Genomic DNA, 57,671 nt, shown 5'->3' with positions numbered 1-57,671 from the left:
GTTCACGAATGACAGCGCTTTGACCACCAATGGGTGTGCGAACAGAGTTTGAATGCCGCCGTGTGTTACCCATTGGTAGGTGTTTTGAGAGAACAGGGAACCTTGCTGAACAATTGCTGCGAATACTGCCAATAAAGGGATAACAATAATGAAAGTCAGGATGATACAAGACAGCAACGAGACGATGTTTTCTTTATTCGGAATCTTCTTTTCAAGCCACTCGTGGATCGGGAACATCAACAGTGAAATGATAAAGGCCATCACGATAGAGTTAACGTATGGCTCGATAAGCAGGTAACAAGCATAAGCCGCCGCGAGTAGGGCGATGATTATCACCCAGTGGCTGGTATTGATTTTGAGTTTTTCTGACACGGTAATGGTCTCTATATTTGCGTTCTGAGTTTATAATGGCTGCAAAACAGAGAGTTAGCAATGAGGAGTTTTGATAATGGGATGCTGTAATAAAGATAAGAAATGCCAAGACGAAGAACAGCAAACAAAAAAAGAGATCCCTTGGTTCAGAATGTTCCTTGGTACCTTGATGTTGTTGGTTTTCCTTTTCTGGGAACGTTAATCGCTTTTGGTTCAGTTTTAGCCTTAGTCGACGGCTAAATAAGTTGTCATATTTGTGGCTGGTGAGCGCGATATATAAAAAAGGGCTGCATTTAATGCAGCCCTAAATTCAATCGTTTAGCGACTTATAAAGTGCTTTCGATTATTTGCTTTCAGCAGCAATGATCGCAAGAGAGCGGTCAGCAGCTTCTAGTGTTGCATCAAGTTCTTTTGAACCATGAGCAAGAGAAGTAAAGCTTGCTTCGAATGCTGAAGGTGCAAGATAAACACCGTGATCTAACATTAGGTGGAAGAAGCGCTTGAAGCGTTCTACATCACACTTAGTTACATCTTCGTAGCACGTCACAGTTTCTTGGTCAGTGAAGAAGAAACCAAACATACCACCAACTTGATGAACTAGCATCGGGATGCCGTGCTTGTCAGCAAGTTGCTTGAAGCCTTTTGCCAACTGCTTAGTTTTTGAAGCTAGACGCTTTTCGTTGCCTTCTTCTCGTAGAAGGTTCAAACATGCGTAGCCAGCAGCCATTGCAACAGGGTTACCTGAAAGCGTACCCGCTTGGTAAACAGGGCCAGTTGGTGCAATATATTGCATCACGTCTTTACGACCACCGAAAGCGCCCACAGGCATGCCGCCGCCAATCACTTTACCAAGACACGTTAGGTCTGGCTTGATGTTGTAGTAAGCCTGAGCACAACCTTCAGCAACGCGGAAACCTGTCATTACTTCATCAAAGATTAGCAATGCACCTTCTTGGTCACAGATTTCACGTAGACCTTCGTGGAAGCCTTCTACAGGAGGGATACAGTTCATGTTACCCGCTACTGGCTCAACGATGATACAAGCGATCTCGCCTTTGTTTGCTGCGAAGATTTCACGTACTGAATCTAGATTGTTGAAGGTTGCCGTTAGTGTCAGTTTAGCAAAGTCAGCCGGTACGCCAGGAGAGCTTGGTTGACCTAAAGTCAGCGCGCCAGAACCAGCTTTTACAAGTAGGCTGTCTGCGTGGCCGTGGTAGCAGCCTTCAAACTTAAGAATTTTGTCACGACCAGTGAAGCCACGAGCTAGACGAATCGCGCTCATGGTTGCTTCTGTACCTGAGCTCACCATACGTAGCTGTTCCATTGATGGAACCATCTCAGATACAAGTTCAGCCATTTTGATTTCAGTTTCGGTTGGAGCACCGAAGCTAAGGCCGCGTTGAGCTGCTGCAATCACAGCATCACGAATAACAGCGTGGTTGTGACCAAGGATCATTGGACCCCAAGAGCCAACGTAATCGATATACGCTTTACCATCAGCATCAAAAATAAGTGGGCCATCAGCGCGTTCAACGAAGATTGGAGAACCACCTACGCCATTGAATGCACGAACTGGAGAGTTTACGCCACCAGGAATAGTTTGCTGTGCTTTTTCGTACAGCTCTGCTGATTTGGTCATTGATATATCCTCTTTTGACTGTCGGACCAATTGGCACGCATTGTACCTATCCCTAATCCAACTAGGAATGCTTTCGCCCAGATAATCACCCGAATCTGGTTGTTTTGTGTGGTTACACGTTTTAATTGTTAGATATTGGCGAGTTTACAGCAGTAAAAGGGCCGATCCTGTGGTGAATACTTGAACGTTTCAGTCAGGTATTAGATAATCACCAGAATATAAGAAAATACTCAACAACTATGGTCTCGAATTAGATTTGTATCATGTTGTTTTTGACACAGGTAAGAGAGGTTGTCGTGAGCGAAGTAAATATCCCATTGTCTTTTTCTGATGCAGCAGCTACCCGCGTACAAACGCTAATTGCTGAAGAAGAAAACCCAGAACTAAAACTGCGTGTATACATTACAGGTGGTGGTTGTAGCGGTTTCCAATACGGCTTCACATTTGATGAAAAAGTAAATGATGGCGACACTACGATTGTAAACAGCGGTGTAACGCTGGTTGTTGATCCAATGAGCTTACAGTACTTAATGGGCGGCATGGTTGATTACACAGAAGGCCTAGAAGGCGCTCGTTTCTTTGTGAACAACCCGAACGCGACAACAACATGTGGTTGTGGTGCATCATTCAGCGTATAGCTTGAAAGATAGCTAGAGTTAAAAGACAGCTTTAGCTGAAAGCTACACCAGAAGGTTGTAAACGCCGAACTTATGTTCGGCGTTTTTGTTTTTATATCCCCAAATTTCTCTTCATAACAAAGCTCCTTTCTTGGCAAGGCTCTTGTTTTTCACGCAGCCTCAAAATTGCTAAGACATATTAAGTTATTGCTTTTAAAACCATTCCAACCTTCTATTTTGTCATTTTTAGTACACGGCATATTTTTTAAACTGTCGATAGCGTCCAACTTCGTTGAGGATTGGTCTGTTAAGGTTACCTTTGTGCATAAGGAAGTTGCACATCACGGTATTAAGCCAACTAGCGCGCCTGAATTACATCGGACAAAAGGATTTGTTATGCCCACTCTCTTTTCTAACTCACCACTTTTTCAGAAATTGAAGCAGCCGTGGCTGGTTTCGCTGACTCTAGTCGTGTTGTTGTCGATCTGGCTTGGTTTAGGCGTAGGGCAAGCAGAAGAGTCACCTGAAAAAAAGGCGACAGAAATTCCGTTGGCTAAGGTTTCCTTTCAAACATTCACTTCATCACCGACCTTTAAAACCATTGATCTCTATGGACGAACGGCGCCCGATAGGCACGCCCGATTAGGAGCAGAAGTTGCAGGTAAGGTCGTCCGACTGAATGTTGTTAAGGGGGATATAGTTAAAGCTGGACAAGCCATTGCCCAGATAGATAAGGGTGATTTAGAAATTCAACTAGAGCGAGCATCTGCGTTATATCGCTTGAAGCAGAAAGAGTTCAAAGCGGCGCAGTCATTGAAGAAAAGAGGGCTGCAAGGCGAAATCGCCTACACCACAGCAGAGGCTTCATTAACAGAAGCAAAAGCTATGATGCGCAATGCGGAATTGGCTTTAAAGAATACTGTAATTACTTCCCCGTTCTCTGGTGTGGTTCAAGATTTGATGGTAGAGCTTGGTGACTTTGTTGGGGTTGGTGATCCGGTTGCGGGCGTGATTGACCTCGATCCTCTGGTCATCGAAGCCGATGTCAGTGAACGTCATATTCAGCATTTGTTAGTTAATCAGTCCGCCTTGGTTCGCTTGTTGGGAAGAGAAGAAGCGGAAGGTCGTCTGCGTTATGTTTCTCGAATCTCTTCTGCTTCTACCAATACTTTTCCAATCGAGATTGAAATCGATAACTCCAAAGGCCTATTACCTGCAGGTGTCAGTGCCGAAGTAAAACTCAACCTAGAAACAAGAGACGCAATCAAGATAACACCGGCGATGCTGGCATTGGATGAGTCGGGTAACCTTGGGGTCAAAACCTTGGTTTCTGCTAGTGACTCACCAACGGTGAAGTTTGTAGGCATTGAGCTAGTAAAGGCCGAACAAGATGGAGTGTGGCTCACTGGGCTAGGTCAACGCGTCGACATCATAACCGTAGGTCAAGGCTTTGTGCGTGATGGTGATTCTGTGATTGCTGTTGAGCAAGGTGCTGAACTCTCAAATGTAACCGCAGAGTAGGAGATTGCCGATGTATTCAATTATTGATGCAGCCTTGTCTCGTGCTCGAACAATGCTTTCCCTTTTGGCGCTTATCTTGGTTGCTGGTGTTGTCACCTATATCACGATCCCCAAAGAATCGAGCCCCGATATTACTATCCCGATTATTTACGTCTCTGTTGGGCACCAAGGTATTTCGCCAACCGATGCAGAACGTTTATTGGTTAGGCCGATAGAACAAGAGCTGAGGTCGATTGAAGGCGTAAAAGAGATGACCGCAACCGCAGCAGAAGGCCACGCCTCAGTTGTGTTGGAGTTTAATGTTGGCGTTGATCTCACCAAAGCGATGGCTGATGTGCGTGATGCTGTCGATTTAGCCAAACCAAAATTACCAGAAGACAGTGATGAGCCGACCGTGAATGAGGTGACGCTCGCGTCTGAGCAGCCTGTTCTGTCTGTTGTGCTATTCGGTACCGTTCCTGAGCGCACCATAGTGCAAATTGCCCGAGAGCTTGGAGATAAGTTAGAAAGCTATCGCCAAATTCTTGAAGTCGATATTGCGGGCGATCGCGATGACATTGTTGAGATCATTGTCGATCCGTTATTGATGGAGAGCTACAGCTTAGATCAAGCGGATATCTATAACTTGATCGCTCTGAATAATCGAGTGGTTGCCGCTGGTTTTGTTGATACGGGTTATGGGCGTTTCTCTGTCAAAGTACCTTCGGTGTTTAATTCCTTAAAGGATGTGCTTGAGCTACCTATTAAAGTCGATGGCAAGCAGGTGGTCACTTTTGGCGATGTGGCCACGGTTCGTCGAGCGTTTCGAGATCCTGAAAGCTTTGCTCGTTTAGATGGCAAATCTGCGGTGGTGTTGGATATCAAGAAGCGTGCTGGTGAGAATATCATCGAAACCGTTGAGCTAGTCAAAGCGGTAATGGCAGGCGCTCAGCAGCAAGCGGAATGGCCAAATAACCTGTTGGTCAAATACACCTGGGATGAATCTAAAGATGTGAAGATCATGCTTAATGATCTTCAAAACAATATTCTATCCGCCATCATTTTGGTGGTGATCGTTATCATCGCGATTCTTGGTGTGCGTACTGCGTTATTGGTGGGTATCTCCATTCCTGGTTCATTCCTGACGGGGTTATTGGTTCTGTCTGTATTCGGTTTAACTGTTAACATCGTGGTGCTGTTTTCGCTGATTATGGCGGTGGGGATGCTAGTAGACGGTGCGATTGTGGTGACCGAGTTTGCAGACAGGCGAATGCAAGAGGGTGAAGGGCGCAAAGCCGCTTACCGAGATGCAGCGAAGCGGATGGCGTGGCCGATAACCGCATCGACGGCAACAACCTTAGCCGCATTTGCTCCGTTACTGTTTTGGCCGGATGTGACTGGCGAATTCATGAAGTTCCTGCCATTAACACTGATCGCGACATTAACTGCCTCATTGATCATGGCACTGTTATTTGTGCCCGTATTAGGCGGTTTGATTGGCAAACCGCAATACGTATCGTCTCAGAGCCAAGCTCGAATGGTTGCACTGCATAATGGCGAATTTTCACAAGCCACAGGCTTAACCAAGGCGTACTACCACACACTGTCGATCGCGATTAAGCACCCCTTTAAGATTCTTTGTAGTGCGATACTGCTCGCGGTTGCGGTTGGGTTTACTTACTCCAAAGCGGGCCTAGGTGCAGAGTTCTTTCCTGAGGTTGATCCGCCATTCTTTAATGTCAAAGTTCGTTCTCATGGTGATCTGTCTATCCAAGAAAAGGATGACATCATGCGTGATATTGAACTGATGATGCTCAATCATGATGAGTTTGATACCGTTTACACGCGTACTGGTGGTGACGACCAGATTGGTTTGATCTCAATTACGCCTGTTGACTGGCAATACCGCCGCAGCGTTAAAGCGATCATTGATGAGCTAAAAGTACAGACCGACCAATACGCTGGTGTTGAGATTGAATATAAGTTTCCTGATGCAGGGCCTCCGGTTGAAAATGACTTAGTGATTGAGCTATCGGCACGAACGCCAGAGCAACTTAATCAGGCTGCAAAAATTGTGAGAGGTTGGGCTGATGGTAATCAAGCACTGACCAATATCAGTGATACCGCGAGTAAAGACGGCATCGATTGGAAGGTGGATATTCGCCGCGACGATGCCGCGCGCTTTGCTGCTGATGCGACCTTGGTGGGTAATACCGTTCAATTCGTGACTAATGGTCTCAAGATTGGTGATTATCTGCCCGATGACTCTTCAGAAGAGGTCGATATCTTGGTGCGCTACCCTAATGATAAGCGTGATATCGGGCGCTTCGACCAGCTTAGGGTGAAAACGCCAGCAGGTTTAGTACCTATTACTAATTTCGCTCAGATCGTTCCCGACCATAAGCAAGACACCATTAAACGCCTTGATGGCAAGCGTGTGGTGAACATCATGGCGGATATGGAAGAAGGGTATAACCTTGCTCTCGAACTACCAAAGATCGAACAAGCATTGAGTGAGCTAGGGCTGCCGAGTAGCGTGGAATTTCGCATCCGTGGTCAAAACGAAGAACAAGAAAACTCGTCAGCCTTTTTACAAAGTGCTTTCTTGGTTGCTTTGGCGGTAATGGCTTTGATTCTGATTACTCAGTTCAATAGCTTCTATCAAGCGTTTTTGATTCTGAGTGCTGTATTGTTTTCGACCGTTGGCGTGTTCGTTGGCTTACTGATCTTCCAACGTCCGTTTGGCATTGTGATGTCGGGAATTGGGGTAATAGCGCTCGCCGGCATAGTCGTGAACAACAACATCGTGTTGATTGATACTTATAATCAGCTCATCAAAAGAGGCTTGGACAAGCGAGATGCGATTCTAAGAACCGGTGTTCAGCGTTTAAGGCCAGTAATGCTCACGACGGTTACGACTATCTTAGGTTTAATGCCGATGGTGTTAGAGATGAACATCGACCTGATTAATCAAAAGATAGAGTTTGGCGCGCCAAGTACACAATGGTGGTCACAGCTTGCGACCGCTATTGCTGGTGGTTTGGCGTTTGCCACGGTGCTGACTTTAGTATTAACCCCTTGTTTGTTAATGCTTGGACGGAACAACAAACCTGAAAAACAGTAGCTAGTTGTGGTATGTGAGCATAAAAAAGAGCGCCTTGATGGGCGCTCTTTGCATTTTTCTATTTTGCAGTGAAGCTACAAACGCCTAGTTAGTCGCTAGTAACTGACCGTATCGCTCAAGGTTTCTTAATCGAATCTCTGAGTTGGCAATAAAGGTTGCTTTTGCTTTACCAGTTAACGACTTGGATTGAGGCAATTTCACGGTACGCGCATTTTTATGTACGCCATTAACCAAGAATTCATAATGTAAGTGCGGGCCAGTCACACGGCCTGTACCGCCCAAAGTACCAATGGTTTGGCCTTGTTTTACGCGCTGACCGGTTTTCACCATACGTCGCTTCATGTGCAGGTACTTGGTGATGTAGGTGTTGCTGTGGCGGATGAACACGTAGTTACCATTGAATTGGTTGTAACCTGACTTCTGAACAATACCGTCACCGGCTGCCCAGATAGGCGTGCCAACAGGGGCTGCGTAGTCAGTACCGCGGTGAGCTCGAATCTTACCGGTTACTGGGTGTCTCCTGGTAGGGTTAAAGTTCGATGTTACGCGACGAAAATCAATTGGTGAGCGCAAGAACGCCTTCTTCATCGCACGACCATTTTCATCGAAGTAGTTGCCGCTTTTATCATCCAATACCGCGGTAAATGAATCGCCTTGGTTTTTGAATACGGCTGCCATGATCTTACCGCGACCAACTACTTCACCTTCAACCACTTTCTCTTGGTATAAGATTTTGAAGCTGTCGTTCTTACGAATATCTAACGCAAAGTCGATATCCCAACCGAAGATGCCGGCCAGTTCCATAATTTGGTTTGCGGTTAAACCTGCGCTGACGCCAGCGTTCCAGAAGTTAGAGGTGATGTTGGCTTCGGCATAATTGTATTGGTATACCACTTCTTTTTTGTCGAAACTTGATGAGAAAGAATCGCCAGATTTAGTGATCTTGAAGCTTTCAAACGCACTAAGTTGTCGTTTTAACTGAATAAGGTCGTTGTTTTCATCAAAGCCGAACTGCAAGACATCACCAGGTCTTAGGTTAGACAGCTGCTTCTTAATATCATTATTGGTATTGAGTAGCGTGATCAGCAGACGGTATGAGAGGCCAATACGTTCAAATAAAACAGAGGTGCTTTCGCCAGAGCGAACGGTGTATTTCTCCCAATTGAGCACTGCCGTCGGTGGAGCGTCACTTGAGCTAATAAGTGCAGAGGCATTGATAGTCAGTGGGTAATGTTTTCCCACAACTAAAGCGCCCGAATCGTCACGCAAACTGTTGACGTCGGGGAGTAAGAAAATCGCGACGAAAATTATGGCACTAAAAAATGCGATAAAAGCCCGGTGCAAAATAGGAAGGCGTGCAAAAATAGACAACATGTTCCGGTTCGTTCTGTAAATATTATGAAAATCGACGACAGAATAGTGTAACTGGTTTCAAAATACATCGCTATTCAAGTAAGATGTCTAATTAATGTATTTTTGCCAAATCTGTGGGAGTGAACAAGAATGGCGAGTATTGAAGCTGCACTAGCCGAGATCAAACGTGGCGTAGAAGAACTGATTCCAGAAGACGAACTGATTGCAAAACTAAAAGAAGGTCGTCCTTTACGCATTAAGCTGGGTGCCGATCCAACAGCTCCAGATATCCACCTAGGCCATACGGTTATCTTTAACAAGCTTCGTGCTTTCCAAGAGCTTGGTCATGAAGTGACATTCCTTATCGGTGATTTCACTGCAATGGTTGGTGACCCATCAGGTAAAAACTCAACACGTCCACCGCTAAGCCGCGAAGACGTATTGAAGAATGCTGAAACTTACAAAGAGCAAGTATTCAAGATTCTAGATCCTGCGAAGACGCAAATTCGTTTCAACTCTGAATGGCTATCTGAGCTTGGCGCTGAAGGCATGATTCGTCTTGCTTCTAACCAAACTGTTGCTCGTATGCTTGAGCGTGATGACTTCAAAAAGCGTTACGCTGGTGGTCAACCGATCGCAATCCACGAATTCATGTACCCACTTCTACAAGGTCACGACTCTGTTGCACTAGAGAGCGACGTTGAGCTTGGCGGTACTGACCAGAAGTTTAACCTTCTAATGGGTCGTGAACTGCAAAAAGCAGCAGGTCAAAAACCACAAGCGGTACTAATGATGCCACTACTTGTTGGTCTAGACGGTGTTAAGAAGATGTCTAAGTCTGCGCATAACTACATCGGTATTAGCGAAGCACCAAGCGAGATGTTTGGTAAGATCATGTCTATCTCTGACGATCTAATGTGGAGCTACTACGAGCTGCTGTCTTTCCGTCCTCTTGAAGAAGTTGCGGAACTGAAAGCTGGCGTTGATGCAGGTAAGAACCCGCGTGACGTTAAAGTGCTTCTTGCTAAAGAGATCATCGCTCGTTTCCACAGTGAAGCAGATGCTGAAGCCGCTGAGCAAGAGTTCGTTAACCGTTTTGCTAAGAACCAAGTTCCTGATGAAATGCCGGAGTTTGAATTCGAAGCAGGCCTGCCAATTGCGAACGTTCTAAAAGAAGCGGGTCTTGTAAACTCGACTTCTGATGCGATGCGTATGATCAAGCAAGGCGCTGCTAAGCTTGAAGGCGAGAAGATTGAAGACAGCAAATTCGTGCCTGAAGCAGGTACTGCCGTTTACCAAGTAGGTAAGCGTAAGTTTGCTCGTATTACTATTAAGTAATATTAAATCTCAATGATTTAACGAAAAGGCATCTACGGATGCCTTTTTTATTGACCCCTATTTATTGACAGGAATTTGACGAAGTTTTTGAACGGCTATTGCTACACTATGCGCGCTGTCAAATTGACAGTAATTCTGGAGATTTTTATGAACAATACCGACCATCCTCCTAGTTTGAATGGAGAAGAATAACCTGTCTCGGTATTGATCTATTGTCCTGCCGTTCAGGTAGGGTATCTTTGTTTTCCCCCGCATTCTTTTCCACACACTAGATTCTAACAAGTAGACACATCAGTAGCTTTCAGCTCTTGGTGCGCTTAGCTGTACGCTCTTGGTGTATTAGCTATAGGCTATTTGTTTTGATGGTCGTTACCTTTGCCAATCGGGAGATTCGCCATGACGGTAATGAACAACACTTTTTTATCTATTGAAGCTCTGTACTCAGAGCAAGACATCCAAGCTGTATCGAATGCATTTCAGCAATACGGGCGTGAGCAGCAAGTTAGGCTTCTCAACTGTATGCCGCTTGAAGATGCAGTACTTGTATTAGGGCAATGCTCTCTAAGTACGATTCAAGCTCTACTTAGTGAGTTAGAGGAGCAGGGCTTTGAGAAGCGTTCTCGACATCTAGCTCACCAACTAGGGCTGATCTACTCAGAGGTAGAACCTCAGCAGGGCTACCTTTCTACTGGCGTCATGAGCCACGTTAGGCAGCGTATCGGTTGGATTATTGCGTTAGCACTATTGGGAATCGTCTCAGGGCTTATCATTGCTCAGTATGAAGACATTCTCAGTCAGTTAGTACTTTTGGCAATCTACATGCCGGTAATTGCTGCTGCTGGTGGTAACACCGGAACACAAGCCGCGACTTTGGTGATCCGAGCCTTAGCCACAGGTGAGTTGAAAAAACGCCAATGGGCTCACGTTCTGTGGAAAGAGTTTAGAGTTGCTATTTGTCTAGCTCTAGCGATTGCCGTAGTGATGATTGGACGTATTCTGCTATTTAGCGAAAACCAATCGACAGGTGGCTATGACATCAACATGATTGCGTTAGCGATTGCGGTAGCGCTGTTCATTCAGGTGACCATATCAACCGTGCTTGGCGGCGGGTTACCGATAGTCGCTAGGCTATTTAAGCTTGATCCAGCGGTGTTAGTAAGTCCAGTACTTGCATCGATAGTGGATATCTCAGGAATGTGGATCTACTTCACTGTGGTTAACTCATTCCTCGGTATCGCTTAGCTCCTATAAAAATAGGCACCTATAAAAATAGCTAAATACATCTGAGAAACAAAAATGGCGCTGCAGATTGAAGGTCTTCAGCGCCATTTTTATTGTTTGAGTAGAAGTTTACACAGAGCCAAACATTACTTCGATTTGCTTTGTGTTTGACTGAACTCAACTACATCTTTGTAGAAAGCACGCTCAAACTGGGTGATTGGAGCCTCTACCGGTCTGTCTGGATCTTGCTCTTCAGGGAAGTAATCACGAATAAACTGCACAAACAAAGAGTTTGGTTTCCCGGACTCATCTAAACCATATCCCGCCATGTTGTACGTTCCGTACAAAGAACCACTTTTGGCTGTGATGTTGCCCTGAATCGGTGCTTTTCTCATGCTTGGACGGTACTTGAGCGTTCCATTTACACCTGATGTAGGCATAGCCTCAATCAGGCTGAGCTGTTGATCGTTTTCCCAGATATAACGAAGCACTTGAGCCATGGTCTGTGACCTCATTCGGTTATTTCTGGATAACCCTGAACCATCGACGAGCTGCGCTTTACTGAGGTCAATATTAGCCTTGGTCAGCAGTATCTGTTTTATTGCTTCAGTGCCGTTATTGAAGCTGCCCGGTTGAACATAAAATGTTGCTCCTAGCGTTTTAGTTAGATTATCTGCGATAAGGTTATCTGACTTCTTGAGCATGATATCGAGCAGTTCAGGAAGCTTTTCTGAGTTGTGACTAGCGACTAACGTGGTTTTGTCTGCTTGCGCTTTTTTACCAATAATCACATCACCTTTTACTTCTATTTTCAGTTCTTTGAGAAGCGATGTAACGACTTGATAGGTATAAAGCTCTGGGTTTTGAATCGCGAACTTGAGCGGCAGTGGCTTCTTACGCTCTACTAAGCAACCAGAGAGCTTGTAAGCGTTGTCTGGAGTAGTAATGAGCTCTAAGTCGCATTGTGTCGCCTTCTGCCCTGAGCGAGTTACGGTGGCTGCGGTGGTTGTCACGTCTATCGGATAATGAGCGGGAATATAAACGCGAGTGCTACCGTTATCTTTTGTATAAATAGAGGCTTGTGCGCAGTTGCTGTCTAAGGTCATTGCACTAGAAGGCGCGCTGTAACAAACCCCTAGAATGTCCCAAGGCCACCCCACCGCTCGCTGATAGCCGGTATAAGCTGTGTTATCCAGATATAAATTGCCCTTGATGGTTCTGGATTGAGACTTAGCGTATTGAGTTAACAGGCTTTTTAGCTGCTCACGTTGCAGTGTTGGGTCGCCGCTAAATGAAATGATTGAATCATTGCCAGAACGAACAATGCTAGTCGTGTAATGAAAGTCATCTCCCAACTCTAGCTTGGCCGCTAAAGCCGTCACCAGTTTTAACGTGCTGGCTGGTGGATAAAAGTCATCGCTATTGGTATTAAGCTCGCTTGAACCATTGCTTAACGATTTGATGATCAAACTCGTACTACTACCATCGGGCAGTGTATCTAGCGGGGCGTATGCGTTAACAGATAAAGCGCTAATGGAAAAACTACATAGCAGTAGTGTGGATAGAAGGCGCATAGAAGATTGTCTTGGATGGCTGATGTTTTCAGTATACAGATATAAAAAACGCCCGCTAGAGAGCGGGCGTTTTGATTCTCAATTAACTAATGAATCATTAGGTAATCAGAATTAGAAGTCGTAACGTAGACCTAGAGCTAGCTCGTCTTCAGCGTCTGCTTTAGATGCAGTACCGTTACCAAAACCTACAGTACCAATAGTGTCATTTTCACTGATTAGGTTGAAGTTGTACGAGATGTACGTACGGAAGTTCGGCTTGAAGTAGTAAGTCGCATCGATTGCAACGTTGTCAGCTGAAGTTTCACCGTCAGTTTCTGCGTTGTTGTACGTTAGCGTGAATGCTGTTTTTTCTAGTGTGTATGCTGTTGCGAATTCGTAACCAGTGTAATCACCGTTCTTCTTCGCTAGCTCACCGTCTGTGAACGTACCAGCAAAGTATAGAGCTTCAGTGCGGTAAGAAGCTGCTAGCATGTATTCGTTTTGCTCGTCTTGATCAGCGTAACCAGCACCTAGCTTAAAGCCAGAATCGCCGATTGCGTAGATACCAGATAGCGAGTAGCCATCAGCATCGTTGTCACAGTATTCACCGATGTTACAACCATTAACAACACCTTCTTGACGGTCAGCAAAGCGGTAGCTAGCTTTAACGCCTAGGTCTTGGAATTGACCTTTGTAAGAAAGCATGTTGTCTGAACGGTCAGCTACAGCAATTTTGTGTGCTGCTGAGTTACCGTGGTAAGACATGATATCGGTAAAGTCAGTGATAACACCTAGCGCACCGTCATTTTTACCGTAAGTTACTTCACCGAAGTCACCGCCGATACCTGCGTATGTGTAACGGTTAGTGATATCGCTGCTATCACTGTTATCAGTCGCGCCGCCGTCTTCGTTAGTTGTGAATTCACCTTCGTAGAAACCAACACCGTATAGGCCGTCTTGGATTTCAACTTTACCTAGGAAGTTAAGACGTACACGTGTTTTGTCTTCAGCTTTGCCATCTTTTAGAGATAGACGAGCTTCCGCACGACCACCGATCTCTAGAGAAGTGCCGTTTGAGCTGTATACAGAAGTACCGGCAATATCACCAGCTTGTTTACCGTCGGCTGCCACTGCGTTAGTAGCAAGAGCTGCAGCAGATACAGCAAGCGCGATCATAGTCTTGTTCATGTTATTATTTCCTAATTACTGTCCATAGAAGTTTTATTAAGGATTTGAACCCTTTTGTGTATTGCCTGTATTAATCAGGCTTCATAATCATGATTAGAACAGAAGTCTGAAAATGCCAGTGCAATCCATGGGTTACTTTTTACCTCTAAAGTTCCATGGTCAGTTAGTAAAATGATATAAAACTAAAAAATGAACACTGTTTTATTATATCTTTTTTGTTTAAGTGGTTGTTTTTGAGTGTATTTTATAAAAGTGTGATCTGTGTTTATTTTGTTTGTTTTTTGTTTTTTTAGGTATTTAGCTCTCCACTTATTGATGGGGAGGTTATTATTCATTTTTGTGATGTCTGTAATTTAGACCTAGATAAAGCTTTTATAACGCAAAGTGGAATAAAGGTGATTTAGCCATAAAGTTTGTTTACACTAAGCCAAATCGTTTTGTTTCTATCACCCAATAAATACGTTGGGTGTATTTATGTTGGCCAAAGAAAGCTTTGGCATAGAGGTAAAAAATGGAAAAGGTTCCAATGACAGTACGTGGCGCTCAGCAGCTACGTGACGAATTAGATCGCCTACTTAAGCTACGCCCTGTTATCTCAGCAGCTATTGGTGAAGCACGTGAACTAGGTGACCTGAAAGAGAATGCTGAATACCACGCCGCTCGTGAAGAGCAGGGTATTTGTGAAGCTCAGATCCGTGATATTGAATATAAGCTATCACTGGCTCAGATCATCGATGTAACGCAAATGGATAATACGGGCAAGATTATCTTTGGTACGACAGTGACACTGATTGATGTGGATACCGATGATGAGTTCCGCTACCAAATCGTTTCAGAAGACGAAGCAGACATCAAAACGGGTCGCATTTCTGTGAAATCGCCAATTGCTCGCGGTCTTATCGGTAAAATGGAAGGCGACGAAGTCATGATCTCTACCCCTGGTGGTGACAAAGACTTCGAAATCGACAAAGTAGAATATATCTAATTGAATTTTCTTTGTTTCTGATAAGTAAAAAGGTCGCTAAATGCGACCTTTTTCGTTTCTCACGCTACACTAAAAGATAAGCGCTGTGGCTTCCTATTAGTGAAGTTAGCTTATATCAAACTCGCTTATTTACGTGGAATCTCGATTTTACGTGCTTCTGACTGGCGGAACAGTACTAGAACTTTACCGATAGTCTGTACTTTCTCAGCTTTAGTTTCACGTACAATTGCATCGATAATCAGTTGCTTAGTCTCACGGTCTTCTGATGCAACTTTAATCTTGATCAGTTCGTGGTGGTCTAGAGCTAATTCGATTTCCGCTAGAACAGCTTCAGTAAGTCCATTTGCGCCCATTAGCACAACAGGTTTTAAACTGTGAGCTAGGCCCTTTAGATGCTGCTTTTGTTTGGTACTTAGGTTCATTACGCGGCCAATTTTCTTTACTATTAGGGTTGAAAAAACCTATTTTAACGCCATCTAAAGCTGAAGACTATAATTTATTCAGCAATTAGTACTTTCCTCCAATTTAGGTATCCAATGAGCAAACAGAAACACTCGGCCAGTTCAGGCCGTTGGTTGAAGGAACACTTCGACGACAAGTACGCAAATGAAGCAAGAAAGAAAGGCTATCGTTCACGTGCTTATTTCAAAATGGAAGAGATTCAAACGAAAGATAAATTGCTGTCTCCTGGGATGACCATTGTGGATTTGGGTGCAGCACCTGGCGGTTGGTCTCAATATGCTGCTAAGATTGTTGGAGACAACGGACAAATCATTGCGTGTGACTTGTTACCAATGGATCCGATTGCTGGTGTTAGCTTTTTACAAGGCGATTTCCGCGAAGAAGCTGTGCTAGATGCCTTGTTGGAACGTATACAACCAAACATGGTTGATGTCGTGATGTCAGATATGGCACCTAATATAGCAGGCAACAATTCTGTGGATCAGCCAAGAGCTATGTATTTAGTTGAATTAGCTTTGGATATGTGTCGACAAGTTCTAGCTACCAATGGTAGTTTTGTTGTAAAAGTATTCCAAGGCGAAGGGTTTGACCAATACGTTAAGGACGTCCGCGAGATGTTTAAAACAGTAAAAGTTAGAAAACCCGACTCTTCTCGAGCTCGATCTCGTGAAGTGTTTATCGTAGCCACTGGTTACAAAGGTTAACGATTCTCTTCCAAGAGTGAGAGTTAACAACATGGCTACAGGTTACAAACTGTAGTACCCTACCTTTAATTACAATTAGTTATCGAGAGGCTTACACCTTGAGTGACATGGCAAAAAATTTAATTCTGTGGCTTGTTATCGCGGTAGTGTTGATGTCGGTATTCCAGAGCTTCGGCCCTGGGGAAAGTAACGGCAGAGCAGTAGATTACACCACGTTTGTACAGGAAGTTGGCCAAGGCCAGATTCAAGACGCACAGTTCAATAACAGCGAAATCACTTTCACACGTCGTGGTGGTGGTTCTAAGTATGTAACTTACATGCCTGTTTATGATCAAAAGCTACTTGATGACTTAATTAATCAAAACGTAAAAGTTCAGGGTACACCACCTGAAGAGCAGAGTCTGCTTGGCACTATCTTCATCTCATGGTTCCCAATGATCTTACTGATTGGTGTATGGATTTTCTTCATGCGTCAAATGCAAGGCGGCGGCGGCGGTAAAGGCGCGATGTCTTTCGGTAAGAGTAAAGCTCGAATGATGAGCGAAGAACAAATCAAAACCATGTTTGCTGATGTTGCTGGTTGTGACGAAGCAAAAGAAGACGTGAAAGAGCTTGTGGACTACCTTCGTGACCCAAGCCGCTTCCAAAAGCTAGGTGGTAAGATCCCGACAGGTATCCTGTTGGTTGGTCCTCCTGGTACGGGTAAAACATTGCTTGCAAAAGCGATTGCCGGTGAAGCGAAAGTACCGTTCTTTACTATCTCTGGTTCTGACTTCGTTGAAATGTTTGTTGGTGTTGGTGCATCTCGTGTGCGTGACATGTTCGAACAAGCGAAGAAAGCGGCACCTTGTATCATCTTTATCGATGAAATTGATGCTGTAGGTCGTCAACGTGGCGCTGGTGTTGGTGGTGGTCACGATGAACGTGAACAAACACTGAACCAAATGTTGGTTGAGATGGATGGTTTCGAAGGTAACGAAGGTATTATCGTTATCGCTGCGACTAACCGTCCAGACGTACTAGACCCTGCATTACTTCGTCCTGGTCGTTTTGACCGTCAAGTTGTGGTTGGTCTACCGGATGTACGTGGTCGTGAACAGATTCTTAAAGTACACATGCGTAAAGTGCCACTATCAGGTGATGTTGAACCGTCGCTGATCGCTCGTGGTACTCCAGGCTTCTCTGGTGCAGATCTTGCGAACCTTGTGAACGAAGCGGCGCTATTTGCTGCTCGTGGTAACAAGCGCAATGTATCTATGGTTGAGTTTGAACTTGCGAAAGACAAAATTATGATGGGTGCAGAGCGCCGTTCAATGGTTATGTCTGAAGAAGTGAAAGAGTCAACGGCTTACCACGAAGCGGGTCACGCAATTGTTGGTCGTTTGGTACCTGAACACGATCCAGTGTACAAGGTGTCAATCATTCCACGTGGTCGTGCGCTTGGTGTAACCATGTACTTGCCAGAGCAAGATCGTGTGAGCATGTCTCGCCAACATCTAGAGTCTATGATTTCTAGCCTGTACGGTGGTCGTCTTGCTGAAGAACTTATTTACGGTAAAGACAAAGTGTCAACTGGTGCGTCTAACGATATCGAACGTGCAACTGATATTGCTCGTAAGATGGTTACGCAGTGGGGCTTCTCTGAGAAATTGGGTCCTCTTCTTTACGCAGAAGAAGAAGGTGAAGTTTTCCTAGGTCGCGGCATGAGCCAAGCTAAGCACGTTTCTGATGACACGACTAAGCTTATCGATGAAGAGATTCGTATCCTTATCGACCGTAACTACGATAGAGCTAAGAAGATTCTTGAAGATAACATGGATATCATGCATTCGATGAAAGACGCTCTAATGAAGTTCGAAACGATCGATGCAGGTCAAATTGATGACTTGATGGAGCGTAAGCAAGAGATTCGTGATCCAGCTGGTTGGGGTGATCAGGTAAAAGCTGAACCTACAAAGGAAGAAGCAAAACCTGAAGCTAAGGCAGAAGAAGCTAAAGCGGAACCAAAAGCTGAAGAGTCGAAAGTTGAAGAAGTTAAATCTGAAACAGATGATGCTCAAAACAAAGATTCTTAATCGCTAAGTTATAAATTAAAACCCTGAGTACGCTCAGGGTTTTTCTGTTTCTAGCCCTAGATGTTTTTACCTTTAAGACCCACCTTCCATGATATTAAAAGCACATAATAAAACGCTCGTTTTAGACCGCCCACATGTGATGGGTATCCTCAATGTTACGCCTGACTCTTTCTCTGATGGCGGAAAATTCAATTCATTAGATAATGCTTTACTGCAAGCAGAGCGAATGATTCAAGCTGGTGTTAGCATTATTGACATTGGTGGTGAATCAACTCGCCCGGGAGCGCCTGACGTTCCTTTAGAAGAAGAGCTCGCTCGCGTTATTCCTGCCATTAAAGCAATTCGCGCTAAGTTTGATGTGTGGATCTCCATTGATACCAGTAAAGCTGAAGTGATGCGCCAAGCCGTTGAAGCGGGGGCTGATTTGATCAATGATGTGCGCGCACTGCAAGAGCCCGGAGCTTTAGAAGCGGCCGCCGATGCTAATGTGCCCGTTTGCCTGATGCACATGAAAGGTCAGCCAAGAACCATGCAAGCTAACCCTAATTACGATGATGTCCTAATGGATGTTGAAGCGTTCTTAAAAGAAAGGGTGGAGGCTTGTGAGGCTGTTGGTATATCAAAAGATCAGCTGATTCTGGATCCTGGTTTTGGTTTTGGTAAAACCATTGAGCATAATTACCACCTATTAGCGCACCTTGAAAAGTTTCATTCGTTAGGCTTACCTGTTTTAGCGGGGATGTCGAGAAAATCGATGATCTTTAAATTGCTAGACAAGGTTCCGGCCGACTGCATGGTCGCAAGCGTCACTTGCGCGACGATTGCCGCGATGAAAGGCGCACAAATTATTCGCGTTCATGATGTCGAGGAGACACTGGAAGCGATGAAAATAATCGAAGTGATGAACAACAATCACTAAATATAATTAAGGAAAATCACTATGTCTGATAAAAGACGTTATTTCGGCACAGATGGTGTGCGTGGCAAAGTAGGCCAGTACCCGATTACACCTGATTTTGTTCTGAAGCTTGGCTGGGCTGCGGGTCGTGTTCTTGCGAAGCAAGGCACAAAGAAAGTCATCATTGGTAAAGATACTCGTATCTCTGGTTACATGCTTGAGTCAGCGCTAGAAGCTGGCCTTGCTGCTGCTGGTCTTCAGGCTACGTTTACTGGCCCAATGCCAACACCTGCTGTGGCTTACCTAACTCAAACCTTCCGCGCTGAAGCAGGGATCGTTATCTCTGCATCACACAACCCATACTACGATAACGGTATCAAGTTCTTCTCTTCTGAGGGAACAAAACTGCCGGACGATATCGAGTTGGCAATTGAAGCTGAATTGGATAAAGACATCGAATGTGTTGATTCATTTGAGCTTGGTAAAGCAGTACGTTTGAACGATGCGGCTGGCCGTTACATCGAGTTCTGTAAGAGCACATTCCCAAATCAGATGACGCTTGCAGGAATGAAAATTGTTGTCGATTGTGCACATGGTGCGACTTACCACATAGCTCCTGCCGTATTTAAAGAGCTGGGTGCTGAAGTTATTGCGATTGGTGTTGAGCCAAACGGTACTAATATCAACCACGAAGTCGGTGCGACAGATGTACGTGCTCTGCAAGCAAAAGTGGTTGAAGAAAAAGCGGCATTAGGTCTTGGCTTTGATGGTGATGGTGACCGTATCATCATGGTTGACGAGCTAGGTAACAAAGTTGATGGCGATCAAATCGCTTACATCATTGCTCGTGATGCACTGCGTCGCGGTGAGTTGAAAGGTGGCGTTGTTGGTACACTAATGACCAACCTTGGTATGGAAAATGGCCTTAAGCAGTTAGGTATTCCGTTTGTTCGTGCTGCTGTTGGTGACCGTTACGTAATGGAACAGCTTCTTGCTAAAGGCTGGAAGATCGGCGCTGAAAATTCGGGGCATGTTATCCTACTAGATAAAGTGACGACGGGTGATGCTATCGTTGCTGCTCTGCAAGTGTTGGCTTCAGTTGTTGATAGTGAAATGACGCTGAATGAGCTGTCTCAGGGCATGACGTTATACCCTCAAGTTCTAGAAAACGTTCGTTTCAGCGGAGATTCAAACCCATTGGAAGCTGAAGCGGTAAAAGCAGCGGTTGTTGAAGTAGAAGCTGAGCTTGGCGAGAAAGGTCGTGTGCTATTACGCAAGTCTGGTACCGAGCCACTACTGCGTGTCATGGTTGAAGGCGAAGATGCAGAGCTTGTTCAAGCATCAGCGCTTAAGATTGCAGATGCAGTAAAAGCAAACTGCTAATTTAACCTTTTACTTAGCTGGCGCAGCGAATAGCGCCTGTGATTAGAAGTGGTTGACTTATATCACGGTCAAAAGATATAACGGTCAAAAGAGACGTAAATGAGTTTTGTGTCGCTTTTGACCTTTTTTTGACCATTCACTTGGTAAAGGCTTATTTTTTAGCAAATTCTCCTTGTCAGCCATCGTCGCATTCGCTAGTATTGCTCGGCCTTCAGTTAGGAGGTCGCTAGCCTTGTTCTTAAAAATAGTTTTTTGAACGGCGCTGGCTCAACAATTAGGAACATAGGTGGAAAAATGTTTACAGTTCTACTTGTGATTTACCTGTTGGCAGCGCTTGGTGTAATTGGCCTAGTGTTGATTCAACAAGGTAAAGGCGCAGATATGGGAGCCTCTTTCGGTGCTGGCGCTTCAAACACTGTGTTTGGTGCTGGTGGCTCAGGAAATTTCCTTACCCGAATGACTGCAATTTTTGCAACTACATTTTTTATCCTTAGCTTAGTGCTTGGTAATATGTCTACACATAAAACTGAGTCACAATGGATTGACCCGACCCAAGGTCAGGTGATTCAACAAGCTGATGATGCAGTGAGTGAAGTTCCGGCGCAAGGCGACGAAATTCCACAATAATCTGTAAAGATTTGATGCCGAGATGGTGAAATTGGTAGACACGCTAGCATGAGGTGCTAGTGCCTTAGGGTGTGAGGGTTCGAGTCCCTCTCTCGGCACCATGTTTACAAACTTGTAAAACATCTTGTTGGGCGTATAATGCTCGCAAGTCGGACGCGGGATGGAGCAGTTTGGTAGCTCGTCGGGCTCATAACCCGAAGGTCGTCGGTTCAAATCCGGCTCCCGCAACCAATTTCAATGCTATTATATAGCTTGTATTGGTAGCAAGTTTGCACAGTGTGAACCTCACTGTGAGTTAGGTGCGATATCGAATGTGATGGCACTTAACATATAAGGGTCCAGCAACAAAAACCCCGGCTTATACGGGGTTTTTTGTTATCTAAGCATTTGTAAATGTATTTAGATAATGTTTGCTTGGAATTTAAATTGGGCTTTGAGCCCTTTTTTTGTTTCTGGAGTGGTTAAATGACTGGTTTAGAAAGACAACTTACTGAAATGCTTGACGCTCCAGTAGCAGCATCAGGTTATGAGTTAGTTGGATTAGAATTTATTCGTGCTGGTGAGCACTCAACGCTACGTATTTACATCGATTCACCAAACGGTATCAATGTAGATGATTGCGCTGAAGTTAGCCACCAAGTAAGTGCCGTAATGGACGTTGAAGATCCAATTTCAGTGGCTTATAACCTTGAAGTGTCTTCACCAGGTTTAGAGAGACCACTGTTCAAAGCAGAGCATTACCAACAATTTATTGGTCACGAGGTAAGCATCGTTTTGAAAATGGCTGTCGGCAACCGTCGTAAATGGAAAGGTGATATCCAATCTATCGAAGGCGAGACAGTGAAAGTATTGGTTGAAGGACAAGAAGAAGAATTCGTCCTGAGCAATATTGCGAAAGCTAACCTGATCCCTAAATTTTAGTTCTCCTAGAGAGAAGAGCTTAAGAGGCTAGATTAATGAACAAAGAAATTTTGGCGGTAGTAGAAGCTGTTTCAAATGAGAAAGCAGTTCCTCGTGAGCGTATTTTTGAAGCGCTTGAAATCGCGCTTGCAACGGCAACAAAAAAGAAAAGCGAACTAGAAATTGAAGTTCGTGTTGAAATTGACCGTAAAACGGGTGATTTCGAAACTTTCCGTCGTTGGGAAGCTGTTGAGGAAGTTGAATTCCCAACAAAAGAAATCTCTATTGAAGCTGCAAAGTACGATGACCCAGAGATCGAACTTGGCGGTTTCATTGAAGATGATATCGAATCAGTAACGTTTGACCGTATTACGACTCAAACGGCTAAGCAAGTTATCGTACAGAAAGTACGTGAAGCTGAACGCGCTCAAATCGTTGAGCAGTTTATCGATAACGAAGGCGAGCTAGTAACTGGCGCAGTTAAGAAAGTTAACCGTGACACTATTATTCTAGACCTAGGTAACAACGCTGAAGCGGTAATCCTTCGTGATGACCAACTTCCTCGTGAAAACTTCCGTCCAGGTGACCGTGTTCGTGGTCTTCTTTACGCAGTTAAACCAGAAGCTCGTGGTTTCCAGCTTTTCGTTACTCGTTCGAAGCCAGAAATGCTAGCTGAACTATTCCGTGTTGAAGTGCCTGAGATTGGTGAAGAGCTAATTGAACTTAAAGGTGCTGCACGTGACGCTGGTTCTCGTGCTAAAATCGCTGTGAAAACAAACGACAAACGTATTGACCCAGTTGGTGCGTGTGTTGGTATGCGTGGCGCACGTGTACAAGCTGTTTCTAACGATCTTGGTGGTGAGCGTATTGATATCGTTCTTTGGGATGATAACCCGGCTCAATTCGTAATCAACGCAATGGCTCCTGCTGATGTTGCTTCAATCATCGTTGATGAAGACGCACACTCTATGGATATCGCTGTTGAAGCGGATAACCTAGCACAAGCGATTGGCCGTAGCGGTCAAAACGTACGTCTAGCGTCTCAACTTACTGGTTGGGAACTGAACGTAATGACTGTTGCTGATCTTGAGAAGAAGCACCAAGAAGAAGCAGTTGCTTCTATTGAAAACTTCATGAAGCACCTAGACATTGAAGAAGACTTTGCTCAAATGCTTGTTGAAGAAGGCTTCTCTACGCTTGAAGAAGTAGCATACGTTCCTGTGAACGAGCTTCTTGAAGTAGACGGTCTAGACGAAGGTATCGTTGAAGAACTACGTAACCGCGCAAAAGACGCACTGACTACTCTAGCGCTAGCGAAAGAAGAAACTTTCGACGGTGTTGAGCCTGCTGAAGACTTACTTGCACTTGAAGGTCTTGAGCGTGAAATGGCTTACAAGCTAGCAGCAAAAGGCGTTGCGACACTGGAAGACCTAGCTGACCAAGGCGTTGATGAACTAGAAGGCATCGAAGACCTAACTGCAGAGCGTGCAGGCGAGCTAATTATGGCTGCGCGTAACATCTGTTGGTTCGGCGACGAAGAATAATTCAGCAAGGAGAGAAAGCGGTATGACACAATTAACAGTTAAAGCACTGAGTGAAGAGATTGGTACGCCAGTTGACCGCTTAATTGAACAACTTGCTGATGCAGGCATGAAGAAAGCAGGGTCGGATCAAGTGACTGATTCAGAGAAGCAAACATTGCTAACGCACCTTAAAAAGGAGCACGGCGATACTTCAGGCGAAACAGAACCGACTCGTTTAACTCTTCAACGCAAGACCCGCAGCACGCTAAGTGTTGCCGCTGGAGGCGGTAAGAGTAAGGATGTTCAAGTAGAGGTACGTAAAAAGCGTACTTACGTGAAGCGCAGCACTATTGAAGATGAAGCGAAACGTGAAGCTGAGGAAGTAGCTAATCGTGAAGCGGAAGAGAAAGCACAACGCGATGCTGAAGAGCAAGCGAAACGTGATGCTGCAGAGAAAGCACAGCGCGAAGCTGAAGAAAAAGTAACACGTGAAGCGGATGCAAAACGTGAAGCTGAAGAGAAGGCTCAACGCGCACAAGCTGAAAAGGCTAAAAAAGACATGAATTCAAAAAATGCAGACGCTAACGCACAAGCGAAAAAAGAAGCGGATGAACTTAAAGCTCGTCAAGAGCTAGAAGCAACTCGTAAAGCAGAAGCTGAAGCAGCTAAGCTTGTTGAAGAAGCTCGTAAGTTAGCAGAAGAGAACCAAGAACGTTGGTCTGAAGAAGAGAAGAAGAAGAAAGAGCAAGAGAAATCTGCGGATTACCATGTGACGACTTCTACTTACGCTCGTGAAGCTGAAGATGCGGCAGATAAGAAAGATGAGAAAGCACCTCGTCGTCGCAAGAAGAAAGCAGCTCCTGCTAACCAACCTGCAAACAACCGTGGTGGTCGTAACCAGCGTGGTCGTGGCGGTAAAGGTAAGCTTGCTAAACCAACTTCAATGCAGCAAGGCTTCGATAAGTCAGCAACTGTTGCTAAATCTGACGTTGCTATCGGCGAAACTATCGTTGTTTCTGAACTGGCTAGCAAAATGTCAGTTAAAGCAACTGAAGTTATCAAAGTAATGATGAAGATGGGCGCTATGGCGACTATCAACCAAGTGATCGACCAAGAAACAGCACAACTTGTTGCTGAAGAAATGGGTCACAAGGTAATCCTACGTAAAGAAAACGAACTTGAAGAAGCAGTACTAGCTGACCGTGATAGCGATGCTATCGCTGAAGGTCGTGCTCCTGTTGTTACTATCATGGGTCACGTTGACCACGGTAAAACTTCAACACTTGATTACATTCGTAAAGCACACGTTGCTTCTGGCGAAGCTGGCGGTATCACGCAGCACATTGGTGCTTACCACGTAGATACTGACAACGGTATGATCACTTTCCTTGATACTCCTGGACACGCGGCGTTTACCGCTATGCGTGCTCGTGGTGCTCAAGCGACAGATATCGTTGTACTTGTAGTTGCAGCAGACGATGGCGTAATGCCACAAACAATCGAAGCAATCCAGCACGCGAAAGCGGCAGGCGTTCCTCTGATTGTTGCTGTGAACAAGATCGATAAAGAGGGTGCAAACCCAGACAACGTTAAGAATGAGCTAGCTCAATACGACGTTATCCCTGAAGAATGGGGCGGTGAGAACATCTTCGTTCACATCTCTGCAAAACAGGGTACAAACATCGATGGTCTTCTAGAAGCAATCCTTCTTCAGTCTGAAGTTCTTGAACTTACAGCGGTTAAAGAAGGCATGGCGTCTGGTGTTGTTGTTGAATCTCGTCTTGATAAAGGTCGTGGTCCAGTTGCAACAGTACTAGTACAGTCTGGTACTCTAAACAAAGGCGATATCGTTCTTTGTGGTCAAGAGTACGGCCGTGTTCGTGCAATGCGTGATGAAAACGGTAAAGACATCGAAACTGCAGGTCCATCTATTCCTGTAGAAATTCTAGGTCTTTCTGGTGTTCCTTCGTCAGGCGATGAAGCGACTGTTGTACGTGATGAGCGTAAAGCACGTGAAGTTGCGAACTACCGTCAAGGTAAATTCCGTGATGTTAAACTAGCTCGCCAACAAAAAGCGAAACTAGAGAACATGTTCGCGAACATGACGGCTGGCGAAGTTGCTGAGCTTAACGTGGTACTTAAAGCTGACGTTCAAGGTTCTGTAGAAGCGATTGCTGACTCTCTACTGAAACTGTCAACTGACGAAGTGAAAGTGAACATCGTAGGTTCTGGTGTTGGTGGTATTACTGAAACTGATGCAACGCTTGCTGCAGCTTCTAACGCTATCATCCTTGGTTTCAACGTTCGTGCTGACGCAACTGCGCGTAACACGGTTCAGAACGAAAACCTAGATCTACGTTACTACTCAATCATTTACCAACTGATTGACGAAGTTAAACAGGCGATGGGCGGTATGCTTGCTCCTGAATTCCGTCAAGAGATCATTGGTCTTGCACAAGTTCGTGACGTATTTAAGTCGCCTAAACTTGGTGCAATCGCTGGTTGTATCGTGACTGAAGGTACGATTAAGCGTAGCAACCCAATCCGCGTACTTCGTGAAAACGTTGTTATCTACGAAGGTGAACTAGAGTCACTTCGTCGCTTTAAAGATGACGTACAAGAAGTTAAGAACGGTTACGAGTGTGGTGTCGGCGTTAAGAACTACAACGACGTTCGCGTTGGTGACCAGATCGAAGTATTCGAAATCGTTGAGGTTAAACGTACTCTAGACTAATCAGTCTGTACGACTCGACATATTGACTAAGGTTACTAACATTACTAGTAAAGGTAATAAGTAATCGGTTGTTGAATACACCATGGGGGGCTGGTTATTACCAAGCCCCCCATCTTTCTAAGTGAGAAAAGAAAATGTCAAAAGAATTTAGCCGCACACAACGTGTGTCTCAGCAGCTTCAAAAAGAGCTTGCGCTTATCCTACAACGTGAAGTTCGTGACTCACGTATTGGTATGGTAACTATCTCAGACGTAGAAGTGTCTCGTGACCTTGCTTACGCAAAAGTGTTCGTGACTTTCCTATGTGTTGGTGAGCAAACACCGGAATCATGCCTTAAAGCTCTTAAAGAGCATGAAGTGCCAGTTCGTATGGCTCTTGGTAAGCGTATTCGCCACCGTCTAACGCCTGAAGTTCGTTTTACTTACGACAACACACTAGTAGAAGGCATGCGTATGTCTAACCTAGTAAGTGAAGTTCTGAACGACGACAAGCGTAAGCAAGAAGAAGCTGGCCGCACTGACGAAACTCAGTCTAAGGGCGAAGAGTAATGGCTCGCCGTCGTAAAGGTCGCCCTATCAACGGGGTAATTCTATTAGATAAGCCGACTGGTATTTCGTCTAATGATGCACTGCAAAAAGTAAAGCGTATTTACTTTGCAGAGAAGGCAGGGCACACCGGTGCTCTGGATCCTCTTGCGACTGGCATGCTGCCAATTTGTCTTGGTGAAGCGACGAAGTTCTCTCAGTTTCTTCTAGATTCTGATAAGCGCTACGTTGTTATCGCTAAGCTTGGTGAGCGTACCAATACCTCTGACTCTGATGGTGAAGTGGTAGAGACACGTGATGTTAACGTGACTCAAGAACAGCTTGAGCGTTGCATTGCGAGCTTCAAGGGTGAAACCGATCAGATACCATCAATGTTTTCGGCATTGAAGTATCAAGGTAAGCCTTTGTACGAATACGCACGTGCAGGTATTGAGGTTCCTCGCGAGTCTCGTAAGATCACTGTGTACTCTATTGAACTGCTTCGCTTTGAAGGTGATGAAGTTGAAATGGAAGTGCATTGTTCGAAAGGCACATACATCCGCACAATTACCGACGATCTTGGTGAGATGCTAGGTTGTGGTGCTCACGTGACCATGCTTCGTCGTACAGGTGTCGCGAAGTACCCATACGAGCGTATGGTGACTTTGGAGCAGTTAAACGAGATCTTAGAGCAAGCACAGGCGCAAGAAATTGCACCGAAAGAGCTGCTTGATCCACTGCTGATGCCAATGGACACTGCCGTTGAAGACTTACCAGAAGTAAACCTGAACGCGGAACTGACTGACCTAGTTCAGCACGGTATGCCAGTTCAGGTTGCTGGTGCGCCAACTGAAGGCACGGTTCGTATGACAAGTGGCGAAGAGAAGCTGTTTGTCGGCGTAGCTCAGATTGCTGAAGATGGCCGAGTTGCACCGAAGCGTTTGGTTGTTTTCAGAGATGAAGAGCCACAAGCGTAGCGCTTACATCGGATCTTAGCGCTGAGTCGTGAAAAGCGAGCAAATAAGATAGAAAGCGAACGCCTAATTTAGGTGGTTCGCTTTTTTCGTTTTTAATGGGTTCGATTGTTATTGCACCAACTGACAAACTTCCCTATAATCCTCGGCTCGCGTAGCGGCTGAATCAGAGATTGGCTGCTACAAATATAAACTTACTCTTATCAGGAGAGAATTATGTCTCTGAATGCAGAAACTAAAGCAGCAATCGTTGCAGAATACGCACAATCTGAAGGCGACACAGGTTCACCAGAAGTACAAGTAGCACTACTTACTGCTTCTATCAACCACCTACAAGGTCACTTCAAAGCGCACAAACACGATCACCACAGCCGTCGTGGTCTACTACGTATGGTTTCTAGCCGTCGTAAGCTTCTTGATTACTTGAAAGGCAAAAACCTTGCTCGTTACCAAGACCTAATCAAGCGTCTAGGCCTACGTCGCTAATAGCGATGTCTGCAAAGACAGTTTGAAGAAAAGGAGCATTTATGCTCCTTTTTTTGTGCCTGTAAGAAAATGCTAGGCTGGATGCTCAGAATATCATCTGGCTTTTTCTGATAGGAAATATATCTCCTAATAAAAATAGTTTATACTACGCCCGCCTATAGCGTTTTCAGCGTTTGGCAATCAACCTCTCAAGAGATTACAGTCACAGATGTCGGCCAATAGGTCGCGACTATTCAAAGGCGGATTTGGTCTTAATTCGGCGTATGAACACATACAAAGAGTCACCATCCTAAGTCCCTTTTCACTAGTCGCGATTGGTAATGTCTTGAGTCATTATTCACTTAATCTAAAGTCTGACTTTAGAGCTAAGGATATACAATGTTTGAAAAACCAGTTGTAAAATCGTTCCAGTACGGTAACCACACCGTTACTCTAGAAACGGGCGTAATTGCACGTCAAGCTACTGCTGCTGTAATGGCGACTATGGACGATACATCAGTATTCGTTTCTGTTGTTGCTAAGAAGGAAGCAGTTGCAGGTCAAGACTTCTTCCCACTAACAGTAAACTACCAAGAGCGTACATACGCTGCGGGTAAAATCCCTGGTGGTTTCTTCAAGCGTGAAGGTCGTCCATCTGAAGGCGAAACACTAACAGCTCGTCTGATTGACCGTCCAATTCGTCCACTTTTCCCAAGTGCGTTTAAAAACGAAGTTCAAGTTATCGCGACGGTTGTTTCTATCAACCCTGACGTAAACCCAGACATGATCACTATGATCGCAACATCTGCTGCGCTTGCTATCTCTGGTGCTCCATTCAATGGTCCTATCGGTGCTGCACGTGTTGGTCACATCGACGGCGAACTTGTTCTTAACCCATCAAATACTGAGCTTGAAAACTCTAAACTAGACCTAGTTGTGTCTGGTACAGAAGGCGCAGTACTTATGGTTGAATCTGAAGCAGATAACCTATCTGAAGAAGAAATGCTTTCAGCTGTTGTTTACGGTCACGACCAACAACAAGTTGTAATCAAAGCAATCAACGAGTTTGCTGCTGAAGTTGCAACTCCATCTTGGAACTGGGAAGCACCAGCAGTTAACACTGAGCTTAAAGCTCAAGTTGCTGAACTTGCTGAAACTCGTCTATCTGACGCGTACCAGATCACTGAGAAAATGGCTCGTTACGAGCAAGTTGGCGTAATCAAGAACGACGTTGTTGAAGCTCTAATTGCACAAGACGAAAACCTAGATGAGCGCGAAATCCGCGGCATGCTTGGTTCTCTAGAGAAAAACGTAGTACGTAGCCGCATCATCGCTGGCAACCCACGTATCGATGGCCGTGAAAAAGACATGGTTCGTGCGCTAGACGTACGTACTGGTGTTCTTCCACGTACACACGGTTCTTCTCTATTCACTCGTGGTGAAACTCAAGCACTTGTTACTGCAACGCTTGGCACACAACGTGATGCTCAAATCATTGACAGCCTAATGGGTGAGAAGAAAGACAACTTCCTTCTACACTACAACTTCCCTCCATACTGTGTAGGTGAAACTGGTTTCGTTGGTTCTCCTAAGCGTCGTGAAATTGGTCACGGTAAGCTTGCTAAACGTGGTATCCAAGCAGTAATGCCTTCTGTTGAAGAATTCCCATACACAGTTCGTGTTGTATCGGAAATCACAGAATCTAACGGTTCTTCTTCAATGGCTTCTGTATGTGGTACATCTCTAGCTCTTATGGATGCTGGTGTTCCAATCAAAGCTTCTGTTGCGGGTATCGCAATGGGTCTTGTTAAAGAAGGCGACGATTTCGTTGTTCTTTCTGACATCCTTGGCGACGAAGATCACCTAGGTGACATGGACTTTAAAGTAGCAGGTACTAACGCTGGTATCACTGCACTTCAAATGGACATCAAGATCGAAGGTATCACTAAAGAGATCATGCAAATTGCACTTAACCAAGCGCAAGGTGCACGTAAGCACATCCTTTCTGTAATGGATGAAGCTATCTCTGGTGCTCGTGAAGATATCTCTGAATTCGCTCCACGTATCCACACAATGAAAATCAGCTCTGATAAGATCAAAGATGTTATCGGTAAAGGCGGCGCAGTTATCCGTGCTCTTTGTGAAGAAACGGGTACTACAATCGAAATCGAAGACGATGGCACAATCAAGATTGCTGCTACTGAAGGCGCAGCTGCTAAAGAAGCTATCCGTCGTATCGAAGAGATCACAGCTGAAGTTGAAGTTGGCCGCATTTACCAAGGTAAAGTTGCTCGTCTAGCTGACTTCGGTGCATTCGTTACTATCCTTCCAGGTAAAGATGGTCTAGTACACATCTCTCAAATCGCTGACAAGCGCGTTGAGAAAGTGTCTGACTACCTAACTGAAGGTCAAGAAGTTCCTGTTAAGGTTCTTGAAATTGACCGTCAAGGCCGTGTACGTCTAAGCATGAAAGAAGCAGTTGAAACGCCAGCTGAAGGCGAAGCACCTGCTGCTGAGTAATTCTCAGTGTGTCGATGGTGATATCGCTTTTTAGTGATTTCTAACCTATCGTCAACAAAGCATGTTATAAAGGGGAGCATATCGCTCCCCTTTTTTATTGCGGTCATAACAGGAGTAATTATTTGTGAAATGGTTTCAAACCGCGAGTATGTGTTTACTGCTTGTACTAACAGGTTGTGCGACAACATCAGATAACACCTCAAGTTGGGTTTATCCACCGATGGCTGTGCCACTGCAACCAAGCGTTCAGCAAGAAGTTCAAATTGCACGTCTTAGTCAGTTATTACAGCGCCCAGATTTGAACGATGAAGTTCGAGCTAAGATGCTGTTTGAACGTGGTAACTACTACGACAGTGTTGGCCTGCGTGATCTCGCGCGTCTCGACTTCAACCAATCTCTTTCATTGAACCCTGCTCAACCTGATATCTTCAATCTTTTGGGTGTTTACTTTACGCAGGTAGGGGAGTTTGATGCGGCTTATGAATCTTTTGATTCTACGTTAGAGCTTGATCCTGCAAACTCTTACGCAGAAAGGAACCGCTCTATCGCGCTTTACTATGGCGAGCGTTACGACTTAGCCAATGAAGAGATGATGAAGCACTATGCCGACGATCCTAGCGATCCGTTTCGCGCTCTGTGGTTGTACATCATTCAGCATGAGCTGACGCCAGAGCAGGCTAAGCTTGATTTGCAAAAACGTTACGAGAGCCGTGATGAGCAGTGGGGTTGGGTATTAGTCGCGATTATGCTTGATGACATTACTGAAGAGCAGGCTTTCAAGGCGATCTTAACCGGTACTCGTGACAACACGTTACTTGCGCAGCGTCTAACAGAGACGTACTTCTACCTTGCTAAGCGTTACCATATGAATGGTGATTACGCGAATGCTATCTCTTTGTACAAGTTAGCGGTTTCTTTTAACGTGTATGAATACGTAGAACATCGTTACTCTTTCTTAGAGTTAAGCCGTATCTTCACCACACTTAAAGCTGAGCACTTAGCGCAAGTTAAGCTGGCTGAGGCCGAAGAAGAAGCCAACGCTAAGTAAGCAACACATTTTGATTCCGAAAAGCCGCTGTCTGTCAGCGGTTTTTTTATGCTCCTTTTTTATGATCTTCATCTCGTTTTGATTGCTTTTTATTTAAATAACACTAAAATAGTTAGCCTTGCTAACTAAATGCTATTCTTTGATTAGGTGAGTATGCTGAACCAGAATTTAGAAAAGATTGAGCGCTTCGCCTCTAAGATATGGCGCACTCAGGTAAATGAAGATCCTATTTGCCAATTGAGCTTCAATGAATATGACTATTTGAAGGTCATTCAAGCCTCTCCTGAACCGATCCGATTGACAGATCTGGCGATTGAAATGCAAGTAACCAAGCCTTCAGCAACTACTATGGTTCAAAGGTTAGAGAGAAAAGGTCTCGTTGAGCGTAAAGCTTCGCTCGAAGATGCGAGGTCTAAGTTGGTCGTACTGACCAGCAAAGCGGAAGTCGGCTTGGAAGAAGAAAGTAAGATCTATCAGGTCATGGCACAGATACTGGAAAGCCGTTTGTCTGAGCAAGAATCTCAGCAGTTAAACCTATTATTAAATAAAGCTTTAAAGTAAATAATTTAGATATTTAGTTAGCCTTGTTAACTAATTTTTCGAGTCATATCTTGTTGATATGCGACTCACAAATGAAAGTAGAGTAAGAAATGAGTAACTCAATTAGTCGTCAATTTTGGCGATACACAATCCCTACCGTGGCGGCCATGTTGGTTAATGGCCTGTACCAAGTGGTGGATGGCATCTTCATTGGCCGCTATGTGGGGGCTGATGGACTTGCAGGTATCAATGTTGCGTGGCCTGTGATTGGTTCGATTCTTGGTATTGGTATGTTGGTGGGTGTGGGCACAGGTGCGCTTGTCTCGATTCGCCAAGGTGAAAAAGATACTCAAGGCGCTAAGCAGATCTTAGCAACGGGCTTAACCTTGTTGTTAGCGATAACGCCTATTGTCTCTGCATTGCTGTTCTTGTTTGCTGATAACTTCTTGCTTTGGCAGGGCGCTGAAGGGCGAGTGTATGAACTTGGTCTGCAGTACTTACACATTCTGATTGGTGCTAGTGTCTTCACGCTAGGTTCGATCGCGATGCCGTTTCTACTGCGTAACGATGACAGTCCGAACTTAGCGACGATACTGATGATCGTTGGTGCGGTGATTAATATCGTGCTCGATTACCTGTTTATCGCTCTCTATGGCTGGGAGTTGATGGGTGCAGCATTAGCAACAGCGATTGCCCAGTTTGTAGTAACGGCTCTCGGCTTGGCTTACTTCTTCTCGCGTCGAGCAAACCTACGTTTACGTTGGAATGAGTTGAGATTGAAGCTGGATGTGATTCCACAAATCTTCGCCATTGGTACATCAAGCTTCTTTATGTACGCTTATGGTTCGATGATGGTGGCGTTGCACAATGCGTTGTTCTCTCAATATGGCGACCAGTTGATGATCGGTGCTTACGCGATTTTGGGCTACATCGTGACGGTTTATTATCTCACGGCTGAAGGTATCGCCAACGGCATGCAACCATTGGTGAGCTACAACCATGGTGCGCGTAACCAAGCAAACATCCGCAAGCTACTTAAGATTGCGATGATGAGTTCGGTATTGATTGGTGTGGCGTTCGTGCTGCTTCTCAATGCGTTCCCACGTGAGTTTGTATCAGTATTTAACTCAGACGAACCTCAGTTGGTTGAGTACACCGTGTTGGGTATTCGCCTTCACATGTTTGCACTGGCGCTGGATGGCTTCTTGGTAGTCGCAGCTGCTTACTATCAAGCGGTGAACAAGGGCAGCAAGGCGATGTTTGTGACTATAGGTAATATGCTTATCCAACTACCGTTCTTGTACATTATGCCTAAGTTGTATGGTGTGCCGGGGATCTGGATTGCGTACCCACTGTCTAACATCGCGCTAAGTGTGGTGGTGATGGTGATGCTCTACAAAGATATAAAGAAGCTCGATACCTCACCGATGGAAACCGCGGCGGCATAGGTCGCGTTTCTTAAGTCGAATAAAATAGGTCTAGCGAATGCTAGACCTTTTTTGTATTTGTTACTGGTTAGTCCAATGCGAGGAACTAGATGTTCTTAACGTCTAAACCTGCAAGCTGATGCCAATACCCATTACATTGGCGGCTTTCAATTTTCATCGGTTTTTGACCTTGCTCGTTTGCTCTGAAGTTGTTGATTTCAGAGAAGGTATCGATACCGAGAGGGCTTAAACGAACCACATCAACCAGATCGTGCATGTTCGGTAAATCATTGACTAGGTTGTAGCAGTAGCCTGATTGCGTCTGAATACCGTTAAGGTTGAAGACTGATTGGCCTTCTTGGCTTTCTACTTGTAGCCCTGTTGGGTACTTGATACAGCAGGTTTCGCAATCGTCTTTAGCTTTGTTTTCAGCGCGAGCGGTAAAGCAGCGTGCTGAGTAAGCAAGCGGCAGGTAGCCGTGGCTAAACACTTCAACTTCGAACTTGTTACGAATATTTAGCTCTTCGCACTGGGTCATTACGTTGCTTAGCCATTCGCGAGAAAGCTCAACCGGCATACACCAACGCGTCATGCCTTGTTTCAAGAATAGGTTCAGGGTGCGTGCGTTGTAGGTGTTTACTGCCGGGCCAACCACGAAAGGTACTTTGCTTTCGCTGGCCAGTTGAATTGCAGACACATCATTGGCTTCGATCGCAAAGTCACCGTTATCGATGTACTTCTTCATGATGTTGACTTCGCTTGGTGCTTCTAGCAATGCCATGGTGGAAAGTACGACTTGCTTACCTGAAGCAGACAGCTCTTTAGCAATGTCCATCCAGTGTTTCGCTTTCATCTCACGACGCTTTGAACACACCGCTTCACCTAGGTAGATGATATCGGCAGAGCTTGATTTCGCTTGCTCATAGAAGCTTTCAACGTCTTGTTTTGGCCAAAAATAAAGTAGAGGGCCTAATGCGTATTTCATTGAGTTCTCCATTTGGCTCTATTGCCATTTACGGTGATAAGCGCCAAGCGTGGTTTGTGTACCTTCCGATACATTCGCCAGTGTCGCATTCCAAGCTTGTTCCACTTGGTATTGTTCTGGGTTCGCTAAGTAGCGATCGATAGCTGCGCGCCACGTGCGAGTGACTTGTTCAACATAAGCCGGGCTGCGTTGGCGACCTTCAATCTTCACTGAGGCAACGTTTGCCGCGAAAAGCTCAGGCAACATGGATAGCGTGTTGAGGCTGGTTGGCTCTTCAAGTGCGTGATAGCGCTTACGTTCACCATCGATCTCGGCTTCAAAGCGGCCTTTACACAGCGTTGGGTAACCTGCGTTCTCACCTGCTTCATACTTATCGATAAGGATTTCGTTCAAGCGAGACTCGAGGCCAGTTTCTGTTTCTTGCCAGCGAACGTATTTTGCGGGAGAACAAGCACCAACGGTATTTGGTGATTCGCCTGTCATGTATGAAGAGAGGTAGCAACGGCCTTCTGCCATGATGCACAAGCTACCAAAAGCGAATACTTCAAGGTCAACGTCAGAAGTGATATTACGAGAAAGCTGTTTGACCTGATGAATCGACAACACACGCGGTAGTACGACACGCTTAACGTTGAAGTTTTTATGGTAGAAGTCGATAGCCGCCGCATTGGTCGCAGATGCTTGCACTGATAGGTGCAGTTCTAGATCTGGATACTTATTTGCTGCGTACTCAAGCACCGCGATGTCTGCGATGATCAGCGCATCAACACCCAGAGCAGCGGCGTTGTCTACGGCATTAGTCCAACGGTCGAAGCCATTTGGGTGAGCAAACGTATTTAGGGCAACATGAATTTTCTTGTTGTGGTCATGCACATACTGCACAGCACGATCGAGCTTTTTACCCGCAAAGTTTAGGCCTGCAAAGTGTCGGGCATTGGTATCGTCTTTGAATCCGATATAGACAGCATCCGCACCACAATCAATAGCGGTTTTCAAAGCAGGTAAGTTACCCGCTGGGCATAAGAGTTCCATTTGCTCACTACCAGTAGAATTAAGTTGAAGCGAGCATTTTATGAAGAATTGTGAATGACGGAATTGATGTAAGGCAGGTTTAGATGGATAAATCTGCTTTTACTCCGTTTGAGGTACTGACGAGTGACCGTTTTACATGTTGGCTTGGTTTAAATATGAGGTACTTGATTAGTTCTTATGACGGCGGTTTTGGGCAAACAACTCTTCGACATCTTGTTTTGGTTGCGGACGGTGGAAGTGGAAGCCTTGAATCGAACTACAGTTGAGGTTCGATAGCAGAGTTGCTTGCTCACTGGTTTCGACACCTTCAGCAACCACGGTCAAATCGAGAGATTTACCTAGGTTGATGATGTTTTCAATTACGGTGATTTGCTTTGGTAGGGTATCGATATCAGAGATGAAAGCACGGTCTATCTTAAGCTCATCAATTGGGAAGCGAGCAAGGTAAGACAGTGAAGAGTAACCTGTACCAAAATCATCAATGGAGAGAGCAAAGCCAAGTTTCTTGATGGCGTTAAGCATTTGGAGTGTGTGTTCACTATCACTCATCACCGCACTTTCCGTTAGCTCGAACGTAATCGCACTTGGATCAAGCTCGGTCGAACGCAGTAGCTTTTCCATGTAATCAATCAGTTTCGGGTTACCAAACTGTTCTGGTGAAAGGTTGATAGCCACTCGACCTGGAAGGATACCTTGCATCTTCCAGCGCTTAACCGTAGCAAATACTTCACGCATTACCACTCGGCCAAGTTGTTCAATAAGCCCTGCTCGTTCCGCCACAGGAATGAACGCGGCCGGACTGATATAACCTTCGACAGGATGCTTCCAACGTACCAGAGCTTCAGCGCCGTTGATGGTGAAATCACGGGCATTCACTTTCGGTTGATACCAAACCTCAAGTCCATTTTGTTGCAGTGCTTTTTGGAGCTCTATCTCAAGCCACAGTCGCATACGCGCTTCTTTATTCATCTGTTCGTTGAACTTGATCAGACGATTACGACCACGATCTTTCGCTTCATACATTGCTGTGTCTGCATTTTGCAGCAAGATACGAGCATCAGTACCATCTTGAGGAAAGCTCACACTACCAATAGAGCAGGCTAAGCGCTTGCTAAAGTGGTGAAGATCGAAGGGTTGATTGATCAGGGAAATGATCTTTTCAGCGAGCATTTCAGGTGTTCGCTGATGTTCAGGTTCTGGAAGGATAATACCAAACTCATCCCCGCCTAAATGTCCAATCACGGCCTTACGAGGCAGTAAGCGTTTAAGACGCGAAGCGACCTCTTTAATCACCTTGTCACCGATGTGATGACCAAGTGAGTCATTGATATTTTTAAAGTTATCAATGTCTAAGTAGAGCATCACCACCGGCGTATCGTTGTGAATGAACTGCTCAAGACGCTTAGTAAACCCAACTCGATTGTAGAGTTTGGTCAGTGCATCTATGTAGGCATCTTCACTGTTTGCTGGTGTGTATTGTTTTGCGGTTTCTTGTGCGTCTTGAATAAGCACCAGCTGAGTGTTGCTTCCAAGAACGGTGGTGGAGTCGATGTTGAGCTGGACCTTACGTTCAAAGCCGCATCGCGCACCCGTTAAGCAAACCAAACCAGACTCAGAAATAATAGAGCTGAGGTTATTATTGAAGACTGTTTTGGTTTGTTCATCGATAAATAGGCGTCCCAGCTGTTCGCCAATTAACTCTGTGGTTGAGTTAAAGCCAAGCAGGCGCGCTGCCGCTGGGTTGGATGACAAGATATAGTCACTCTCAACGAGCAGTAATCCGTCTGGGAGTAGTTGAGATAGCTTGTGGAATTTGGCTTCGGATTCTTCTAAAGAACGGACAAGTACTTGGTTTTCTGAGGTGTCGAAGGCGTGAAAGACGATGTAGTCGGTTTTGTTGCCATTGGTAAGCGGAGATAGGCTGAAATGAAGGCTGGTATCGAGGTCTGTTTCGTTGAGGGTGACTTCGGCCTCAATCGTTTCGCCACTGAATGCACGCTCATAGTAAGGCTTGAGATGTTGGTAGAACTGTTCGCCCAATGTTTGGCGATCATTCATGCCTGCAAGCTCTGTTTGACTCAAACCAGCAATATCGCAGTAACGCTCATTCACCATAAAATAGTTATGTTGAGCATCAAGTACTGCAAAAAAGAACGGACTATTTGCAGTTAGCTGGGTAAACCAATGTTGTAGTTGTTGGGGAGGCATCAAAGTACTACCAATTCTCCAAGAGCTTGAATATTCACTATCGATAAATATTTATTACTTTTTGTGTGGCTATCGATATTTACCTGTGAGTGCAGCGATCCGCTGTAATTCTCATTACCTGAGTTACTATAACTGTGATTTTCAGGATATTAAAGGTCGAGTATCAAACAGAAGTTAATTTGATACATAACAGTAACTGAGATCTCAACATCATCTATGATGCATTCCATATTATTGACAAAGTTACGGATAAGTCACGTGATAAACAAGATTCGCACTCAACTAGTTCAAAATGCCGCATCAATTTTGCGATCTCCAGTCCAGTTATTGCCTAAAACAGTACAAAAAAGAGCCTTATTGGAGGCGCTTAAGAATGTCTTTAAGGAAGCTTTAGAGGACGGTGACTTTGAGTTTTTAGAAGACAAATGGTTGAAAGTCTCAATAAAAGACATGGGGTTAAGTTGGTGTATTAGCTACAAAAATGATCAACTGGTTGTAGCTGATAAAGAGGTGGTTGAAGATGTAAGCTTTAGCGGCAATCTTAACGATCTTGTGTTGATTGCGGGGCGTAAAGAAGACCCAGATACGCTTTTCTTCCAACGTAGACTGTCTATTGAAGGCGATACCGAGCTCGGTTTAGAAGTTAAAAACTTGATGGATAGCGTAGATTTGGACTTATTGCCGACTCCTATGAAAACTTTGTTAAATCAATTAGCTGATTTTGTGCAGAAGGGAGTACAATCCCCAGATACACAAAGTGAGGTAATGAATGCTTATTCGAACTGAAGCACCGGCAGATATACTTGTCATTGATCGTTTATTGAAATCTGTTTTTGAAACAGATGCAGAAGCTAACTTGGTTATGAGCTTGCGTGAGAATAGCCATTTAACGCTATCGCTGGTGGCTTGTTCTGATGAAGGCGAGGTGGTTGGTCACCTGATGTTTAGCCCTATCACTCTTGATGGCGACGATCATAACTGGCAAGGGCTTGCGCCTCTCGCTGTGAAAGAAGAGTTCCGCAACCAAGGCATTGCCAAATCTCTAGTTGAAGATGCGTTTTCCACTTTGGTTGATTTTGGTTACCCAGCTTGCGTTGTGTTGGGTGACCCTGCTTATTACAGCCGCTTTGGTTTCAAGGCTGCGAGCGAGTTTGGCCTGAGTTGTGTTTGGGATGTGCCTGAAGGTGCTTTCCAAGCGATTGAATTGGTAAACGGTGCGTTTGCTGGACATGCTGGTGAGATTGCTTACAGCCCCGAGTTCAACGACTTATAAGCTGATTTATCACGCAACAAGATACAAACTGATTTAGTCTAAATAAAGGAGCTTGATGCTCCTTTATTTTTTGTTAGTATCAGCCCTGCTCTAATAAGCGCTCTTTCAATAGAGGCAGCTTTCACAAAACTAGTTCTAACAAACTTCTGGTTTCAATAAACTTTGGCTCCAATAAACTTAAGGTTACTACCGCTAGATATGTCACAAACACACGCGCAATACCTACATGAGATGGGCATTAGCCAATGGGAACTAAGTCACCCAGAGCGTTTAGCAGGTTATGAATCTGAATTGACTCCGCTCTCGAGCGATTGCAAGTTACTGTTGGTTTCGCCTGAAAAACCTCAGGAAGATCTCGCCGTGATGTTTGAGCGAGTACTCAAAAGTATCAAGCTCGACTTATCTCAGGCTTTACACCTTCAACCGCAACACTTGTCTACTGTGGATTTAGGTTCGGTTGAGTGGATATGGTTTGCTGGTTGTGAGTCGGCTCAAGAGCTGAAGGCTAAAACACTTCAATCGCCATTACTGTCTGACATTAACGGTAACAACCAACACCGCCGCGACTTATGGCAACAAATTTGTGCTTATGACTAATCAATTTTTACCGACTTCACAACAACACCTAGACGCCATTTGGAAGATCGAGCAGGCCGCGCATTCTCACCCTTGGTCTGAAAATATGATCCGAGATCTTGATAGCCGAGGCGCTTGTCATCATGTCCTTGAAGTTGATGGACAAGTGGTGGGCTATTTCTTCGCGCAAAACATCGTTGGCGAAGTCACATTGCTTAATATCGCGGTAGACCCAAGCCAGCAAGGCAAAGGGTATGGAAAAGCGTTAACGGAACATTTCCTTGATATGTGTGAGCAAGCTGACGCGGAAAGTGCTTGGCTAGAAGTTCGCGAAAGTAATGTGAACGCGTTTAATCTTTACGAAAAGGCAGGCTTCAACGAAGTTGATCGCCGTCGTAATTACTATCCAACTAAACAAGGCAACGAAGATGCCATCATTATGAGCTATCTTTTTATGTCTTTTAGCTAGTCATGTTACGTCTTTTCGCTAACTAGATAGCTAATCACAAAATTAGCCAAAAAATAGGGTGTAAACTGACCCTTTAGAAAGTGATACGCTTTCTGTATAATCCGCACACAGAATTCAAGGGCAAGTATTATCTACTTGCCCTTTTTACGCTTTAGATCAGCAAAGGGCGACTATGTCTTTCCAACAAGAAGTGAGCAAACGTAGAACGTTTGCGATTATCTCTCACCCGGATGCGGGTAAAACCACGATTACTGAAAAAGTTCTTTTATTCGGAAACGCGATTCAAAAAGCGGGTACCGTAAAAGGCCGTGGCTCTAACCAGCACGCTAAATCTGACTGGATGGAGATGGAAAAAGAACGTGGTATCTCGGTAACTACGTCGGTAATGCAATTCCCATACAATGATTGCCTAGTAAACCTACTCGATACTCCAGGACACGAAGATTTCTCGGAAGATACGTACCGTACGCTAACAGCGGTTGATTCTTGTTTGATGGTTATCGATGCTGCTAAAGGTGTCGAAGACCGTACTCGTAAGCTGATGGAAGTAACACGTCTTCGTGATACTCCAATCGTAACGTTTATGAACAAACTTGACCGTGATGTTCGTGACCCGATGGAAGTGCTTGATGAAGTGGAAAGCGAGCTAGGTATGGCTTGTGCTCCAATCTCATGGCCAATTGGTTGCGGTAAAGAGTTTAAAGGTGTTTACCACATTCACCGTGATGAAACGATCTTGTATGAATCTGGCCACGGCCACGAGATCCAAGAAGTTCGTATCATCAAAGGTCTAGATAACCCTGAGCTAGATGAAGCAGTAGGTGCTGATCTTGCGGAAAGCGTACGTGAAGAGCTAGAGCTTGTTATCGGTGCTTGTCCTGAGTTTGATCATGAACTGTTCCTAGCGGGTGAACTAACGCCGGTTTACTTCGGTACTGCATTGGGTAACTTTGGTGTTGACCACATGCTTGATGGTCTAACGAAATGGGCTCCAGCACCTCAAACGCGTCAAGCGAACGAGCGTGATGTTGAAGCGACAGAAGAGAAGTTCTCTGGTTTCGTATTTAAGATCCAAGCAAACATGGACCCTAAACACCGTGACCGTATCGCATTCATGCGTATCGTTTCGGGTACTTACAACCAAGGTATGAAGATGAACCATGTTCGTACAGGCAAGAGTGTAAGTATCTCTGATGCGGTAACCTTTATGGCGGGTGACCGTGCACGTGCTGAAAAAGCATACGCGGGTGATATTATCGGTCTACATAACCACGGTACTATCCAGATTGGTGATACCTTTACTCAAGGTGAGAGCCTTAAGTTCGCTGGTATTCCTAACTTCGCACCTGAGCTATTCCGTCGTATCCGTCTACGCGATCCACTGAAGCAGAAGCAACTTCTAAAAGGATTAGTTCAGCTTTCAGAAGAGGGCGCAGTACAAGTATTCCGTCCTATGCAGAACAACGACCTGATCGTTGGTGCGGTTGGTGTCCTTCAGTTCGACGTGGTTGTAGCGCGCTTGAAAGCGGAATACAACGTAGAAGCTATCTACGAAGGTGTTAACGTTGCAACAGCTCGTTGGGTTGAATGTGATGACGCTAAGAAACTTGAAGAATTCAAACGTAAGAACCAATCTAACCTAGCGCTAGATGGCGGTGACAACCTGTCTTACATCGCACCAACTATGGTGAACTTGAACCTAGCTTCTGAACGTTTCCCTGAAGTTCAATTCCGAGCGACGCGCGAGCACTAATTTCTCCGCGATCTATTAGAGTTAAACAAAAACGTCTATTGTTCTGCAATAGGCGTTTTTTAATGCGTTTTATTTGAGGTTTAAAGGCTGAGGTTAGAGGCAGTTATGTTGGGTTGGATAAAAACTTGGGTTAAAAGATATGATAAGTGGTGTGAAGAGCTTGGCTTAACGCCTGAGAACAAGCGCAGTTGTGTTGCTTATCGTCGTGATCCTCAAGGGAAACAAATGGAGAGTAGGGAAAATGACACAGCAAATAAGTGACTTTCCGCTGTTTGATACTCATTGCCACGCGGATTTTGAGGCGTTTGAGCAAGGTTTTACACCTGATCAAACTATTGATGGCTATCTTAAAGAAGCGAAACAAGCGCAAGTCGAGAAGTTAATCATCCCTTCTATCGGCCAACGTAACTGGAGGAAGCTCGATGAAATCGCTCAATCTCACCCCAATATTTACTATGCATTAGGCTTCCATCCTTACTTTTTAGAACCGGCCAATGACGAACAATTTTCGGAACTTCGCCAATTACTCGCTTCAAAAAACAGCCAATGTGTCGCGATAGGTGAGTGCGGGCTCGACTTTTTTGTGGACGTTGAACGAGAGAAACAAGAGCGCTTTTTCATCCAACAAATGGAGCTTGCGAAGGAGTTTGACCTGCCTTTAATCATCCATGAGAGGAAGTCTTACAACCGACTTATCGAGCTAATAAAGCAGCATAAGTTCACCTTAGGTGGTGTGATTCACGGTTTTTCTGGGAGTGAACAGCAAGCTTTGGCGTGGATCAAGCTCGGTTTCTATATTGGCGTCGGTGGAACGATAACTTACCCAAGAGCGCAAAAAACACGCACAACCATCGCAAAATTGCCCCTTGAATGTCTGGTATTGGAAACGGATGCTCCGGACATGCCCATGTATGGAAACCAAGGAAATGTTAATCATTCCAAATATTTAGTTACGATCTTAAATGAACTTTTTTTGCTTAGAAAAGAGCCAAAGCAATCGATTGCAGCGCAAATTTGGCAAAATAGCCATCGCGCATTCGGTATATGTGAATAAAATCGAAGGTTTTTGTTTATCGTTTGCGTAAATTGCACTGAGCTTGTGATTTGGGTCACATTTGCGTGTGAATGGTACATGAATCTTCTACGAAAGTGTGAGGACGGCATTACTTTATTAGTGGTCGCATGAGTATAATTGCCTCCGCTTTATAGCCCCATTTTGTAACACGCCAATAAATAACTAATAAGGAAGTCATAAACTATGAGCCTGTTTATGAGCCTAGTCGGAATGGTTGCACTGATCGCAATCGCAGTACTACTATCTGACAACCGCAAAGCTATTAATCTAAGAACAGTGGGTGGCGCTTTCGCTATCCAATTCGCACTTGGTGCATTCGTACTTTACATCCCTTGGGGTCGTGATCTACTTGCAGGTTTCTCTGCTGGTGTAGCAAACGTGATCGACTACGGTAAAGACGGTACTGGTTTCCTATTCGGCAGCCTAGTTAACTTCTCAGTTGACGGTATCGGTTTCATCTTTGCTTTCCAAGTACTACCAACTCTGATTTTCTTCTCTGCACTTATCTCTGTACTTTACTACATTGGTGTTATGCAAATTGTAATCAAAGTTCTTGGTGGTGGTCTTCAGAAAGCTCTAGGTACTTCTCGCGCCGAGTCTATGTCTGCAGCAGCAAACATCTTCGTTGGTCAAACTGAAGCACCTCTAGTTGTTCGTCCATTTGTTCCTAAAATGACTAACTCTGAACTATTCGCAGTAATGTGTGGTGGTTTGGCTTCTGTAGCTGGTGGTGTACTAGCGGGTTACGCATCTATGGGTGTACCTCTAGAGTACCTTGTAGCAGCATCATTCATGGCAGCACCAGGTGGTCTACTATTCGCTAAAATCATCAAGCCTGAAACAGATACGCCAGACGACAACATCGCTGACGAAATGGACGGTGGCGATGACAAACCAGCTAACGTTATCGACGCAGCAGCAGGTGGCGCATCAGTTGGTCTACAACTAGCACTTAACGTTGGTGCAATGCTACTAGCATTCATCGGTCTAATTGCTCTAATCAACGGTATCCTAGGTGGCATCGGTGGTTGGTTCGGTATGGAAAACCTAACTCTAGAACTTCTTCTAGGTTGGATCTTCGCACCGCTAGCATTCATCATTGGTGTTCCATGGGAAGAAGCAACTATCGCTGGTTCTTTCATTGGTCAGAAGACAGTTGTTAACGAATTCGTTGCATACCTAAACTTCGTACCATACGTTGGTGAAAACGCTCAAGTTGTTGCAGCAACTGGTCAAGTCATGTCTGAGAAGACTCAAGCTATCATCGCATTCGCACTATGTGGTTTCGCAAACCTTTCTTCAATTGCGATTCTTCTAGGTGGTCTAGGTGGTATTGCACCAAGCCGTCGCCACGACATCGCACGTATGGGTGTTAAAGCGGTAATTGCTGGTACTCTATCTAACCTGATGGCAGCAACAATTGCTGGCTTCTTCCTGTCTTTCTAATTAGTTAGAAATCGATATATAGACGCCATAATAATATCGCCCCGTAGCAAGAAATTGCTGCGGGGCTTTTTTGTTTTTAGGCCTGCCGTTTTTAGTATATGCACGCGCTTATGCTTAGATTCGATGTAGGGTCTAGAATGTTTTTTTGAGATACAAACCGTTTGCGTTCTAAGGAGCACTACAATTTATTGATGGATACCTATAATGTATAAGCTAAAGGGATAGGATGTCTCTGTTGGCAAGAAAGTAACCTCGAAATCAACTCGAACGTTATTCTTCTGGGATTAAGCCAAAATTAGCGATACGCTATAGATGTTAGACACAACATGACTGATTTGTTGTGCCATAGACCAAACTGGTACTGTGCGGTGACAAGGATTGCAATTGGTAGCGAAAGTTATCAAGTCTTCAGGGAACCAAGTCCGTTCATTTGTGGCTACTGAGCATTACTAAAATATCCATCTATACTGGATGGAGGGCGAAGTAGTTAACTATTTGAATATATTGATCGGAGATAGAAATGAGCGATTTAAAAGCAGCAGCTCTACGTGCACTTAAACTTATGGACCTAACTACGCTAAATGACGACGATACTACTGAAAAAGTAGTGGCGCTTTGTCATGACGCGAAGACTGCAGTAGGCAACACCGCTGCAATCTGTATTTACCCTCGCTTTATCCCAGCAGCTAAGAAAGCGTTGCGTGAGCAAGGTACTCCAGAAGTACGCATTGCGACTGTAACTAACTTCCCTCATGGTAATGACGACATCGAAATTGCTGTTGCAGAAACAAAAGCAGCGGTAGCGTACGGCGCAGACGAAGTTGACGTAGTATTCCCATACCGTGCTCTTATTGCTGGCAACGAAGAAGTTGGCTTTGAGCTAGTTAAACAGTGTAAAGCAGCTTGTGGTGACATCACGCTTAAAGTGATCATCGAAACAGGTGAACTGAAAGAAGAAGCACTAATCAAGAAAGCTTCTCAAATCTGTATCGAAGCAGGTGCAGACTTCATCAAAACTTCAACAGGTAAAGTGCCAGTAAACGCGACTCCAGAGTACGCGCGCATGATGCTTGAAGTTATCCGTGACATGGGCGTTGCTAAAACAGTTGGTTTCAAACCAGCTGGTGGCGTACGTACTGCTGAAGATGCAGCACTATACCTAGCAATGGCTGATGAGCTACTAGGCGCTGAGTGGGCAGACAACATGCACTACCGTTTTGGTGCTTCAAGCCTACTAACTAACCTTCTTAATACATTAGAAGTGACAGACCAGACTGCTGATCCAGCAGCATACTAATTTACTCGTCATATTTGACACCGCAGCGTTGTTCACTGCGTAAGTTCCTCTTAATCACATAGAGCCTCTATGTTCATAGGAATGAACTCACTGGTCGCCTAACTGCAACGCCAAATATTTAGAGTATTGAACATAATAAGTCTGTTTGATGGAGTGGCGTCAAGCCACTCCATATTACCTCTTTTCCCTACAAACCATACTCACTAGAGTTTGGGAGGCACTAATGTATCTACCTCAAGAAATTATTCGCAGAAAACGTGACGGTGAAGTCCTAACAGCTGAAGAAATTAACTTCTTCATTCAAGGTGTGGCTAAGAACACGGTTTCTGAAGGCCAAATTGCCGCATTCGCAATGGCTATCTTTTTTAATGAAATGACGATGCCAGAACGTATCGCACTAACGTGTGCAATGCGTGATTCAGGCATGGTGATTGACTGGAGCCACATGAACTTTGATGGCCCAATCGTTGATAAACACTCTACTGGTGGTGTTGGCGACGTTACTTCTCTGATGCTTGGCCCAATGGTGGCAGCATGTGGCGGTTTCGTTCCAATGATCTCTGGTCGTGGTTTAGGCCACACTGGCGGTACGCTAGACAAGCTGGAATCTATTCCGGGTTACAACATTACACCAACCAACGATGTGTTCGGTGAAGTAACGAAAGATGCTGGCGTGGCTATCATCGGTCAAACAGGCGATCTAGCTCCTGCTGACAAGCGTGTTTACGCAACTCGTGATATCACAGCAACAGTCGATAACATCTCGCTGATCACGGCTTCAATCCTATCTAAGAAACTGGCTGCGGGCCTTGATTCTCTAGTGATGGATGTAAAAGTAGGTTCAGGCGCATTCATGCCGACTTACGAAGCATCTGAAGAGCTAGCGAAATCTATCGTTGCAGTAGCAAACGGTGCGGGTACTAAAACAACAGCAATCCTAACGGACATGAACCAAGTGCTGGCTTCTTCAGCGGGTAACGCAGTAGAAGTTCGTGAAGCGGTTCAGTTCCTAACGGGTGAATACCGTAACCCACGCTTGTTAGAGATCACGCTAGCATCGTGTGCTGAAATGTTGGTGCTGGGCAACCTTGCAAAAGATTCAGATGAAGCGCGCGAAAAACTGATGGCAGTACTGGATAACGGTAAAGCAGCAGAGTGCTTCGGTAAAATGGTAGCGGGCCTTGGTGGTCCAGTTGATTTCGTAATGAACTACGATAACTACCTAGAAAAAGCAGACATTATTAAGCCAGTGTACGCGCTAGAAAGCGGTGTGGTATCAGCAATGGATACTCGTGCAATTGGTATGGCTGTGGTTGGTATGGGCGGCGGTCGTCGTGTAGCAACTGACAGCATTGATTACGCAGTCGGCTTTGATCACTTCATTCGCCTAGGTGAAGTAGCAAGTGAAGATAAGCCATTAGCAATGATTCATGCTCGCAACGAACAACAGTGGCAAGAAGCTGCAACAGCATTACAAAATGCAATCACTGTGGGCGGAGAATATACAGCAACGCCAGACGTTTACCGTCAGATTCGTTCTGAAGACGTGTAAATAACAGGTATCGGTATACCTCGCGTATACCGATAAACAGAGTTCTGGTGCAAAGAGCAATAAGTTGGTGAAGAAAATGAAAAGAGCATTTATTTTAGTTTTAGATTCATTCGGTATCGGTGAAACAGCGGATGCAGACAAATTTGGTGATGTAGGTTCTGACACTATGGGCCACATCGCAGATCATTGTGACCAAGGTCTTGCAGACAATGCAGATCGTAAAGGTTCACTGGCACTGCCAAACCTGTCTAAGCTAGGTCTAGCGATGGCTCACAAAGAGTCTACGGGTCGTTTTGCTCCTGGTATGGATGCAGACGCTGAGATCATTGGCGCTTACGGTCACGCTGCTGAGCTGTCTTCTGGTAAAGACACGCCATCAGGTCACTGGGAAATCGCAGGTGTTCCTGTACTGTTTGACTGGGGCTACTTCACCGACAAAGAGAACAGCTTCCCAAAAGAACTGACTGACCGCATCCTTGAGCGTGCAGGCCTGTCTGGTTTCTTGGGTAACTGCCACTCATCTGGTACGGAAATCCTAGATAACCTAGGTGAAGAGCACATGAAGACTGGTCTGCCAATCTTCTATACTTCTGCAGACTCTGTTTTCCAGATCGCTTGTCACGAAGAGACATTCGGCCTGCAAAACCTATTAGATCTTTGTCAGATTGCTCGTGAAGAGCTAGAAGATTACAACATTGGTCGTGTTATCGCTCGTCCGTTCATTGGCCCAGGTAAAGGTCAATTCGAACGTACTGGTAACCGTCGTGACCTTTCTGTTGAGCCACCTGCAGCTACCATTCTTCAGAAGTTGGTTGATGAGAAGGGCGGTAACGTTCACTCAATCGGTAAAATCTCTGATATCTACGCGGGTTGTGGCATCACTCAGAAAACCAAAGCAACAGGTATCCCTGCGCTATTTGAAGCAACCAAAGATGCGATCAATGAAGCGGGCGACAACACTATCGTGTTCACTAACTTCGTTGATTTTGACTCAGCTTACGGCCACCGCCGTGATGTTGCTGGTTACGCAGCGGCACTTGAGTACTTCGATGGTCGCATCAATGAAATCATCGATATGATGAAAGAAGACGATGTGCTTATCTTAACTGCTGACCACGGTTGTGATCCGACATGGCCAGGTACAGACCATACTCGTGAGCACATCCCTGTGATTGTTTACGGTCAGAAGGTTCCAGCCGGTTCTTTAGGCCGTCGCGATACATTTGCTGATATAGGTCAAAGCTTAGCGTCATACTTTGGTACATCGCCAATGGGACACGGTACAAGCTTTCTATAATAGTTAACGAAGAGAGAGGGAAACTTCTCTCTTCTTTTTTTGTTTTGAGATTAAGGATATTTTCAATGGCTACTCCACATATTAATGCTGAAATGGGTGATTTCGCTGACGTAGTTTTAATGCCAGGCGATCCGCTACGTGCTAAATACATCGCTGAAACCTTCTTAGAAGAAGTGGTTCAAGTGTGCGACGTTCGCAACATGTTTGGTTACACCGGTACTTACAAAGGTCGTAAGGTTTCGGTAATGGGACACGGTATGGGCATTCCATCTTGTTCTATTTACGCGACTGAGCTTATCAAAGACTTTGGTGTGAAGAAGATCATTCGTGTGGGCAGTTGTGGTGCAGTGAGCGAAGATATCAAAGTGCGTGATGTGGTGATCGGCATGGGCGCATGTACTGACTCTAAAGTGAACCGTATTCGCTTTAAAGATCATGACTTTGCGGCGATTGCGGATTACAAAATGGTGCGCGCGGCAGAAGATGCAGCAAAAGCGCGTGGTGTAGACGTAAAAGTGGGTAACCTGTTCTCGGCGGAGTTGTTCTACACGCCAGATCCAGAGATGTTCGAAGTGATGGACAAATACGGCATTGTTGGCGTCGAGATGGAAGCGGCAGGTATCTATGGTGTGTGTGCTGAATACGGCGCAAAAGCTCTGACTATTTGTACTGTTTCTGATCACATCAAAACTGGTGAGCAAACCACATCAGATGAACGTCAAACGACTTTCAACGACATGATGGTTATCGCACTAGACTCAGTGTTGCTTGGTGACCAAGAATAATCTTGATTTGTCTTAGCTTGATAAGTTAACAGATAACAAAAAGCCCCGTTGCTGCCTGAGCGTCGGGGCTTTTTATTGGATTGCTGTACTTATTCTGAGTCTAGTATTTATTGTCAGCCTAGTGTGTTTATGAGCTTACATTTTTCAATAGTAAGTTCTCACCAGACTTAGTTGGTCTTCTGCGAATCAGCATGATGAACAACACGCCACTCACAAACCCCATCAACACCATACCGATCATGTAGCGATCACTTTTGCGGTAGTGGTGATCAGAAATCGCCGTCATTTTCCCCGTTTCAAACGTCACACGAATAAAACCGATGATCGTTTTCTCTGGAGAATAAATAGGTTCAACTAACTGTTGTCTGCCGATACTTGCTGTTGAAAGTGGTGTATCTAAGCCAAGAACCTCACGTACCGAGAGGGCTTTTTCGCTCGAAGCCAGTCGAATACCCTCTGCATCATAGATGGTGGTATCGAACACCAGTCGGTCTTGAGATAGCTGGTTAGTCAGATCAAGCAATCGCTCTTGGTCTTGTTGCGTGATCATCTTGCTGGCTGAAAGTGATGCCTGAGAGATAAGCAGCTTGGTAAGAGTTTCCAACTGTTTTGCTTGGATCTTCTCGTTACCTTTACTGATCACGACCGTATTTTTAATCGTTACAACGAACATGGTAGCCAACAAAATGAGGGCTAGCATTCGTAAAGCGTTACGTATTGAGAACAATGATTCATTCATGTTTCACGAAGCCTGAAATAAACAAATGTTATGATTAAGACATATTGAGACTTGCGTTTTCAAATTGCAATAGGTTAACGTTTAGCATAGTTAATTAGGAATCATACACATGGACGCTCAGAAATATCTGCCGATAAAAAGGCATACGACATTATTAACTCGACTCCCCGAGACTCGTTTCGCTTCTCAACTCGCTAAATCCAAGGCCAATTGGATTGTGTTTGGTGAGTACCTATCTCCACAATCTTTCGATGACATCGACTTTTTCACTGGCACTTACAACACCATCCTCGATACGTGGAAGGTTGGGCATTATGAAGTGGCTTTGATGTCAGGCAATCTAACGCCAGCACACGAAGAAATCCTCCAAGCGCTAAAGCTTGATTATGCTTGCCTTAGCGAGGTCCCAGACTTATCTAAGCCAGGTTTGATCGTGATGGATATGGATTCCACAGCGATTCAAATTGAATGCATTGATGAGATTGCCAAGCTAGCTGGAGTGGGAGAGTTAGTCTCTGAAATCACGGAACGAGCGATGCAAGGCGAGCTCGACTTTGAACAGAGCCTGCGCCAACGAGTAGGAGCACTGAAAGGTGCGGATGAGTCGATATTAGAGCAAGTGCGTCAGTCATTGCCATTCATGCCAGACTTGGTCGGGCTGGTGAATACTCTAAATAAGCTTGGCTGGAAAACAGCGATTGCATCAGGAGGTTTTACTTACTTCTCTGACTACCTGAAAGATACCCTTGATCTAGATCATGCTCAATCAAACACGCTTGAGATCGTCAACGGTAAGTTGACGGGTGAAGTCTTAGGCGATGTTGTTTCGGCGCAGACCAAAGCGGATATCTTGGTAGAGTTGGCTGAAGAGTACGAATTGGAACTACATAATACCGTTGCCGTTGGTGATGGTGCCAATGACTTGGTGATGATGGGCTCTGCAGGTTTAGGCATTGCCTACCACGCAAAACCAAAAGTAGAGCAGCAAGCTCAAACTGCTGTTCGTTACGCAGGTTTAGGCGGTGTGCTGTGTATCTTGTCGGGTGTATTGGCTAAGCAACAGAAGATCAGCTGGCAAGCGAAACCTTAGGGGCTCTACCTAAGTGCTATTGGCTATGTATCTTATTTAGCAATAGTGGCTCAGACACAAAAAAAGCAGGCTATCAGCCTGCTTTTTCAATTTTCATGCTTAAGTTAATACGCCACTCGAGGCTAGCGTGTTAGCTCCAATCGAATCAGCACTTCATCGGTAATGTCCTCTATCTCGCCATAACCGATAAACGCCGTCACCTCATTCTCTAGCTTCTTAGCTTGATGCATACTGATGCGTGAAAGCTCTTCTAAATCCGACTGGAATAAACTCGTTAGCGGATTAAAGATAGGTGCCGTGGTGACTCGCAATACATACACATCACCTAAGTGCTGCGCTTTCTTGATGAATAAGATGCGTTCCTTTGCTGAGGCGAAGTCTTTGACCAACTTGGTGTGTACCGACTGGATTTTGTCGCCAAACTTCACTGCAGCAATGTACACGTCATGATGCTTAGGCTCCGCACCTTCAATTCTTTTTAGTGGCTCAGCCAACAGTGAGTTGGTGTGACCCTTGAAGATTGGCTCGAGTGAGAACTTTTGGTTGTGACCAAGTTTAGCAAGTAACGTTAGATGCTTATTCAGTGGGAAATTCACACCAATGATCTTACAGCGCAGCGTTGAACTTGGCTTATCAATGAATATTGGGTTACTGACCATCTTGCTCAACAAAATGTTGTGCAGTGATTCGAGTAGCGAATGTGTTGGCAGTATCTCTTGCTTCTTAATCAGCTTACTTTGGTTTTGATCGATAAGCCCATTAAGGAAAGCGATGGTACGCATTGTCTTGGCGTTCTCGGCAATAACCAACTGCACGTTGCGACCATTCGGACTCACTCGAATTACGTGGTAAGGCACTGTGCTCAGTGGCAGGTTCTTGTCATAGAGCTGCAGTTCATTGAAGTTCACTAATACCGGATCATTAATCTTGAGTACCATTGGGTGTTCAAGGCTAATGCTCAGTCCACGCTTCGAAATATCTAAGGTGTGTCCGTTCGCCGCTGTGCCATCTTGTGATGTAAGTTGCAACGGTGACTTAAATTGGTATCTCGGCTCTTTACGACGAGTCTGAGAGTCAAAGTAGATGCTTTGAATATTGCCGACGACAGTACGCGGGTGACGGAAGCGGTTCAATTCACTGCTTGGAATGCGTGGCTTTTCACTCAGAAGATAGTCCGCCGCACTTTCGTGATCGCCAATCTCTTGCAAGATTCCGCAATGCGTCAGTTGAGCTGAGCTTTGAGCCAGCGTATCCGAGTGTTTAGCTAATGCTTGTCGCTCAGTGTCTGAAAGTTCGAAAACCGAGAACTTGAACGCCTTCCAACTTTTACGTTTGCCACCGATGTGCCAGAACAGCTGTCTTTGTTCACGAGAGGCTTCAGGCAGCATCATTGAATAGAACAAGGTCTTGTTTTGGTGTTCATGGGTAAAAGAGTAGATAACGTTACTGGTTCCCTTCACTCCTGGTTTCGCCAACAGGTTCATACGTTGCTCGTTGAACAGGGTACCCAGCGCTTGTTGATTTCGTTCGTCGTGCCAATATTGCCATAATGGATGGTTGTTATCCGTCAGTAGGGCAAGCTTTAGTTCGCTGCCGCTGAAAAACAGGGGTAGGTTACAAGTATGCTTTAGATAGGTATGTTCGATTCCTCGAGTACGAGTTCGAATAATCCTATCTTGATTCTCATGGCTGGTTTTCTTACTGGTGCTATTTAAAGACTCATCGAGTAAGCGAGCCACAATATTGTTGTCGCTTACCTTGATGGTTCTTAGAAATTTGACCGCGTTGTTCTCATAAGATTCGTCGATACCCAAAACACGAAATTCAACCGCTTGGTTAACATCGTTTTCTTGGGACTTTTCGATAAGCTCTGAGAACTTAACGCTGATGATCTCGCCGAGGTTGTATCGAAAGGCGCTCGGTACTTTGAACTTTGCACCCGACGGGGAGATATCAACCGTTACACCATGTAGGCTTTGCCCTTTCGATGTGGTGATCTCGACCTGCGAGCTAATCTTGAGTCTGTTCTCTTGGCGTTTTAAGTCGTAACCTAGGTTAATAGCTTCCGCTTCGTACGGGCTATTGGCGCTAGTAATGTCGTGGTTACCTTGAGAAGATGTTTTAACAACGCTCAGAGGCTGAGTTCGCGGAGTCATTACTAACTCCCATGCGCCTTCTGTGTAACCTTTAAACTTTTTTGTACCACGTTGATACGCGTTTAACGCGATGTCATCTAGCCAGTGTTTACGGCCGTCTAACGTGAACTGACGACATTCATTATCAATGCGCCCACGTAAATCAATGCTCTTTGTACACGGAGCCATGATACGATTCAGTTCCATTTTAACCAGCAGTTTTAGAGACGGAGATTCGCCTTCTGTCATTTGAGAAAGAAGGAATTCGAAATCTTCGGCGTGGTAGGCCGGGATAAGACGTTCTGCTACAGATAGAATTTCAGATTGCTGCATACTTTTCTTGTTAGAATGGACGGTGCATTTATGTTATCGACTAGTTTAAATCGATCTTTAAGTATAAGTGGTATGACTGCAACGTTTATTTTCACCCGTACGGTCAAATAAGTCACAAATTGACAACATCATTGTGTAACTGAGTAAATTATTGAGGTTTTATGGCTAAGGCAAAACGAGCTTATGTGTGTAATGACTGTGGTGCTGACTTTCCACGTTGGCAGGGGCAGTGCAACGCATGTGGTGCTTGGAACACGATTACAGAAGTTAGGTTAGCCGCTTCACCTCAAGTAGCGCGCAATGAACGATTGAGTGGTTATGCGGGCGGTGCAACTGAATCTTCGGTTCAAACGCTGTCAGAAATCGATCTGCAAGAAGTCCCACGTTTTAGCAGTGGCTTTAAAGAGCTAGACCGCGTACTTGGTGGTGGTGTCGTACCGGGTGCTGCGATCCTGATTGGTGGTAACCCGGGTGCCGGTAAATCAACGCTGCTATTACAAACCATGTGTCAGCTTTCTTCTCAATTACCGACTCTCTATGTAACCGGGGAAGAATCTCTGCAACAAGTCGCGATGCGTGCGTCTCGACTTGGATTGCCAAAAGAGCACCTAAAGATGCTCTCAGAAACGAACGTGGATAAGATTTGTCAGGTTGCAGAAAAAGAACAACCTAAGATCATGGTTATCGACTCGATCCAAGTTATGCACGTTGCGGATGTTCAATCTTCTCCGGGCAGTGTTGCACAGGTTCGTGAATCGGCAACCGCATTAACGCGCTACGCAAAACAGAATAACGTTGCTGTGTTCTTAGTTGGACACGTAACTAAAGACGGCACCTTAGCAGGGCCAAAAGTACTTGAGCACATTATTGACTGTTCTGTTTTATTAGATGGCGGAACCGATAGCCGTTTTAGAACGCTACGCAGCCACAAAAACCGTTTTGGTGCAGTGAATGAACTGGGTGTGTTTGCGATGACAGGCCAAGGGCTAAAAGAAGTCAGCAACCCATCCGCTATCTTCTTGTCTCGTGGTGAAGAAGAAACCTCGGGAAGTTCGGTGATGGTTGTGTGGGAAGGCACTCGTCCATTGCTTGTTGAGATCCAAGCGCTGGTGGATTATTCACAGCTGGCTAACCCACGTCGCGTCGCTGTCGGCCTAGAGCAGAACAGACTTTCGTTGTTATTAGCGGTGCTGCATAAACACGGCGGCTTACAAATGGCTGACCAAGATGTGTTTGTGAATGTCGTCGGTGGTGTTAAAGTAACCGAAACCAGTGCTGATCTTGCGTTGGTGATGGCTCTACTTTCAAGTTTCAGAGATCGCGCATTGCCAAAAGATGTGGTGGTATTTGGAGAAGTAGGCCTAGCGGGTGAGATTCGACCGGTACCAAGTGGGCAAGAGCGTCTTAATGAGGCATTTAAACACGGCTTCAAGAAAGCGATTGTACCAGCGGCTAACATGCCTAAAGGTGGTATTCCTGGAATGCAGATCCACGGCGTGAAAAAATTATCAGAAGCAATTAATGCTTTTGATGAGTTGTAATTGAGCTCACTTCAGCTACTCTATACAGCAGAAATTCAGTCTAACTTAAAACGCCAATTGCGCTTTAGATTAGCACTAAACTAAACAATCATTTAGATTGTTTCTACAGATTGCCTTTTTCTATATGTCAGAAAAAGGCAAAGTTTTTTAGTCCCAAATGCATGCAAAGCTATCAGTCTTCACAGATTGTGATATACTCTGCGCGCATTTTATATCCTATTAACAGAGTAAGACAATGGCAGATTTATCGAAATACAGAAACATTGGTATTTTCGCGCACGTTGATGCGGGTAAAACAACTACCACTGAGCGTATCCTTAAGCTAACTGGTCAAATCCACAAGACTGGTGAAGTACATGATGGCGAATCAACGACTGACTTCATGGAACAGGAAGCTGAGCGCGGTATTACTATCCAATCAGCAGCTGTAAGCTGTTTTTGGAACGATCACCGTCTAAACGTTATCGATACTCCTGGACACGTTGACTTCACAGTTGAAGTATACCGTTCTCTTAAAGTTCTTGATGGCGGTATCGGTGTATTCTGTGGTTCTGGTGGTGTTGAACCTCAATCAGAAACTAACTGGCGCTACGCTAACGAATCAGAAGTATCTCGTCTGATCTTCGTTAACAAACTAGACCGTATGGGTGCAGACTTCTACAACGTTGTTGACCAAGTTAAAAACGTTCTAGGTGCAACTCCTCTAGTAATGGTTCTACCAATCGGCCGTGAAGACGAGTTCGTTGGTGTTGTAGACCTATTAAGCCGTAAAGCATACGTTTGGGATGACACTGGTCTTCCTGAAAACTACGAAATCAAAGATGTTCCAGCGGACATGGTTGATGACGTTGAGCAATACCGTGAAGAGCTAATCGAAACTGCTGTAGAGCAAGACGATGACCTAATGGAAGCTTACATGGAAGGTGAAGAGCCTTCTATTGAAGACGTTAAGCGTTGTATCCGTAAAGGTACTCGTGATATCGCATTCTTCCCAACGTTCTGTGGTTCTGCGTTCAAGAACAAAGGTATGCAACTTATCCTTGATGCTGTAGTAGATTACCTACCAGCACCAACTGAAGTTGACCCTCAGCCTCTAATGGATGAGAACGGTGAAGAAACTGGCGAACACGCTATCGTTTCTACAGATGAGACTTTCAAAGCGCTTGCATTCAAAATCATGGATGACCGCTTCGGTGCTCTAACTTTCGTTCGTATTTACTCTGGTAAACTGAACAAAGGTGACACGATTCTTAACTCATTCACTGGCAAGACTGAACGTGTTGGCCGTATGGTTGAGATGCAAGCTGATGACCGTAACGAACTAACTAGCGCACAAGCTGGTGACATCATTGCGATCGTTGGTATGAAGAACGTGCAAACTGGTCACACTCTATGTGATCCTAAGCACCAAGTAACGCTTGAGCCAATGGTATTCCCAACTCCAGTAATCTCAATCGCTGTATCTCCAAAAGATAAAGGCGGTTCTGAGAAAATGGGTATCGCTATCGGTAAAATGGTTGCAGAAGATCCATCTTTCCAAGTTGAGACTGACGAAGAGACTGGCGAAACTATCCTGAAAGGTATGGGTGAACTTCACCTAGACATCAAGGTAGATATCCTTAAGCGTACATACGGCGTTGACCTAACTGTAGGTGCTCCTCAAGTTGCTTACCGTGAAACTATCACTCAAGCAATTGAAGATAGCTACACGCACAAGAAGCAATCTGGTGGTTCTGGTCAATTCGGTAAGATCGATTACCGTATCAAACCAGGCGAAGCAGGTTCTGGCTTCAAGTTCAACTCTGTAGTTGTGGGCGGTAACGTTCCTAAAGAATTCTGGCCTGCAGTTGAGAAAGGCTTCGCATCTATGATGGAAAACGGCGTACTAGCTGGCTTCCCAACTCTAGACGTTGAAGTTGAACTTTTCGATGGTGGTTTCCACGCAGTCGATTCATCTGCTATCGCATTTGAAATCGCAGCGAAAGGCGCATTCCGTCAATCTATGCCTAAAGCTGGCGCGCAACTTCTTGAGCCAATCATGAACGTTGACGTGTTCACTCCAGACGATCACGTTGGTGATGTTATCGGTGACCTTAACCGTCGTCGTGGCATGATCAAAGATCAACAAGCTGGCGTAACTGGTGTTCGTATTAAAGCTGACGTACCTCTTTCTGAGATGTTCGGCTACATCGGTCACCTACGTACTATCACTTCTGGTCGTGGCCAATTCTCTATGGAATTCGCACAATACGCACCATGTCCAACTAACGTTGCTGACGAAGTGATTGCAAAAGTTAAAGCAGAAAAAGAAGCTGGTAAGTAATTAGCCCTTTTCTCAATTAGCTAAAAAAGCCCCGCAAGTGAAAGCTTGCGGGGCTTTTTATTGGTTCA

The 57,671-nt window shown here is 45.0% G+C and carries 48 protein-coding genes and 2 tRNA genes (1 of these 50 running past the window's edge); 39 read left to right on the top strand and 11 right to left on the bottom strand.

All coding sequences use genetic code 11. The features are described 5' to 3' along the window. Window positions 1-372, bottom strand: the 5' end (the start) of a protein-coding gene (locus tag AB4558_RS07015) for an AI-2E family transporter (protein ID WP_052878843.1). 714 nt of this gene lie to the left of the window's left edge; only the first 372 of its 1,086 coding nucleotides appear in the window; its start codon is at window positions 370-372; its stop codon lies beyond the left edge, outside the window. A 76-nt stretch (window positions 373-448) separates the two neighbouring features. Between AB4558_RS07015 and AB4558_RS07010 the strand changes: the two genes are divergently transcribed. Continuing rightward, entirely contained in the window at window positions 449-574 is a 126-nt protein-coding gene (locus tag AB4558_RS07010) for a hypothetical protein (RefSeq protein WP_004734537.1), read from the top strand. A gap of 141 nt (window positions 575-715) precedes the next feature. Here AB4558_RS07010 and hemL read toward each other — a convergent pair whose 3' ends face one another. Next, window positions 716-2,011 carry a glutamate-1-semialdehyde 2,1-aminomutase gene (gene hemL, locus AB4558_RS07005; RefSeq protein ID WP_010436060.1) on the bottom strand — a complete coding sequence of 432 codons (1,296 nt, stop codon included), beginning with the start codon at window positions 2,009-2,011 and terminating at the stop codon, window positions 716-718. A 296-nt stretch (window positions 2,012-2,307) separates the two neighbouring features. Between hemL and erpA the strand changes: the two genes are divergently transcribed. From erpA to AB4558_RS06990, 3 genes are all read left to right on the top strand, one after another. Further along, window positions 2,308-2,649, top strand: a complete 342-nt coding sequence (gene erpA / locus AB4558_RS07000) for an iron-sulfur cluster insertion protein ErpA (protein WP_004734539.1) — start codon at window positions 2,308-2,310, stop codon at window positions 2,647-2,649. A 375-nt stretch (window positions 2,650-3,024) separates the two neighbouring features. After that, the gene (locus AB4558_RS06995) at window positions 3,025-4,149 is read left to right on the top strand and encodes an efflux RND transporter periplasmic adaptor subunit (RefSeq protein WP_372127809.1); all 1,125 of its coding nucleotides are present in this window, start codon (window positions 3,025-3,027) and stop codon (window positions 4,147-4,149) included. Between the two features lie 10 nt (window positions 4,150-4,159). Next, on the top strand, window positions 4,160-7,252 hold the full coding sequence (locus tag AB4558_RS06990) for an efflux RND transporter permease subunit (RefSeq protein WP_372128470.1): 3,093 nt from the start codon (window positions 4,160-4,162) through the stop codon (window positions 7,250-7,252). 84 nt (window positions 7,253-7,336) lie between these two features. Here the strand turns inward: AB4558_RS06990 and AB4558_RS06985 are convergent, their stop codons facing one another. Beyond that, entirely contained in the window at window positions 7,337-8,626 is a 1,290-nt protein-coding gene (locus AB4558_RS06985) for a peptidoglycan DD-metalloendopeptidase family protein (protein WP_065584911.1), read from the bottom strand. A gap of 129 nt (window positions 8,627-8,755) precedes the next feature. On the opposite strand from AB4558_RS06985, the gene tyrS reads away from it, so the two are divergent. Next, window positions 8,756-9,943: a tyrosine--tRNA ligase gene (gene tyrS / locus AB4558_RS06980; protein WP_017059402.1), complete on the top strand. Its 1,188-nt coding sequence runs from the start codon at window positions 8,756-8,758 to the stop codon at window positions 9,941-9,943. A gap of 396 nt (window positions 9,944-10,339) precedes the next feature. Continuing rightward, window positions 10,340-11,185 (top strand): magnesium transporter, encoded by an 846-nt coding sequence (locus AB4558_RS06975; protein WP_372158415.1) that lies wholly within the window; start codon window positions 10,340-10,342, stop codon window positions 11,183-11,185. A gap of 125 nt (window positions 11,186-11,310) precedes the next feature. On the opposite strand, the gene dacB is transcribed toward AB4558_RS06975, so the two are convergent. Together dacB and AB4558_RS06965 are read right to left on the bottom strand one after the other, a co-directional pair. After that, window positions 11,311-12,738, bottom strand: a complete 1,428-nt coding sequence (gene dacB, locus AB4558_RS06970) for a serine-type D-Ala-D-Ala carboxypeptidase (RefSeq protein ID WP_372158412.1) — start codon at window positions 12,736-12,738, stop codon at window positions 11,311-11,313. 111 nt (window positions 12,739-12,849) lie between these two features. Beyond that, window positions 12,850-13,905 (bottom strand): porin, encoded by a 1,056-nt coding sequence (locus AB4558_RS06965; RefSeq protein WP_372128473.1) that lies wholly within the window; start codon window positions 13,903-13,905, stop codon window positions 12,850-12,852. Window positions 13,906-14,416: 511 nt separating this feature from the next. Between AB4558_RS06965 and greA the strand changes: the two genes are divergently transcribed. Next, the gene (greA, locus tag AB4558_RS06960; RefSeq protein ID WP_017059397.1) at window positions 14,417-14,890 is read left to right on the top strand and encodes a transcription elongation factor GreA; all 474 of its coding nucleotides are present in this window, start codon (window positions 14,417-14,419) and stop codon (window positions 14,888-14,890) included. Between the two features lie 125 nt (window positions 14,891-15,015). Here greA and yhbY read toward each other — a convergent pair whose 3' ends face one another. Further along, window positions 15,016-15,312 (bottom strand): ribosome assembly RNA-binding protein YhbY, encoded by a 297-nt coding sequence (gene yhbY / locus AB4558_RS06955; RefSeq protein ID WP_004738252.1) that lies wholly within the window; start codon window positions 15,310-15,312, stop codon window positions 15,016-15,018. Between the two features lie 114 nt (window positions 15,313-15,426). On the opposite strand from yhbY, the gene rlmE reads away from it, so the two are divergent. From rlmE to AB4558_RS06870, 17 genes are all read left to right on the top strand, one after another. Next, a complete protein-coding gene (gene rlmE, locus AB4558_RS06950; RefSeq protein ID WP_017059396.1) occupies window positions 15,427-16,056 on the top strand; it encodes a 23S rRNA (uridine(2552)-2'-O)-methyltransferase RlmE in 630 nt (209 codons plus the stop codon). A 107-nt stretch (window positions 16,057-16,163) separates the two neighbouring features. Further along, window positions 16,164-18,131 (top strand): ATP-dependent zinc metalloprotease FtsH, encoded by a 1,968-nt coding sequence (gene ftsH / locus AB4558_RS06945; protein WP_017068905.1) that lies wholly within the window; start codon window positions 16,164-16,166, stop codon window positions 18,129-18,131. 88 nt (window positions 18,132-18,219) lie between these two features. Next, window positions 18,220-19,050, top strand: a complete 831-nt coding sequence (gene folP / locus AB4558_RS06940) for a dihydropteroate synthase (RefSeq protein ID WP_102393175.1) — start codon at window positions 18,220-18,222, stop codon at window positions 19,048-19,050. 21 nt (window positions 19,051-19,071) lie between these two features. After that, a complete protein-coding gene (gene glmM, locus AB4558_RS06935) occupies window positions 19,072-20,412 on the top strand; it encodes a phosphoglucosamine mutase (RefSeq protein ID WP_017072092.1) in 1,341 nt (446 codons plus the stop codon). A 294-nt stretch (window positions 20,413-20,706) separates the two neighbouring features. Next, window positions 20,707-21,039 (top strand): preprotein translocase subunit SecG, encoded by a 333-nt coding sequence (gene secG, locus AB4558_RS06930; protein WP_017059392.1) that lies wholly within the window; start codon window positions 20,707-20,709, stop codon window positions 21,037-21,039. Window positions 21,040-21,055: 16 nt separating this feature from the next. Continuing rightward, window positions 21,056-21,140, top strand: a tRNA-Leu gene (locus tag AB4558_RS06925). Window positions 21,141-21,193: 53 nt separating this feature from the next. Beyond that, a tRNA-Met gene (locus AB4558_RS06920) sits at window positions 21,194-21,270 on the top strand. 234 nt (window positions 21,271-21,504) lie between these two features. Next, entirely contained in the window at window positions 21,505-21,960 is a 456-nt protein-coding gene (gene rimP, locus AB4558_RS06915; RefSeq protein ID WP_004738265.1) for a ribosome maturation factor RimP, read from the top strand. Window positions 21,961-21,995: 35 nt separating this feature from the next. After that, window positions 21,996-23,483, top strand: coding sequence for a transcription termination factor NusA (nusA, locus tag AB4558_RS06910; protein ID WP_017059230.1), 1,488 nt, complete (start codon window positions 21,996-21,998; stop codon window positions 23,481-23,483). Window positions 23,484-23,505: 22 nt separating this feature from the next. Next, window positions 23,506-26,196, top strand: a complete 2,691-nt coding sequence (gene infB / locus AB4558_RS06905) for a translation initiation factor IF-2 (protein ID WP_017059231.1) — start codon at window positions 23,506-23,508, stop codon at window positions 26,194-26,196. A gap of 134 nt (window positions 26,197-26,330) precedes the next feature. Then, window positions 26,331-26,744 carry a 30S ribosome-binding factor RbfA gene (rbfA, locus tag AB4558_RS06900; RefSeq protein ID WP_017065964.1) on the top strand — a complete coding sequence of 138 codons (414 nt, stop codon included), beginning with the start codon at window positions 26,331-26,333 and terminating at the stop codon, window positions 26,742-26,744. Further along, window positions 26,744-27,697 carry a tRNA pseudouridine(55) synthase TruB gene (gene truB / locus AB4558_RS06895; protein ID WP_017059233.1) on the top strand — a complete coding sequence of 318 codons (954 nt, stop codon included), beginning with the start codon at window positions 26,744-26,746 and terminating at the stop codon, window positions 27,695-27,697. The genes rbfA and truB overlap by 1 nt, the downstream gene beginning before the upstream one ends. 213 nt (window positions 27,698-27,910) lie before the next feature. After that, window positions 27,911-28,180 carry a 30S ribosomal protein S15 gene (rpsO, locus tag AB4558_RS06890; protein WP_010436144.1) on the top strand — a complete coding sequence of 90 codons (270 nt, stop codon included), beginning with the start codon at window positions 27,911-27,913 and terminating at the stop codon, window positions 28,178-28,180. Window positions 28,181-28,558: 378 nt separating this feature from the next. Beyond that, entirely contained in the window at window positions 28,559-30,679 is a 2,121-nt protein-coding gene (gene pnp, locus AB4558_RS06885; RefSeq protein WP_017059234.1) for a polyribonucleotide nucleotidyltransferase, read from the top strand. Window positions 30,680-30,803: 124 nt separating this feature from the next. Then, window positions 30,804-31,727 (top strand): lipoprotein NlpI, encoded by a 924-nt coding sequence (gene nlpI, locus AB4558_RS06880; RefSeq protein ID WP_017059235.1) that lies wholly within the window; start codon window positions 30,804-30,806, stop codon window positions 31,725-31,727. Window positions 31,728-31,880: 153 nt separating this feature from the next. Beyond that, the gene (locus AB4558_RS06875; RefSeq protein ID WP_017056675.1) at window positions 31,881-32,288 is read left to right on the top strand and encodes a MarR family winged helix-turn-helix transcriptional regulator; all 408 of its coding nucleotides are present in this window, start codon (window positions 31,881-31,883) and stop codon (window positions 32,286-32,288) included. Window positions 32,289-32,377: 89 nt separating this feature from the next. Continuing rightward, entirely contained in the window at window positions 32,378-33,715 is a 1,338-nt protein-coding gene (locus AB4558_RS06870; protein ID WP_372143412.1) for an MATE family efflux transporter, read from the top strand. 85 nt (window positions 33,716-33,800) lie between these two features. On the opposite strand, the gene AB4558_RS06865 is transcribed toward AB4558_RS06870, so the two are convergent. The 3 genes from AB4558_RS06865 to AB4558_RS06850 all read right to left on the bottom strand — a co-directional run bounded on the left by AB4558_RS06865 (window position 33,801) and on the right by AB4558_RS06850 (window position 37,919). Further along, window positions 33,801-34,679: a U32 family peptidase gene (locus AB4558_RS06865; RefSeq protein WP_017059237.1), complete on the bottom strand. Its 879-nt coding sequence runs from the start codon at window positions 34,677-34,679 to the stop codon at window positions 33,801-33,803. Window positions 34,680-34,697: 18 nt separating this feature from the next. Beyond that, the gene (locus AB4558_RS06860) at window positions 34,698-35,711 is read right to left on the bottom strand and encodes a peptidase U32 family protein (RefSeq protein ID WP_017068227.1); all 1,014 of its coding nucleotides are present in this window, start codon (window positions 35,709-35,711) and stop codon (window positions 34,698-34,700) included. A gap of 168 nt (window positions 35,712-35,879) precedes the next feature. After that, window positions 35,880-37,919, bottom strand: a complete 2,040-nt coding sequence (locus AB4558_RS06850; RefSeq protein WP_372158408.1) for an EAL domain-containing protein — start codon at window positions 37,917-37,919, stop codon at window positions 35,880-35,882. 216 nt (window positions 37,920-38,135) lie between these two features. Here AB4558_RS06850 and AB4558_RS06845 point away from each other — a divergent pair, with 216 nt between their 5' ends. The 12 genes from AB4558_RS06845 (at window position 38,136) to deoD (ending at window position 49,442) form a co-directional block, all read left to right on the top strand. Beyond that, window positions 38,136-38,705 (top strand): SCP2 domain-containing protein, encoded by a 570-nt coding sequence (locus AB4558_RS06845; RefSeq protein ID WP_372158405.1) that lies wholly within the window; start codon window positions 38,136-38,138, stop codon window positions 38,703-38,705. Further along, window positions 38,689-39,192, top strand: a complete 504-nt coding sequence (locus AB4558_RS06840) for a GNAT family N-acetyltransferase (RefSeq protein WP_017063279.1) — start codon at window positions 38,689-38,691, stop codon at window positions 39,190-39,192. The genes AB4558_RS06845 and AB4558_RS06840 overlap by 17 nt, the downstream gene beginning before the upstream one ends. Window positions 39,193-39,390: 198 nt before the next feature. Continuing rightward, the gene (locus AB4558_RS06835) at window positions 39,391-39,789 is read left to right on the top strand and encodes a DNA polymerase III subunit psi (protein ID WP_017063280.1); all 399 of its coding nucleotides are present in this window, start codon (window positions 39,391-39,393) and stop codon (window positions 39,787-39,789) included. Continuing rightward, a complete protein-coding gene (gene rimI, locus AB4558_RS06830) occupies window positions 39,782-40,237 on the top strand; it encodes a ribosomal protein S18-alanine N-acetyltransferase (RefSeq protein ID WP_017063281.1) in 456 nt (151 codons plus the stop codon). Before AB4558_RS06835 ends, rimI begins: the two co-directional genes overlap by 8 nt. A 172-nt stretch (window positions 40,238-40,409) precedes the next feature. Further along, window positions 40,410-41,990 carry a peptide chain release factor 3 gene (gene prfC / locus AB4558_RS06825; protein WP_017059244.1) on the top strand — a complete coding sequence of 527 codons (1,581 nt, stop codon included), beginning with the start codon at window positions 40,410-40,412 and terminating at the stop codon, window positions 41,988-41,990. 105 nt (window positions 41,991-42,095) lie between these two features. Next, window positions 42,096-42,251, top strand: a complete 156-nt coding sequence (locus AB4558_RS06820; RefSeq protein ID WP_017066983.1) for a DUF5363 family protein — start codon at window positions 42,096-42,098, stop codon at window positions 42,249-42,251. Beyond that, entirely contained in the window at window positions 42,232-43,044 is an 813-nt protein-coding gene (locus AB4558_RS06815) for a TatD family hydrolase (RefSeq protein ID WP_102319908.1), read from the top strand. Before AB4558_RS06820 ends, AB4558_RS06815 begins: the two co-directional genes overlap by 20 nt. 204 nt (window positions 43,045-43,248) lie before the next feature. Beyond that, window positions 43,249-44,511, top strand: a complete 1,263-nt coding sequence (locus AB4558_RS06810) for a NupC/NupG family nucleoside CNT transporter (protein ID WP_017058833.1) — start codon at window positions 43,249-43,251, stop codon at window positions 44,509-44,511. A gap of 520 nt (window positions 44,512-45,031) precedes the next feature. After that, entirely contained in the window at window positions 45,032-45,808 is a 777-nt protein-coding gene (gene deoC / locus AB4558_RS06805) for a deoxyribose-phosphate aldolase (RefSeq protein WP_010436196.1), read from the top strand. Between the two features lie 223 nt (window positions 45,809-46,031). Then, a complete protein-coding gene (deoA, locus tag AB4558_RS06800) occupies window positions 46,032-47,360 on the top strand; it encodes a thymidine phosphorylase (RefSeq protein ID WP_017063283.1) in 1,329 nt (442 codons plus the stop codon). 76 nt (window positions 47,361-47,436) lie between these two features. After that, complete coding sequence (locus AB4558_RS06795) at window positions 47,437-48,657, top strand: phosphopentomutase (protein ID WP_136977832.1); 1,221 nt, start codon at window positions 47,437-47,439, stop codon at window positions 48,655-48,657. A 65-nt stretch (window positions 48,658-48,722) separates the two neighbouring features. Then, window positions 48,723-49,442: a purine-nucleoside phosphorylase gene (deoD, locus tag AB4558_RS06790; RefSeq protein ID WP_372158402.1), complete on the top strand. Its 720-nt coding sequence runs from the start codon at window positions 48,723-48,725 to the stop codon at window positions 49,440-49,442. Between the two features lie 127 nt (window positions 49,443-49,569). Here deoD and AB4558_RS06785 read toward each other — a convergent pair whose 3' ends face one another. Continuing rightward, on the bottom strand, window positions 49,570-50,181 hold the full coding sequence (locus AB4558_RS06785) for a YtjB family periplasmic protein (protein WP_076655999.1): 612 nt from the start codon (window positions 50,179-50,181) through the stop codon (window positions 49,570-49,572). A gap of 109 nt (window positions 50,182-50,290) precedes the next feature. Here AB4558_RS06785 and serB point away from each other — a divergent pair, with 109 nt between their 5' ends. Continuing rightward, window positions 50,291-51,271 carry a phosphoserine phosphatase gene (serB, locus tag AB4558_RS06780; protein ID WP_017058828.1) on the top strand — a complete coding sequence of 327 codons (981 nt, stop codon included), beginning with the start codon at window positions 50,291-50,293 and terminating at the stop codon, window positions 51,269-51,271. 122 nt (window positions 51,272-51,393) lie between these two features. Here serB and AB4558_RS06775 read toward each other — a convergent pair whose 3' ends face one another. Then, window positions 51,394-53,739: a PilZ domain-containing protein gene (locus AB4558_RS06775; RefSeq protein WP_017058827.1), complete on the bottom strand. Its 2,346-nt coding sequence runs from the start codon at window positions 53,737-53,739 to the stop codon at window positions 51,394-51,396. Between the two features lie 161 nt (window positions 53,740-53,900). Here AB4558_RS06775 and radA point away from each other — a divergent pair, with 161 nt between their 5' ends. Continuing rightward, on the top strand, window positions 53,901-55,280 hold the full coding sequence (radA, locus tag AB4558_RS06770; RefSeq protein WP_017063288.1) for a DNA repair protein RadA: 1,380 nt from the start codon (window positions 53,901-53,903) through the stop codon (window positions 55,278-55,280). 235 nt (window positions 55,281-55,515) lie between these two features. Further along, window positions 55,516-57,603, top strand: a complete 2,088-nt coding sequence (gene fusA / locus AB4558_RS06765; RefSeq protein ID WP_017058825.1) for an elongation factor G — start codon at window positions 55,516-55,518, stop codon at window positions 57,601-57,603. Window positions 57,604-57,671 lie beyond the last annotated feature (68 nt).

The sequence above is a fragment of the Vibrio sp. 10N.222.51.C5 genome (assembly GCF_041474575.1).
In the GTDB taxonomy this organism is placed as follows: Bacteria; Pseudomonadota; Gammaproteobacteria; order Enterobacterales; family Vibrionaceae; genus Vibrio; species Vibrio crassostreae_C.
Note: the sequence above shows the minus strand (reverse complement) of the source record. Positions and strands in the feature narration are given on the sequence as shown.

Excerpts from the sequence above, each read along its gene's own strand:
- AB4558_RS07010 (WP_004734537.1), top strand. The coding sequence starts at position 449 with ATGGGATGCTGTAATAAAGATAAGAAATGCCAAGACGAAGAACAGCAA.
- hemL (WP_010436060.1), bottom strand. The coding sequence starts at position 2,011 with ATGACCAAATCAGCAGAGCTGTACGAAAAAGCACAGCAAACTATTCCT.
- AB4558_RS06995 (WP_372127809.1), top strand. The coding sequence starts at position 3,025 with ATGCCCACTCTCTTTTCTAACTCACCACTTTTTCAGAAATTGAAGCAG.
- AB4558_RS06990 (WP_372128470.1), top strand. The coding sequence starts at position 4,160 with ATGTATTCAATTATTGATGCAGCCTTGTCTCGTGCTCGAACAATGCTT.
- AB4558_RS06985 (WP_065584911.1), bottom strand. The coding sequence starts at position 8,626 with ATGTTGTCTATTTTTGCACGCCTTCCTATTTTGCACCGGGCTTTTATC.
- tyrS (WP_017059402.1), top strand. The coding sequence starts at position 8,756 with ATGGCGAGTATTGAAGCTGCACTAGCCGAGATCAAACGTGGCGTAGAA.
- AB4558_RS06975 (WP_372158415.1), top strand. The coding sequence starts at position 10,340 with ATGACGGTAATGAACAACACTTTTTTATCTATTGAAGCTCTGTACTCA.
- dacB (WP_372158412.1), bottom strand. The coding sequence starts at position 12,738 with ATGCGCCTTCTATCCACACTACTGCTATGTAGTTTTTCCATTAGCGCT.
- AB4558_RS06965 (WP_372128473.1), bottom strand. The coding sequence starts at position 13,905 with ATGAACAAGACTATGATCGCGCTTGCTGTATCTGCTGCAGCTCTTGCT.
- greA (WP_017059397.1), top strand. The coding sequence starts at position 14,417 with ATGGAAAAGGTTCCAATGACAGTACGTGGCGCTCAGCAGCTACGTGAC.
- yhbY (WP_004738252.1), bottom strand. The coding sequence starts at position 15,312 with ATGAACCTAAGTACCAAACAAAAGCAGCATCTAAAGGGCCTAGCTCAC.
- rlmE (WP_017059396.1), top strand. The coding sequence starts at position 15,427 with ATGAGCAAACAGAAACACTCGGCCAGTTCAGGCCGTTGGTTGAAGGAA.
- ftsH (WP_017068905.1), top strand. The coding sequence starts at position 16,164 with ATGGCAAAAAATTTAATTCTGTGGCTTGTTATCGCGGTAGTGTTGATG.
- folP (WP_102393175.1), top strand. The coding sequence starts at position 18,220 with ATGATATTAAAAGCACATAATAAAACGCTCGTTTTAGACCGCCCACAT.
- glmM (WP_017072092.1), top strand. The coding sequence starts at position 19,072 with ATGTCTGATAAAAGACGTTATTTCGGCACAGATGGTGTGCGTGGCAAA.
- secG (WP_017059392.1), top strand. The coding sequence starts at position 20,707 with ATGTTTACAGTTCTACTTGTGATTTACCTGTTGGCAGCGCTTGGTGTA.
- rimP (WP_004738265.1), top strand. The coding sequence starts at position 21,505 with ATGACTGGTTTAGAAAGACAACTTACTGAAATGCTTGACGCTCCAGTA.
- nusA (WP_017059230.1), top strand. The coding sequence starts at position 21,996 with ATGAACAAAGAAATTTTGGCGGTAGTAGAAGCTGTTTCAAATGAGAAA.
- infB (WP_017059231.1), top strand. The coding sequence starts at position 23,506 with ATGACACAATTAACAGTTAAAGCACTGAGTGAAGAGATTGGTACGCCA.
- rbfA (WP_017065964.1), top strand. The coding sequence starts at position 26,331 with ATGTCAAAAGAATTTAGCCGCACACAACGTGTGTCTCAGCAGCTTCAA.
- truB (WP_017059233.1), top strand. The coding sequence starts at position 26,744 with ATGGCTCGCCGTCGTAAAGGTCGCCCTATCAACGGGGTAATTCTATTA.
- rpsO (WP_010436144.1), top strand. The coding sequence starts at position 27,911 with ATGTCTCTGAATGCAGAAACTAAAGCAGCAATCGTTGCAGAATACGCA.
- pnp (WP_017059234.1), top strand. The coding sequence starts at position 28,559 with ATGTTTGAAAAACCAGTTGTAAAATCGTTCCAGTACGGTAACCACACC.
- AB4558_RS06875 (WP_017056675.1), top strand. The coding sequence starts at position 31,881 with ATGCTGAACCAGAATTTAGAAAAGATTGAGCGCTTCGCCTCTAAGATA.
- AB4558_RS06870 (WP_372143412.1), top strand. The coding sequence starts at position 32,378 with ATGAGTAACTCAATTAGTCGTCAATTTTGGCGATACACAATCCCTACC.
- AB4558_RS06865 (WP_017059237.1), bottom strand. The coding sequence starts at position 34,679 with ATGAAATACGCATTAGGCCCTCTACTTTATTTTTGGCCAAAACAAGAC.
- AB4558_RS06860 (WP_017068227.1), bottom strand. The coding sequence starts at position 35,711 with ATGGAACTCTTATGCCCAGCGGGTAACTTACCTGCTTTGAAAACCGCT.
- AB4558_RS06850 (WP_372158408.1), bottom strand. The coding sequence starts at position 37,919 with ATGCCTCCCCAACAACTACAACATTGGTTTACCCAGCTAACTGCAAAT.
- AB4558_RS06845 (WP_372158405.1), top strand. The coding sequence starts at position 38,136 with ATGATGCATTCCATATTATTGACAAAGTTACGGATAAGTCACGTGATA.
- AB4558_RS06840 (WP_017063279.1), top strand. The coding sequence starts at position 38,689 with ATGCTTATTCGAACTGAAGCACCGGCAGATATACTTGTCATTGATCGT.
- AB4558_RS06835 (WP_017063280.1), top strand. The coding sequence starts at position 39,391 with ATGTCACAAACACACGCGCAATACCTACATGAGATGGGCATTAGCCAA.
- rimI (WP_017063281.1), top strand. The coding sequence starts at position 39,782 with ATGACTAATCAATTTTTACCGACTTCACAACAACACCTAGACGCCATT.
- prfC (WP_017059244.1), top strand. The coding sequence starts at position 40,410 with ATGTCTTTCCAACAAGAAGTGAGCAAACGTAGAACGTTTGCGATTATC.
- AB4558_RS06820 (WP_017066983.1), top strand. The coding sequence starts at position 42,096 with ATGTTGGGTTGGATAAAAACTTGGGTTAAAAGATATGATAAGTGGTGT.
- AB4558_RS06815 (WP_102319908.1), top strand. The coding sequence starts at position 42,232 with ATGACACAGCAAATAAGTGACTTTCCGCTGTTTGATACTCATTGCCAC.
- AB4558_RS06810 (WP_017058833.1), top strand. The coding sequence starts at position 43,249 with ATGAGCCTGTTTATGAGCCTAGTCGGAATGGTTGCACTGATCGCAATC.
- deoC (WP_010436196.1), top strand. The coding sequence starts at position 45,032 with ATGAGCGATTTAAAAGCAGCAGCTCTACGTGCACTTAAACTTATGGAC.
- deoA (WP_017063283.1), top strand. The coding sequence starts at position 46,032 with ATGTATCTACCTCAAGAAATTATTCGCAGAAAACGTGACGGTGAAGTC.
- AB4558_RS06795 (WP_136977832.1), top strand. The coding sequence starts at position 47,437 with ATGAAAAGAGCATTTATTTTAGTTTTAGATTCATTCGGTATCGGTGAA.
- deoD (WP_372158402.1), top strand. The coding sequence starts at position 48,723 with ATGGCTACTCCACATATTAATGCTGAAATGGGTGATTTCGCTGACGTA.
- AB4558_RS06785 (WP_076655999.1), bottom strand. The coding sequence starts at position 50,181 with ATGAATGAATCATTGTTCTCAATACGTAACGCTTTACGAATGCTAGCC.
- serB (WP_017058828.1), top strand. The coding sequence starts at position 50,291 with ATGGACGCTCAGAAATATCTGCCGATAAAAAGGCATACGACATTATTA.
- AB4558_RS06775 (WP_017058827.1), bottom strand. The coding sequence starts at position 53,739 with ATGCAGCAATCTGAAATTCTATCTGTAGCAGAACGTCTTATCCCGGCC.
- radA (WP_017063288.1), top strand. The coding sequence starts at position 53,901 with ATGGCTAAGGCAAAACGAGCTTATGTGTGTAATGACTGTGGTGCTGAC.
- fusA (WP_017058825.1), top strand. The coding sequence starts at position 55,516 with ATGGCAGATTTATCGAAATACAGAAACATTGGTATTTTCGCGCACGTT.